General features: G+C 72.6%; 52 protein-coding genes and 1 tRNA gene (2 of these 53 only partly in view). 37 read left to right on the top strand and 16 right to left on the bottom strand.

What is annotated here, in order from left to right; all coding sequences use genetic code 11:
• Positions 1-498, bottom strand: the 5' end (the start) of a protein-coding gene (locus tag RKE38_RS18885; protein ID WP_410055486.1) for a DEAD/DEAH box helicase. Its footprint begins 1,701 nt before the window's first position; the window shows 498 of its 2,199 coding nt (coding positions 1-498); its start codon is at positions 496-498; its stop codon lies off the left edge, out of view.
• A 342-nt stretch (positions 499-840) separates the two neighbouring features.
• On the opposite strand from RKE38_RS18885, the gene RKE38_RS18890 reads away from it, so the two are divergent.
• Entirely contained in the window at positions 841-1,488 is a 648-nt protein-coding gene (locus RKE38_RS18890) for a dihydrofolate reductase family protein (RefSeq protein ID WP_316009020.1), read from the top strand.
• Positions 1,489-1,538: 50 nt separating this feature from the next.
• Positions 1,539-1,871, top strand: coding sequence for a hypothetical protein (locus tag RKE38_RS18895; protein ID WP_316009021.1), 333 nt, complete (start codon positions 1,539-1,541; stop codon positions 1,869-1,871).
• Positions 1,872-1,911: 40 nt separating this feature from the next.
• Here the strand turns inward: RKE38_RS18895 and RKE38_RS18900 are convergent, their stop codons facing one another.
• A complete protein-coding gene (locus RKE38_RS18900) occupies positions 1,912-2,796 on the bottom strand; it encodes an alpha/beta hydrolase (RefSeq protein WP_316009022.1) in 885 nt (294 codons plus the stop codon).
• 111 nt (positions 2,797-2,907) lie between these two features.
• On the opposite strand from RKE38_RS18900, the gene RKE38_RS18905 reads away from it, so the two are divergent.
• Together RKE38_RS18905 and RKE38_RS18910 are read left to right on the top strand one after the other, a co-directional pair.
• The gene (locus tag RKE38_RS18905; RefSeq protein ID WP_316009023.1) at positions 2,908-3,459 is read left to right on the top strand and encodes a putative immunity protein; all 552 of its coding nucleotides are present in this window, start codon (positions 2,908-2,910) and stop codon (positions 3,457-3,459) included.
• A gap of 34 nt (positions 3,460-3,493) precedes the next feature.
• Positions 3,494-3,892 (top strand): VOC family protein, encoded by a 399-nt coding sequence (locus tag RKE38_RS18910; protein ID WP_316009024.1) that lies wholly within the window; start codon positions 3,494-3,496, stop codon positions 3,890-3,892.
• Positions 3,893-3,922: 30 nt separating this feature from the next.
• On the opposite strand, the gene RKE38_RS18915 is transcribed toward RKE38_RS18910, so the two are convergent.
• Positions 3,923-4,741: an NAD(P)-dependent oxidoreductase gene (locus tag RKE38_RS18915; RefSeq protein ID WP_316009025.1), complete on the bottom strand. Its 819-nt coding sequence runs from the start codon at positions 4,739-4,741 to the stop codon at positions 3,923-3,925.
• A 116-nt stretch (positions 4,742-4,857) separates the two neighbouring features.
• Between RKE38_RS18915 and RKE38_RS18920 the strand changes: the two genes are divergently transcribed.
• The 17 genes from RKE38_RS18920 to RKE38_RS19000 all read left to right on the top strand — a co-directional run bounded on the left by RKE38_RS18920 (position 4,858) and on the right by RKE38_RS19000 (position 22,371).
• A complete protein-coding gene (locus RKE38_RS18920) occupies positions 4,858-5,616 on the top strand; it encodes a VOC family protein (protein WP_316009026.1) in 759 nt (252 codons plus the stop codon).
• Positions 5,617-5,678: 62 nt separating this feature from the next.
• The gene (gene hisI / locus RKE38_RS18925) at positions 5,679-6,047 is read left to right on the top strand and encodes a phosphoribosyl-AMP cyclohydrolase (RefSeq protein ID WP_316009027.1); all 369 of its coding nucleotides are present in this window, start codon (positions 5,679-5,681) and stop codon (positions 6,045-6,047) included.
• Positions 6,034-7,593 (top strand): anthranilate synthase component I, encoded by a 1,560-nt coding sequence (locus RKE38_RS18930; RefSeq protein ID WP_316009028.1) that lies wholly within the window; start codon positions 6,034-6,036, stop codon positions 7,591-7,593. Before hisI ends, RKE38_RS18930 begins: the two co-directional genes overlap by 14 nt.
• Entirely contained in the window at positions 7,590-8,189 is a 600-nt protein-coding gene (locus RKE38_RS18935) for a Trp biosynthesis-associated membrane protein (protein ID WP_316009029.1), read from the top strand. Before RKE38_RS18930 ends, RKE38_RS18935 begins: the two co-directional genes overlap by 4 nt.
• 52 nt (positions 8,190-8,241) lie before the next feature.
• Positions 8,242-8,496 (top strand): HGxxPAAW family protein, encoded by a 255-nt coding sequence (locus tag RKE38_RS18940; RefSeq protein ID WP_316009030.1) that lies wholly within the window; start codon positions 8,242-8,244, stop codon positions 8,494-8,496.
• 4 nt (positions 8,497-8,500) lie between these two features.
• Positions 8,501-8,920, top strand: a complete 420-nt coding sequence (locus RKE38_RS18945; RefSeq protein ID WP_316009031.1) for a DUF2752 domain-containing protein — start codon at positions 8,501-8,503, stop codon at positions 8,918-8,920.
• A 37-nt stretch (positions 8,921-8,957) separates the two neighbouring features.
• Positions 8,958-9,749 (top strand): indole-3-glycerol phosphate synthase TrpC, encoded by a 792-nt coding sequence (gene trpC / locus RKE38_RS18950; protein ID WP_316009032.1) that lies wholly within the window; start codon positions 8,958-8,960, stop codon positions 9,747-9,749.
• Between the two features lie 19 nt (positions 9,750-9,768).
• Positions 9,769-11,040: a tryptophan synthase subunit beta gene (gene trpB / locus RKE38_RS18955; protein ID WP_316009033.1), complete on the top strand. Its 1,272-nt coding sequence runs from the start codon at positions 9,769-9,771 to the stop codon at positions 11,038-11,040.
• Positions 11,037-11,852, top strand: coding sequence for a tryptophan synthase subunit alpha (gene trpA / locus RKE38_RS18960; RefSeq protein ID WP_316009034.1), 816 nt, complete (start codon positions 11,037-11,039; stop codon positions 11,850-11,852). Before trpB ends, trpA begins: the two co-directional genes overlap by 4 nt.
• A 1-nt stretch (position 11,853) precedes the next feature.
• Positions 11,854-12,375 (top strand): MauE/DoxX family redox-associated membrane protein, encoded by a 522-nt coding sequence (locus tag RKE38_RS18965; protein WP_316009035.1) that lies wholly within the window; start codon positions 11,854-11,856, stop codon positions 12,373-12,375.
• The gene (locus RKE38_RS18970) at positions 12,372-13,136 is read left to right on the top strand and encodes a DsbA family protein (protein WP_316009036.1); all 765 of its coding nucleotides are present in this window, start codon (positions 12,372-12,374) and stop codon (positions 13,134-13,136) included. Before RKE38_RS18965 ends, RKE38_RS18970 begins: the two co-directional genes overlap by 4 nt.
• Positions 13,133-14,074 carry a prolipoprotein diacylglyceryl transferase gene (lgt, locus tag RKE38_RS18975; RefSeq protein ID WP_316009037.1) on the top strand — a complete coding sequence of 314 codons (942 nt, stop codon included), beginning with the start codon at positions 13,133-13,135 and terminating at the stop codon, positions 14,072-14,074. The genes RKE38_RS18970 and lgt overlap by 4 nt, the downstream gene beginning before the upstream one ends.
• Before the next feature lie 138 nt (positions 14,075-14,212).
• On the top strand, positions 14,213-18,757 hold the full coding sequence (gltB, locus tag RKE38_RS18980) for a glutamate synthase large subunit (RefSeq protein WP_316009038.1): 4,545 nt from the start codon (positions 14,213-14,215) through the stop codon (positions 18,755-18,757).
• Positions 18,750-20,204, top strand: a complete 1,455-nt coding sequence (locus RKE38_RS18985) for a glutamate synthase subunit beta (RefSeq protein WP_316009039.1) — start codon at positions 18,750-18,752, stop codon at positions 20,202-20,204. The genes gltB and RKE38_RS18985 overlap by 8 nt, the downstream gene beginning before the upstream one ends.
• Before the next feature lie 82 nt (positions 20,205-20,286).
• Positions 20,287-21,741, top strand: coding sequence for a pyruvate kinase (pyk, locus tag RKE38_RS18990; RefSeq protein WP_316009040.1), 1,455 nt, complete (start codon positions 20,287-20,289; stop codon positions 21,739-21,741).
• 92 nt (positions 21,742-21,833) lie between these two features.
• Positions 21,834-21,916 (top strand) — tRNA-Leu (locus tag RKE38_RS18995).
• Positions 21,917-21,975: 59 nt separating this feature from the next.
• A complete protein-coding gene (locus tag RKE38_RS19000) occupies positions 21,976-22,371 on the top strand; it encodes a DNA polymerase ligase N-terminal domain-containing protein (RefSeq protein WP_316009041.1) in 396 nt (131 codons plus the stop codon).
• On the opposite strand, the gene RKE38_RS19005 is transcribed toward RKE38_RS19000, so the two are convergent.
• Positions 22,368-23,249 (bottom strand): hypothetical protein, encoded by an 882-nt coding sequence (locus RKE38_RS19005; protein WP_316009042.1) that lies wholly within the window; start codon positions 23,247-23,249, stop codon positions 22,368-22,370. The two genes, RKE38_RS19000 and RKE38_RS19005, sit on opposite strands and share 4 nt — an antisense overlap.
• A 178-nt stretch (positions 23,250-23,427) precedes the next feature.
• Between RKE38_RS19005 and RKE38_RS19010 the strand changes: the two genes are divergently transcribed.
• The 3 genes from RKE38_RS19010 (at position 23,428) to RKE38_RS19020 (ending at position 25,371) form a co-directional block, all read left to right on the top strand.
• The gene (locus tag RKE38_RS19010; RefSeq protein ID WP_316009043.1) at positions 23,428-24,051 is read left to right on the top strand and encodes an ANTAR domain-containing response regulator; all 624 of its coding nucleotides are present in this window, start codon (positions 23,428-23,430) and stop codon (positions 24,049-24,051) included.
• Positions 24,052-24,053: 2 nt separating this feature from the next.
• On the top strand, positions 24,054-24,584 hold the full coding sequence (locus RKE38_RS19015; RefSeq protein WP_316009044.1) for a GNAT family N-acetyltransferase: 531 nt from the start codon (positions 24,054-24,056) through the stop codon (positions 24,582-24,584).
• A 232-nt stretch (positions 24,585-24,816) separates the two neighbouring features.
• Complete coding sequence (locus RKE38_RS19020) at positions 24,817-25,371, top strand: GNAT family N-acetyltransferase (protein ID WP_316009045.1); 555 nt, start codon at positions 24,817-24,819, stop codon at positions 25,369-25,371.
• Between the two features lie 113 nt (positions 25,372-25,484).
• Here RKE38_RS19020 and RKE38_RS19025 read toward each other — a convergent pair whose 3' ends face one another.
• The 3 genes from RKE38_RS19025 to RKE38_RS19035 form a co-directional block, all read right to left on the bottom strand.
• A complete protein-coding gene (locus tag RKE38_RS19025; protein WP_316009046.1) occupies positions 25,485-26,969 on the bottom strand; it encodes a sodium:solute symporter family protein in 1,485 nt (494 codons plus the stop codon).
• Positions 26,966-27,211 (bottom strand): DUF3311 domain-containing protein, encoded by a 246-nt coding sequence (locus RKE38_RS19030; protein WP_316009047.1) that lies wholly within the window; start codon positions 27,209-27,211, stop codon positions 26,966-26,968. Before RKE38_RS19030 ends, RKE38_RS19025 begins: the two co-directional genes overlap by 4 nt.
• Before the next feature lie 200 nt (positions 27,212-27,411).
• Positions 27,412-27,810 carry a hotdog fold thioesterase gene (locus RKE38_RS19035; protein WP_316009140.1) on the bottom strand — a complete coding sequence of 133 codons (399 nt, stop codon included), beginning with the start codon at positions 27,808-27,810 and terminating at the stop codon, positions 27,412-27,414.
• Positions 27,811-27,877: 67 nt separating this feature from the next.
• Here RKE38_RS19035 and polA point away from each other — a divergent pair, with 67 nt between their 5' ends.
• From polA to RKE38_RS19050, 3 genes are all read left to right on the top strand, one after another.
• The gene (gene polA / locus RKE38_RS19040) at positions 27,878-30,550 is read left to right on the top strand and encodes a DNA polymerase I (RefSeq protein WP_316009048.1); all 2,673 of its coding nucleotides are present in this window, start codon (positions 27,878-27,880) and stop codon (positions 30,548-30,550) included.
• Positions 30,551-30,557: 7 nt separating this feature from the next.
• The gene (locus RKE38_RS19045) at positions 30,558-32,198 is read left to right on the top strand and encodes a hypothetical protein (RefSeq protein ID WP_316009049.1); all 1,641 of its coding nucleotides are present in this window, start codon (positions 30,558-30,560) and stop codon (positions 32,196-32,198) included.
• Between the two features lie 84 nt (positions 32,199-32,282).
• Positions 32,283-32,486: a hypothetical protein gene (locus RKE38_RS19050; protein ID WP_316009050.1), complete on the top strand. Its 204-nt coding sequence runs from the start codon at positions 32,283-32,285 to the stop codon at positions 32,484-32,486.
• On the opposite strand, the gene RKE38_RS19055 is transcribed toward RKE38_RS19050, so the two are convergent.
• Positions 32,487-33,638 (bottom strand): glycosyltransferase family 4 protein, encoded by a 1,152-nt coding sequence (locus RKE38_RS19055; protein ID WP_316009051.1) that lies wholly within the window; start codon positions 33,636-33,638, stop codon positions 32,487-32,489.
• Between the two features lie 76 nt (positions 33,639-33,714).
• Between RKE38_RS19055 and RKE38_RS19060 the strand changes: the two genes are divergently transcribed.
• On the top strand, positions 33,715-34,482 hold the full coding sequence (locus RKE38_RS19060; protein ID WP_316009052.1) for a class I SAM-dependent methyltransferase: 768 nt from the start codon (positions 33,715-33,717) through the stop codon (positions 34,480-34,482).
• Positions 34,479-38,663, top strand: a complete 4,185-nt coding sequence (locus tag RKE38_RS19065) for an alpha-(1->3)-arabinofuranosyltransferase (protein ID WP_316009053.1) — start codon at positions 34,479-34,481, stop codon at positions 38,661-38,663. The genes RKE38_RS19060 and RKE38_RS19065 overlap by 4 nt, the downstream gene beginning before the upstream one ends.
• Here RKE38_RS19065 and RKE38_RS19070 read toward each other — a convergent pair.
• Together RKE38_RS19070 and RKE38_RS19075 are read right to left on the bottom strand one after the other, a co-directional pair.
• Positions 38,546-39,802: an acyltransferase gene (locus tag RKE38_RS19070; protein ID WP_316009054.1), complete on the bottom strand. Its 1,257-nt coding sequence runs from the start codon at positions 39,800-39,802 to the stop codon at positions 38,546-38,548. The two genes, RKE38_RS19065 and RKE38_RS19070, sit on opposite strands and share 118 nt — an antisense overlap.
• A complete protein-coding gene (locus RKE38_RS19075) occupies positions 39,799-41,613 on the bottom strand; it encodes a hypothetical protein (RefSeq protein WP_316009055.1) in 1,815 nt (604 codons plus the stop codon). Before RKE38_RS19075 ends, RKE38_RS19070 begins: the two co-directional genes overlap by 4 nt.
• A gap of 85 nt (positions 41,614-41,698) precedes the next feature.
• Between RKE38_RS19075 and RKE38_RS19080 the strand changes: the two genes are divergently transcribed.
• Positions 41,699-42,691: a DUF3068 domain-containing protein gene (locus tag RKE38_RS19080; RefSeq protein WP_316009056.1), complete on the top strand. Its 993-nt coding sequence runs from the start codon at positions 41,699-41,701 to the stop codon at positions 42,689-42,691.
• 104 nt (positions 42,692-42,795) lie between these two features.
• Here the strand turns inward: RKE38_RS19080 and RKE38_RS19085 are convergent, their stop codons facing one another.
• On the bottom strand, positions 42,796-44,307 hold the full coding sequence (locus tag RKE38_RS19085) for an MFS transporter (RefSeq protein WP_316009057.1): 1,512 nt from the start codon (positions 44,305-44,307) through the stop codon (positions 42,796-42,798).
• 147 nt (positions 44,308-44,454) lie between these two features.
• Positions 44,455-45,270: a class I SAM-dependent methyltransferase gene (locus RKE38_RS19090; RefSeq protein WP_316009058.1), complete on the bottom strand. Its 816-nt coding sequence runs from the start codon at positions 45,268-45,270 to the stop codon at positions 44,455-44,457.
• A gap of 158 nt (positions 45,271-45,428) precedes the next feature.
• On the opposite strand from RKE38_RS19090, the gene rpsA reads away from it, so the two are divergent.
• The 4 genes from rpsA to coaE all read left to right on the top strand — a co-directional run bounded on the left by rpsA (position 45,429) and on the right by coaE (position 49,559).
• Positions 45,429-46,913 carry a 30S ribosomal protein S1 gene (rpsA, locus tag RKE38_RS19095; RefSeq protein WP_316009059.1) on the top strand — a complete coding sequence of 495 codons (1,485 nt, stop codon included), beginning with the start codon at positions 45,429-45,431 and terminating at the stop codon, positions 46,911-46,913.
• Between the two features lie 141 nt (positions 46,914-47,054).
• The gene (locus tag RKE38_RS19100) at positions 47,055-47,837 is read left to right on the top strand and encodes a DUF4184 family protein (RefSeq protein WP_316009060.1); all 783 of its coding nucleotides are present in this window, start codon (positions 47,055-47,057) and stop codon (positions 47,835-47,837) included.
• Positions 47,838-47,854: 17 nt separating this feature from the next.
• Positions 47,855-48,319, top strand: a complete 465-nt coding sequence (locus RKE38_RS19105) for a PPOX class F420-dependent oxidoreductase (RefSeq protein WP_316009061.1) — start codon at positions 47,855-47,857, stop codon at positions 48,317-48,319.
• Positions 48,320-48,368: 49 nt separating this feature from the next.
• Positions 48,369-49,559 carry a dephospho-CoA kinase gene (gene coaE / locus RKE38_RS19110; RefSeq protein ID WP_316009062.1) on the top strand — a complete coding sequence of 397 codons (1,191 nt, stop codon included), beginning with the start codon at positions 48,369-48,371 and terminating at the stop codon, positions 49,557-49,559.
• On the opposite strand, the gene RKE38_RS19115 is transcribed toward coaE, so the two are convergent.
• Together RKE38_RS19115 and RKE38_RS19120 are read right to left on the bottom strand one after the other, a co-directional pair.
• Positions 49,531-50,748, bottom strand: a complete 1,218-nt coding sequence (locus tag RKE38_RS19115; RefSeq protein ID WP_316009063.1) for an MFS transporter — start codon at positions 50,746-50,748, stop codon at positions 49,531-49,533. The genes coaE and RKE38_RS19115 overlap by 29 nt on opposite strands.
• A gap of 42 nt (positions 50,749-50,790) precedes the next feature.
• Positions 50,791-52,047, bottom strand: coding sequence for an MFS transporter (locus RKE38_RS19120; protein ID WP_316009064.1), 1,257 nt, complete (start codon positions 52,045-52,047; stop codon positions 50,791-50,793).
• Between the two features lie 115 nt (positions 52,048-52,162).
• On the opposite strand from RKE38_RS19120, the gene uvrB reads away from it, so the two are divergent.
• Both uvrB and RKE38_RS19130 read left to right on the top strand, forming a co-directional pair.
• Positions 52,163-54,271 (top strand): excinuclease ABC subunit UvrB, encoded by a 2,109-nt coding sequence (uvrB, locus tag RKE38_RS19125; RefSeq protein ID WP_316009065.1) that lies wholly within the window; start codon positions 52,163-52,165, stop codon positions 54,269-54,271.
• Positions 54,272-54,526: 255 nt separating this feature from the next.
• Positions 54,527-55,540 (top strand): TerC family protein, encoded by a 1,014-nt coding sequence (locus RKE38_RS19130; protein ID WP_316009141.1) that lies wholly within the window; start codon positions 54,527-54,529, stop codon positions 55,538-55,540.
• Here the strand turns inward: RKE38_RS19130 and RKE38_RS19135 are convergent.
• Complete coding sequence (locus tag RKE38_RS19135; protein ID WP_316009066.1) at positions 55,529-56,401, bottom strand: EamA family transporter; 873 nt, start codon at positions 56,399-56,401, stop codon at positions 55,529-55,531. The two genes, RKE38_RS19130 and RKE38_RS19135, sit on opposite strands and share 12 nt — an antisense overlap.
• Positions 56,402-56,513: 112 nt before the next feature.
• Positions 56,514-57,176: an MBL fold metallo-hydrolase gene (locus tag RKE38_RS19140; protein ID WP_316009067.1), complete on the bottom strand. Its 663-nt coding sequence runs from the start codon at positions 57,174-57,176 to the stop codon at positions 56,514-56,516.
• A gap of 239 nt (positions 57,177-57,415) precedes the next feature.
• Between RKE38_RS19140 and RKE38_RS19145 the strand changes: the two genes are divergently transcribed.
• Positions 57,416-57,671, top strand: partial view of a HAMP domain-containing sensor histidine kinase gene (locus tag RKE38_RS19145; RefSeq protein ID WP_316009068.1) — the 5' end (the start) only. The gene runs 311 nt beyond the window's last position; 256 of the gene's 567 nt are visible here — the first part of the coding sequence; it begins with the start codon at positions 57,416-57,418; its stop codon lies off the right edge, out of view.

The raw sequence follows: 57,671 nt of genomic DNA on the forward strand, positions 1-57,671 counted from the left end.
CTGGCGGGCGATGACGGTCGGCGGCACGATCCGCTGGGGGGCGGCAGGCGCCGCCGCGGTCTCGTCGGGCTCGGGCTCCTCCTCGGGCTCGACCTCCCGGCCGGCCGCGCGGAGCATGTCCTCCTTGAGGCTGAGGGCGGCGGAGGAGACGGTGGCGTCCTCGGCCAGCAGCGCCAGCAGGGACGTGTCGCGGGCCGCGGTCTTCGCCAGGATCGTGGCGATCCCGTCGAGCCGGGTCAGGACGGCGGAGCGCTCCGCCTCGGAGACCTCCGGATCGGTCTTGACCCGCGCGCGCTCCTCGCGCACGAGCAGGGCGACCACCTGGTACGCCGTGCGCGCGCCGGGGCGCACCGGGCCGCGCTGCGCCGCGGCCTCGACCTGGCGGACGGCCTTGGCCAGGACGGGGAGGATGCCCTCCTCGTCCCGGGCGCGCGGACGCCGCCCCTCGCGGGACGTGGGACGCGACGCGCCGGAACGGCGCGGAGCTCGCTGTGCCAAGCGGGTTCCTTCTCCTGGGTCGGACGCGGCACGGGCCGAGGACGGTGCCGGGGCACCGAGCGTGGGGCGGCTCGCCTGCCCGCCGACGGCACGACGCACCGGACCGGTGCGGCCGCGCGGCAGGGGAGGGGCTGGACCCGTGTCGCTGGAAGCGCGCCCACGCCGAGCGGCGGGACGCAGGTCCCAGCGTACGCGGTCGGGCCGGTCGAGGGGTACCCGACCGGCCGATCGGCGCGCCACCTGCCCGACCGATGAGGTCCGGCGCCCTCGCAGGTCAACCCTGCAGACGATGTCGTCACCCCGCGGCAGACTGGCGCCACCACCCAGGCAGGAGCGTGCCCCATGTCCCTCACCCGGATCCAGAACCTCTCGATCTCGCTCGACGGCTTCGCCACGGGGGAGCCGCAGTCCCTCGAGGCGCCGTTCGGCCACGCCGGCATGCGCCTGCACCAGTGGATGATGGCCACCCGCTTCTGGGATCCGGCCGGCAGCGACGGGGTCGACAACGCCATGGCCCAGCGGCACGAGCACGGGATCGGCGCCGAGATCATGGGCGCCAACAAGTTCGGGCCGCCCGGCTGGCAGGACGACGCGGACTGGCGCGGCTGGTGGGGCGACAACCCGCCGTTCCACACGCCGACCTTCGTCCTGACCCACCGCCCCCGCCCGCCCATGGAGATGGAGGGCGGGACCACGTTCCACTTCCTCGACGCGACCCCCGCTGAGGCCCTCGCCGTGGCGCGCGAGGCCGCCGGCGACCTCGACGTGCGGATCGGCGGCGGCCCCACCGTGGCCCGTGACTTCCTCGCGGCCGGGCTCGTCGACCACGTGCACCTCGTCCAGGTCCCGATCGTCCTCGGGCGCGGCGTGCGCCTGTGGGACGGCCTCGAGGGCATCGAGGAGGGGTATGCCGTCGAGACCGTCTCCTCACCCAGCGGCGTGACCCACCTGACCTTCACGCGGAGGGAGAGCGGCGCCGAGGGTGCCTGACGGCCCAATCCGGTTGCCGCAGCGCTGCCGAGGTTGCGACGCTGGCGGGTATGCCGTCGCCCCAGTTCGAGCCGCCGTTCGACCAGCTGCTGGCCACCGCCGAGCGGGTCGCGCGTGAACGCCCTGACGTCGACCTCGAGATGGCGCGCGAGGTCTTCGAGGAGGCGGCGACGCTGCTCTACAACGGCCTGGCGGTGGAGGGGCTGGACGAGCACGACGCCCACGTCGTCGTCGCGGGGCTCTGTGAGGACCTCGTCTCCGTGGACCCCGGTGCGGCTGTGCGCCGGCGCACCCGCGCAGCCCTCGACGAGCCCGCCGGACTGCACGACCCGAAGGGTGTCGCCGCGGCATACGAGGTCTCGACCCGGATCCTGCAGCTCTGAACGATTCGAGCGGGCGGGACGGCAGCCCCTGCTGCGGTTCTCAGAGGTGTCGCGCCAGGAAGTCGGCCAGTACCCCCGCGAGCTGGTCGGGGTTCTCCTCGGCCATGTGGTGCCCGCTGTCGATGCGGGCGGTCTCCACCGGGGCGTCGACCCAGTCCCGCCAGATCTCGGCCGGGTCGCCGTAGAGGTGCTCCATGTCGTCGTGCACCGACCAGGCGACGAGCGTCGGGCAGGCAATACGGTGCCCGCGCTCGCGGTCGGCCCGGTCGTGGGCGGCGTCGACGGACAGGCCCGCCCGGTAGTCCTCGAGCATGGCCCGCACCGTCGCCGGGTCGTGCAGCGCCGCGGACACGTAGGCGAAGCTCTCCGCCCCCATCGCCTCCTCCTTCGCCGGGTCGAGGCCGTACCAGGCGTCGGGGTCGGCGGTGATGACCCGTTCGGCGTGCGGGGAGCCGGCGAAGAAGAACCAGTGCCACCACTCCGTCGCGAACCTGGCGTCCGCCCGCTCGACGGCCTCCGCCATCGGGACGCCGTCGAGCACCCCGAGGGCCCGCACGTGCCCCGGATGGTCCAGCGCGCAGCGGTAGGCCACGCCCTGGCCCCGGTCGTGGCCCACCACGGCGAACCCGTCGTGGCCCAGCACCTGCGCGAGGGCGACGACGTCGGCGGCCATGGCCCGGTCGGCATACACCTCGTGGTCCGCGTCCGGCTCGGGCTTGGCCGAGCGGCCGTAGCCCCGAAGGTCCGGGCAGATGACCGTGAAGCCGGCGGCGGCCAGCACCGGTGCCACGCGGTGCCAAGTGGTGTGGGCACGCGGGTGACCGTGCAGCAGGACCACGGCAGGCCCCTCGCCCCCGGAGCGGCCGTGCAGCCGGACCCCCGTCGCGAGCTCGCGCTCCCACTCCTCGAACCCCTCGAAGAACATGCCCCGAGCCAACCAGAGGCCGGGACGTGGCGCCCGCCCGGTGGGCGTCGGGTGGCCGCCCGCGCAGCTCGACGGCCCGACGCCGTCCCGGGTCGGTGGTAGGAAGGCAGCGTGCCGATCCTGCCCAAGGAGCGCGACCCGCGGCTCATCACCATCCGCCGGGGAGGGACGCTCACCGACGAGCACCACCACCTCCTGGCCGAGTGGGCCCTGCAGTGCGCCGAGCACGTGCTGCCGCTGTTCGAGCGGGAGAGCCAGGACGGGCGCCCGCGCGAGGCCATCGAGACGGGCCGGGCGTGGATCCGTGGCGAGGTGCGGATGACGGTGGCGCACGACATGGCGTTCCAGGCGAACGCCGCGGGCCGCGGCCTGCCGGACGCCGCACGTTTCGCAGCCCTGTCCGCGGGCCAGGCAGTGGCCGTGGCGCACGTCGCCGCGCACGACCTCGGCGCGGCGGCCTACGCGATCAGGGCCGCCCGGGCGGCAGCGCAGGGGGACAAGGCTGCCGGCGACAAGGATGCCGGCGACACGGATGCCGGTGACGTGGCGGCCGCCGCGGAGCGGCAGTGGCAGCGCGACCGGCTGCCGGACGCCGTCCGCGACCTCGTCCTGGACGACCAGCGCGCCCGCAGCCCGATCTGCTGGAACGTCTTCGACGACTGAGCAGAGCCACCATTCGCGACCGGGAGGACACGCCATGAGGATCCGACTGACCAGCATCTACGTCGACGACCAGCGGGCCGCGCTCGACTTCTACACCTCGAAGCTCGGCTTCAGCGTGCACCACGACATCCCGCTCGGCGACGACTCCTGGCTCACGGTGGTGTCGCAGGAGGACCCCGACGGTCCGCAGCTGCTGCTCGAGCCGTCGGGCCACCCCGCCGTCGGGCCCTACCGCGCGGCGCTCGCCGCCGACGGCATACCGGCGATCCAGTTCGCGGTCGACGACGTGGCCGCCGAGCACGAGCGGCTCCTCGCGCTGGGGGTGCAGTTCACCCAGCCGCCGACCGACATCGGGCCGGCCGTGGTCGCGGTCCTCGACGACACGTGCGGCAACCTCGTCCAGCTCATCGCCGAGAAGCCGCCCACCGGCTAGGCCGCGGGTCGGCCCCGGGCCGCCTCCCGCTCAGCCGTCACGCCAGCGCGAGGTGGGGCGCCACCCGAGCACGCGCTCGGCCCTCGAGCAGTCGAACGCACCAGCCGTGCCGGTCAGCGGCGCCCGGAGCTCGGTGTCGGGGAAGTGCTCGCGCAGCAGCTCCTCGACCGGCCGGACCACGCGCGTCTCGTCCGAGGCGACGAGCACCGCCTCGTACCCGGAGTGCTCCGGCCGGGGGTCCAGGGCGAGCAGGCAGGCACGGGCCGCGTCCGCGAGGTCGACGTAACCCCACAGGTTGCGTGCGCCCTCCTGCTCGGGGACGGCGTCGACGAGGTCGCGCACCTCCTGTCGCGACAGGATCCAGTGGAACCGCAGGGCCGTCACGGTCATGCCGCGCCGCGCGTACATCTGCCCGATCCGCTCGAGCAGGTCCTTGGTGAGCGCGTACGGGTCGAGGTACTGCAGCGGGCTGTCCTCGTCGACCGGGACGTACGGCTGGGCGAGCGGCTCGGGCGAGAACGCGGTGCCGTAGATGGCGCCGCTCGAGGCGAGGACGGCCGTGCGGACCCCGGCGGTCCAGGCCTGCTCGAGCGCGGTGAACGTCGTCAGGGTGTTGGTGCGCACGAGGTCCGTGGGGTCGACGTCCTCGGGGCTCGGTATGCCGGCGCAGTGCACGACCGCGTCGCAGCCGGCCACCGAGCGGGCCACGGCCCCGGGGTCGAGGAGGTCCACCCGGGCCGAGGGCGACCCGGCGACGTCCGCCCCGACCACCTCGTGGCCGGCGGCCAGCAGCTGCCGGCACACCTCGGCGCCCAGCCTGCCCTCCGAACCGCTCACCCACACGCGCATGTGTCGCCACGCTACCCACGGACGGCAAAACTCGTTGCCCGGGCGGGCGGCGCCACCTAGCGTCGTCGGACGGGTCGGCGCCGCACCGCCGGCCGTTCCGACGAGAGGGGACCACCGTGGGGACCGAGCTGCGCGCGCTGTGCTTCGACGCCGAGGACCCGGCCGGCCTGGGACGCTTCTGGGGGGCGCTGCTCGGCTGGGACCGCGCCCGAAGTCCGGGCGACGGGCCGGCGCGAGAGCGCACGGCCGGCGACGCCGTGGAGCTGGTCCCGACCGAGCCGACGGGCTTCCGGCTGCGGTTCGAGCCCGCGCGGGGACCCAGGGTGGTCCGCGACCGGTTGCACCTGCACCTCACGAGTGCCTCGGTCGAGGACCAGGACGCGACGGTGGCACGGGCCGTCGAGCTCGGGGCGCGTCACCTCGACGTCGGCCAGCTGCCCGAGGAGGGGCACGTGGTCCTGCAGGACCCCGAGGGGAACGAGCTGTGCGTCCTCGAGCCCGGCAACCGGTTCCTCGCCGAGTGCGGCTTCCTCGCCGAGGTGACGTGCGACGGGACGCGCGCGGTCGGGCAGTTCTGGAGCGAGGCCCTCGGCTGGCCGCTGGTGTGGGACCAGGACGAGGAGACCTCCATCCGGCCCCCCGGCGGCAGCACCAACATCTCCTGGGGCGGGCCGCCCGTCGAGCCCAAGGTCGGCCGCAACCGCCAGCACCTCGAGCTGGTCGCCCCCGACGACGAGCTCACCGCAGCGGTCGACCGCCTCGTCTCCCTGGGTGCGACAGTCCTGCGCGCCGAGCCCGGGCCCGACGGTCGCAGGGTCCTCGCCGACCCCGACGGCAACGAGCTCACCCTCGTCGTCGCGTCGGCGCTGCAGTAGGGGGCCGGTCCGGACCGCGGTGCGGCGTCGGGGGCCACCGCCCGACCCGGCACAATGGCGGGGTGACCTCCCCTGCCGCCCTCGACCCCGCCATCGCCGACCGCCTCAAGCGCGACGCCCACGGCCTGGTCGCCGCGGTCGTCCAGCAGCACGACACCGGCGAGGTGCTCATGCTGGGCTGGATGGACGACGAGGCGCTGCGCCGGACCCTCACCGAGGGCCGCGTGACGTTCTGGTCGCGCAGCCGCGAGGAGTACTGGCGCAAGGGCGACACGAGCGGCCACCACCAGCGGGTCCAGTCGGTGGCGCTCGACTGCGACGGCGACGCGCTGCTCGTGCGGGTCGACCAGGTCGGCGCCGCCTGCCACACCGGCGCGCGCACCTGCTTCGACGAGGGTGACCTCGGGGCGAGGCCGTATGCCGGTGAGTGACGTCAGCCCGGACCTCGCCTTCGGTGCGACCTGGCCGAGCCTGGACACCTTCTCGGTGCTCGCCCAGGACCGCCGGGTCATCCCGGTGGTGCGCCGTCTCATGGCCGATGCCGAGACGCCGGTCGGGGTGTACCGCAAGCTCGCCCAGGACCGCCCGGGCACGTTCCTGCTGGAGTCGGCGGAGCACGGGGGAGTCTGGTCGCGCTACTCGATAGTGGGGGCAGCCAGCCGTGCCACGCTGACCGAGCGCGGCGGCGAGGCCCTCTGGCTGGGCGAGCCCCCGGTCGGCGTGCCCACCGGCGGCAACCCGCTGGAGGCGCTGCGCGACACCGTCGCGGCGCTCGCCACCGAGCCGGTCGAGGGCCTGCCGCCGCTGACCGGCGGCATGGTCGGCGCCATCACGTACGACGCGGTCCGCCGCTGGGAGCGGGTCCCCGACACCAACCCCGACGTCCTCGACGTGCCGGAGCTGGCGATGATGCTCGCCACCGACCTGGCCGTGCTCGACCACGCCGACGGGTCGCTGCTGCTCGTGGCGAACGCCGTCAACTACGACGCCACCGACGAGCGGGTCGAGCAGGCGTGGGCCGACGCGGTCGCCCGGCTCGACGCGATGACCGCCGACCTGGCCGCAGCGGCCCCGTCCACGGTCGCCACCGTCGACCCGGACGCCTTCGACCGCGCCCGGCAGGGCGTCACGAGCAACACCACCCAGTCGGACTTCGAGCAGATGGTGCAGGACGCCAAGGAGGACATCCGCGCCGGCGAGGTGTTCCAGGTCGTCCTCTCCCAGCGGTTCTCGACCCCCTGCCCGGCCGACGCCCTGGACGTCTACCGGGCGCTGCGGACCGCGAACCCCAGCCCGTACATGTACCTGCTGCGCCTGCCGCACCCCGACGGCGGCTCCTACGACGTCGTCGGGTCCTCGCCGGAGGCGCTGGTCAAGGTCACCGGCCGCCGCGCGATCACGCACCCGATCGCCGGGTCGCGGCCCCGCGGCAAGACGCCCGAGGAGGACCTCGCGCTGGCCGAGGACCTGCTCGCCGACCCCAAGGAGCGGTCCGAGCACGTCATGCTCGTCGACCTCGGGCGCAACGACCTGCAGCGCGTGTGCGAGCCGGGGACGGTCGACGTCGTCGAGTTCATGAACGTCCGCCGCTACTCGCACGTGACCCACCTGGAGTCCACGGTGGTGGGCGACATCCGCCCGGGCTGCACGGCATACGACGTCCTGCGGGCGACGTTCCCGGCGGGCACGCTGTCGGGCGCACCCAAGCCGCGCGCGCTCAGCCTCATCGAGCACTACGAACCCAGCCGGCGCGGCGTCTACGGCGGCGTCGTCGGCTACCTCGACTTCCACGGAGACCTCGACATGGCCATCGCGATCCGGACCGCCCTCGTCAAGGACGGCACCGCGCACGTCCAGGCCGGGGCCGGCATCGTCGCCGACTCGGTGCCGACGACGGAGTACGAGGAGACGGTCAACAAGGCGGCTGCCGCCCTGCGTGCCGTCGCCACCGCCTCGGCCCTGCGGACCGTCCGGTGAGGCGGCTGCGCCCGACGGGCAAGCTCTTCGTCGTCCTGCTGGCCCTCGCCTCCTCGCTGGTGCTGCTCGCCAGCGGCGGCCGCACGTGGGTCTCCGGCACCGTCGACGACGCCGTGCTCGGCGCCAGCCGGATCGACGCCACCGGCACCGAGGTCGCCTCCGGCGTCGTCGCCCTGGCGCTGGTCGCCCTCGCGGCAGCGGTCGCCAGCACGACGAGCGGACCGGTCCTGCGGCGGGTCACCCTCGCGGTGGTCGCGCTGGCGGCCGTCGCCGAGGGGTACGTCGTGGCCCGGGTCGCGTTCGACCCGTCCGGGGCGCTGGGGTCCGTGGCCGCCCGCAGTGCCGGTCGCACGGGCACCCTCGAGACCCACTCGAGCGCGACGGCGTGGCCGTGGGTCGACCTGGTGGCCTGCGTCCTGCTCCTCGTGGCCGCCGTCGGCGGGTGGGTCGGCGCACCGGGCTGGCGCGGGCTCGGCGCCCGGTACGAGACGCCGACCACCACGGCAGGGCCCCGCGGCCAGCGCGTGGGCACCGACTGGGACCGTCTGGACGCCGGCGAGGACCCGACGGTGCGCGACGACACCCGGACCACCTGACACAATGGCACCAGTACCCAGCAGCACCACGACCTCCAGGAGCCCGAGCCCCATGGCAGAAGAAGCCCACGAAGACCACGGCCACAGCATCGCCGCCTGGACCGGGGTGGGCGTCATCCTCGTCGGGAGCGCCCTGGCGTCCGTGGCCGTCGCCATCGCCAACGTCGCGCTGTTCGTCGTGGGCATCGTGATCTGCCTCGTCGGCGCCGTCGCGGGCAAGGTCCTCTCCATGGCCGGCTACGGCGCCAAGACCGTCGTCGGTCCCGACTCGCCCGACACCACCAAGCCCGAGCTCGGCATCCACTGACACCGTGAGCGTCGCCACCGGCAGCGTGGCGCCCGCCGGCGTGCGGGCCCCGTTGCTGGTGGGCGCCGGGGGAGCGGCACTCGCGGCGGCACTGCTCCTGCGCGACCCGCACCAGCCCGGCTCGTGGGGTGTGTGCCCGTTCCTGCTGGTCACCGGGGTGCCGTGCCCGGCGTGCGGCGGCCTGCGCGCGACGCACGACCTGCTCACCGGGAACGTGGGCGCGGCGCTGTCCAGCAACGCGTATGCCGTGGGCACCGCGGTCCTCGTCGCCGTGGCGTACGTCTCGTGGCTGGCAGCAGCCGCCCGCGGTCGCCGGCCGGCCTGGGCCGCGCGGCTGTCCGTGGCCGGTCCGGTCTGGGCCCTCGGCCTGCTCGCCTTCGGGGTGCTGCGCCTGCTGCCCGCCCTGTCCGTTCTGCGACCCTGACGCCGTCCGCCCAGCCCCGCTGGTTAGCCTGTCGTCCATGGCCACCGTCCTCGATGCGATCGTCGCCGGCGTGCGCGAGGACCTCGCGGCACGCGTGGCAGCGACCCCTCGGGACGTCGTCGAGCGTCTCGCCTCCGACGTCCCCGCCGCCCTCGACGCCGAGTCGGCCCTGCGCCGTCCCGGCCTGTCGCTCATCGCGGAGGTCAAGCGGTCCAGCCCGAGCAAGGGCGAGCTGGCCACCATCGCCGACCCGGCCGCCCTGGCCGCCGACTACGAGGCGGGTGGGGCCACGGCGGTGAGCGTGCTGACCGAGCAGCGCCGTTTCGGCGGGTCGCTGGCCGACCTCGACGCCGTCCGAGCCGCCGTGGGGATCCCCGTGCTGCGCAAGGACTTCATGGTCGAGGACTACCAGCTGTTCGAGGCCCGCGCGCACGGCGCCGACATCATCCTGCTCATCGTGGCGGCACTGCCGCAGGCCGACCTGGTGCGCATGCACGCCCTGGCGCGCGAGCTCGGCATGACCGCCCTCGTGGAGGTCCACGACGAGGACGAGACCCGTCGCGCGCTCGACGCCGGCGCCACCGTCGTGGGGGTCAACGCCCGCAACCTCAAGACCCTGGACGTCGACCCCGACACGTTCGGCCGCCTCGCCGGCCTCGTCCCGGACGGCGTCGTCCGGGTCGCGGAGTCCGGCGTCTCCGGCCCGCAGGACGCGGCCCGCTACGCAGCCGAGGGGGCTGACGCCGTCCTCGTCGGCGAGGCGCTGGTCCGCGGCGCCGACCCCCGCCGGGCCGCGCACGACATCATCACCGCCGGCGCGCCGGCGTGACCGCGACGGAGGAGACCTCGTGACGGACCTCAGACCCCACCCCGTGCTGCGGCCGGGCCGCTTCGGCGACTTCGGCGGCCGCTACGTCCCCGAGGCGCTCATCCCCGCGCTGGAGGAGCTCGACGAGGCCCGTCGCAAGGCGATGGTCGACCCCGGGTTCCTCGGCGAGCTCGAGCGGCTGCACCGCACGTACACCGGTCGCCCGAGCATCATCACCGAGGTGCCCCGGTTCGCCGAGCACGCCGGCGGTGCCCGGGTCATCCTCAAGCGCGAGGACCTCAACCACACCGGCTCGCACAAGATCAACAACGTCCTGGCCCAGGCCCTGCTCACCATGCGCATGGGGAAGACCCGCGTCATCGCCGAGACCGGTGCCGGCCAGCACGGCGTCGCCACGGCCACGGCTGCGGCGCTCATGGGGCTCGAGTGCGTCATCTACATGGGCAAGGTCGACACCGAGCGGCAGGCGCTCAACGTCGCCCGCATGCGGATGCTCGGGGCCGAGGTGCACGCGGTCGACACCGGCAGCGCCACCCTCAAGGACGCCATCAACGAGGCGATGCGCGACTGGGTGACCAACGTCGGTCACACCCACTACATCCTGGGCACCGTCACGGGTCCCCACCCGTTCCCGGAGATGGTCCGCGACTTCCACCGCATCATCGGCGTCGAGGCGCGGGCGCAGGTGCTCGACAGCGTGGGCCGGCTGCCCGACGCCGTGCTTGCCTGCGTCGGCGGCGGCTCGAACGCCATGGGCATCTTCCACCGGTTCCTCGACGACGCCGACGTGCGCCTGATCGGCATCGAGGCCGGGGGAGAGGGCATCGAGGGCGGGCGCCACGCTGCCCGGTTCGCCGCGAGCTCGCCCGGGGTGCTGCACGGGACGTTCAGCTACCTCATGCAGGACGACGACGGCCAGACGCTGGAGTCGCACTCGATCTCGGCCGGGCTCGACTACCCCAGCGTGGGTCCCGAGCACGCCTACCTGCGCGACACCGGCCGCGCGGAGTACCGCTACGCCACCGACGAGCAGGCGATGCGCGCGTTCGAGCTGCTCTGCCGCACCGAGGGCATCATCCCGGCGATCGAGTCCGCCCACGCCCTCGCCGGGGCGATCGAGGTCGGCCGCGAGCTCGGCCCCGACGCCGTGCTGCTCGTCAACCTCTCGGGCCGCGGCGACAAGGACATGCACACGGCCGCGGAGTACTTCGGCCTCATCGACGGCGACGCGGTCCCGAGCGGCACGGCCGACGAGCCGCGCGCCGAGGGCGACGGGAGGACCCAGCTGTGAGCACGACCACCGACATCGGGGTGGGCGGGGTCCTGGCCCGCTGCCGCGAGGAGAACCGCGCAGCCCTCGTCGGCTACCTGCCCGTCGGCTTCCCGTCGGTCGAGGGCTCGGTCGCCGCGATGGTGGCGATGGTCGAGGCCGGCGTCGACATCGTCGAGGTGGGCATCCCCTACAGCGACCCGCTCATGGACGGGCCCACCATCGCGTATGCCGCCGACCAGGCCCTCAAGCACGGGGTCCACGTCCGCGACGTCTTCACCGCGACCCGCGCGGTGCGCGACGCCGGGGCGCCCCCGCTGGTCATGTCGTACTGGAACCTCGTGCTCAAGCACGGCCCCCGGCGCTTCGCCCAGGACCTCGCGGCCGCCGGCGGCGCCGGCATGATCACCCCCGACCTCATCCCGGACGAGGCCGGCGAGTGGATCGCCGCCAGCGACGAGACGGGGCTCGACCGCGTCTTCCTGGTCGCCCCCAGCTCCACCCCCGAGCGCATCGCGGCGGTCACCGACCAGTGCCGTGGCTTCGTCTACGCCGTGTCGCACATGGGCGTCACCGGTGCCCGCACGGCCATGGGGGACGCTGCCCGGGTCGTCGTGGAGCGGACCAAGGCCGTCACGGACAAGCCGGTGTGCGTCGGCCTCGGTGTCTCCGGCGGCGCGCAGGCGGCGGAGGTCGCGGCATACGCGGACGGTGTCATCGTGGGCTCCGCCCTCGTGCGGTGCCTCACGGACGCACCCGACGAGCAGTCCGGCATCGAGGCCCTCCGGTCCCTGGTCGGCGAGCTCGCCGAAGGCGTGCGGAGCGGGCGCTGAGATGACGACCCGCACGTGGCGCGACTGGGTGGGGCTCGTGGCCCGTGTGGTCCTCGGCGTGGTGCTGGTCGTCGCCGGGGGGCTCAAGGTCGGCCACCTCGAGACCTCGGCCCGGTCGGTTCGCGCCTACCAGCTGCTGCCGTACGACGTGGCCGGCTACGTCGGGTACGCCCTGCCGGTGCTCGAGATCGCCGTGGGACTGCTGCTCGTCGTGGGCCTGCTGACGCGTGGCTCGGCCGTGGTGGGCGGGATCCTCATGGTCGTCTTCATCGCTGGGATCTCCTCGGCGTGGGCGCGTGGCCTGTCCATCGACTGCGGCTGTTTCGGCAAGGGGGGAACCATCGGAGCCTCCCAGACGCAGTACCCCCAGGAGATCGCGCGCGACATCGGGCTGCTGGCCTGCGCGGCGTGGCTGGCCGTCCGCCCCCGGACGGCCCTCGCGCTCGACGGCTGGCTGTTCCCGCACCCCGCCGCCGTGGCCCGCCCCGACGAGACCCTCGACCGAGAAGGACACCCGGCATGAGCAAGTCCACGGCCGACCGCAAGGCAGCCAGTCGCAAGGAGAAGGCGGCCGCCGCCGCGCCGAGCAGCAACAGCACGGCCAAGGTCGTCGTCGCCGTGGTGGTCGTGCTCCTCGTGGTGGCGGGCGTCGTCACGGCCATCACGCTCGGCAGCTCGGACAAGAAGGCCGCGACCACCGCCGGCGGCTCGGCCCTGCCGAAGAACGTCGCCGCGATGGGCGCCGGCATCGTCGTGAACCCCGGCGCCCCGGCGAGCGTCCCGACCCTGGACCTCTACGAGGACTTCCAGTGCCCGGTGTGCGCCCGCTTCGAGGAGATCTTCGGCCTGCAGATCAAGGACATGGTCCAGGCGAACCAGGTCAAGCTCATCGCGCACCCGCTGTCGTTCCTGGACAACAACCTCAGCAACGACTCCTCCAACCGTGCTGCCAACGCCGCAGCCTGCGCGGCCGACGACGACAAGTTCCTGCAGTACCACGCCGCGACCTTCCAGGGGCAGCCGACGCAGGAGGGTGCGGGCTACAGCGACGCGGCCCTCAAGGACTTCGCGACCAAGGCCGGCATCACTGGCGCGGCCATGACGACGTGGGAGAAGTGCTACGCCGACAAGACGCACAACCAGTGGGTGGAGTCGGTGCAGACGCAGTCCGAGAAGGACGGCGTCAACGGCACCCCCACGGTCAAGCTGAACGGCCAGACGCTCGACCTGACCGGCCTGACCCAGCAGGCGTTCGCCGACAAGGTGAAGGCCGCGACCAAGTGACGACGGCACTGGTGGCCGCCCTGGCGCCGGCCGTGTCGGCGGGACTCCCGGCCAGCATCCCGAGCCCCACGTCGGGGGTCTGGCACCTCGGGCCGATCCCGATCCGCGCCTACGCCCTCTGCATCCTGGCCGGGATCGCGGTTGCGGTGTGGCTCACCGGTCGCCGCCTGCGCGACCGCGGCCACGCGGTCGAGATGGCCGTCGACATCTCGGCCTGGGCGGTCCCGTTCGGCATTGTCGGGGGACGCCTCTACCACGTCATCACCACGCCCGACCCCTACTTCGGCGAGGGCGGCCACCCCCTCCACGCGTTCTTCATCTGGCAGGGCGGCCTCGGCATCTGGGGCGCGATCGCGCTCGGCACGCTGGGCGCCTGGATCGGCGCCCGGCGCCACGGCGTCCCGCTGATGGACTTCGCCGACGCCGCCGTGCCCGGGGTCGCCGTGGCGCAGGCCCTCGGCCGGTGGGGCAACTGGTTCAACAACGAGCTCTACGGCCGGCGCACCGACGTCCCGTGGAAGCTGGAGATCCACTGCTGGGACCAGGCGGCCGGGCACGCCACGACCTGTCCCGGCAGCTCGAGCACCGTCCTCGGGTACTTCCACCCGACCTTCCTCTACGAGTCCCTCTTCTGCCTCGTCCTCGCGCTCGTGCTCGTGCTCGTCGACCGCCGGTTCCGCCTGCGCCGGGGCCAGCTCTTCGGCCTCTACGTCGCGGGGTATCCCCTCGGGCGCATCGTCGTCGAGCTGATGCGCTCCGACGAGGCCCACAGGATCCTGGGCCAGCGCGTCAACGTGTGGACGAGCATCCTCGTCTTCCTGCTCGGCCTGGCGATCGTCTGGGCCAACCGGGACCGCCCGGTCGCCCTGCCGGACCGGGACGCCCACGGCGCTCCGCAGGCTCCGGAACCCAGCGTGACGTCTCACCATACGGAATGAGACGGCTCACATAGCGGAACGGCGAGCACGCGGGCTATCCTGCTTGCGCCGTGGCCAAGGCCGTCCACGCGCGTGCCCCGTGCGCCCTTGCGAGGGTTGTGCACACGCCCTACGACCCCCGAGGACGGTGACCCGCCCGTGTCCGACACGCGCTTCTCCGCCCAGCCCGCCGACACCGGGCTCTACCGCCGTGAGTTCGAGCACGACGCCTGTGGCGTCGCGCTCGTGGCGACGATGCGGGGCAGTGCAGGTCACGACATCGTCGACCACGCCCTGACCGCCCTGCGCAACCTCGAGCACCGGGGCGCCACCGGCGCCGACCCGCTCGTGGGCGACGGGGCCGGCATCCTCACGCAGGTCCCGGACGCCTTCTTCCGGGCCGTCGTCGACTTCGACCTCCCGGTCGGCGGGGCGTATGCCGTGGGCACCGCCTTCCTGCCCCAGGACGAGGCCGAGCGCGCCGCTGCCGTCGAGCGGATCGAGCAGATCGCCCGCGAGGAGGGCCTCAACGTCCTCGGCTGGCGCGACGTGCCGATCTCCGCGGAGCTCGTCGGCCAGGTCGCGCGCGACTGCATGCCGCACTTCCGGCAGCTGTTCGTCAGCGCCGCCGTCGGGCGCATGGTCGGACTCGGCCTGGACCGGCTCGCCTTCTGCCTGCGCAAGCGGGCCGAGCGCGAGACCGAGGTCTACTTCCCGTCGCTGTCGTGCCGGACCATCGTCTACAAGGGCATGCTCACGACCGGGCAGCTCGAGCCGTTCTTCCCCGACCTGTCCGACCGCCGGTTCGAGACCCAGCTGGCGCTGGTGCACTCCCGGTTCTCCACCAACACCTTCCCGTCGTGGCCGCTGGCCCACCCGTACCGCCTGATCGCCCACAACGGCGAGATCAACACGGTCAAGGGCAACCGCAACTGGATGCGCGCCCGCGAGAGCCAGCTCGTCTCCGACGTCATCCCCGGCGACCTCGACCGGCTGTTCCCGATCTGCACCCCCGGTGCGTCGGACTCCGCGTCCTTCGACGAGGTCCTCGAGCTGCTGCACCTCGGCGGCCGTTCGCTGCCGCACGCAGTCCTCATGATGATCCCCGAGGCGTGGGAGAACCACGAGGAGATGGACCCGGCCCGACGGGCCTTCTACGAGTTCCACTCCACCTTCATGGAGCCGTGGGACGGGCCCGCCGCGGTGACGTTCACGGACGGCTCGCTCATCGGAGCCGTGCTCGACCGCAACGGCCTGCGCCCCGGTCGCTACTCGGTCACCGACGACGGCCTGGTCGTGCTCGCCTCCGAGGCCGGCGTGCTCGACCTCGACCCCAGCCGGGTGGTCCGCAAGGGCCGGCTGCAGCCGGGCCGGATGTTCCTCGTCGACACCGAGCACGGCCGGATCGTGTCCGACGAGGAGATCAAGTCCTCCCTCGCGGCGCAGCAGCCCTACGAGGAGTGGCTGCACGCGGGCCTGATCCACCTCGACGACCTGCCCGAGCGCGAGCACATCGTGCACACGGCCGCCTCGGTCGCCCGGCGCCAGCAGACCTTCGGCTACACCCAGGAGGAGCTCAAGGTCCTCCTGTCGCCGATGGCCCGCAGCGGCGCCGAGGCGCTGGGCTCGATGGGCACCGACACGCCCATCGCCGTCCTGTCCGACCGCCCGCGGCTGATCTTCGACTACTTCACGCAGCTGTTCGCGCAGGTGACGAACCCGCCGCTGGATGCCATCCGCGAGGAGCTCGTCACCTCGCTCGGGACGGTCATCGGTCCTGAGGGCAACGCCCTGACCGCCACGCCGGCGCACGCGCGCCAGGTCGTCCTGCCGTTCCCGGTGATCGACAACGACGCCCTGGCCAAGATCGTCCACATCAACGCCGACGGTGACCTGCCCGGCTACGCCACCCACGTGGTGCGCGGCCTGTACGACGTCTCCGGCGGTGCGGCGGCGCTCGAGGCGCGGCTGGAGGAGATCTTCGCCGAGGTGTCGCAGGCCATCGCCGAGGGCACCCGGTTCATCGTGCTGTCCGACCGCGACTCCGGCCGCGACCTGGCGCCCATCCCGTCGCTGCTGCTCACCTCGGCCGTCCACCACCACCTGATCCGCGAGAAGACCCGCACCCTGGTCGGGCTCGTCGTCGAGGCCGGTGACGTGCGCGAGGTGCACCACGTCGCCCTGCTCATCGGGTACGGCGCCGCGGCGGTCAACCCCTACCTGGCGATGGAGTCGGTCGAGGACCTCGTCCGCTCCGGCCACATCACCGGCGTCACCCCGGACAAGGCCGTCGCGAACCTCATCAAGGCGCTCGGCAAGGGCGTCCTGAAGGTGATGTCCAAGATGGGCATCTCGACCGTGGCGTCCTACCGCGGCGCCCAGGTGTTCGAGGCCATCGGCCTGTCCCAGGAGCTCGTCGACCGCTACTTCACCGGCACCGTGTCCCAGCTCGGCGGCATCGGCCTCGACGTCGTCGCCGCGGAGACGGCGGCGCGGCACGCCGCGGCATACCCGCCGGACGGCGTCCGCCTCCCGCACCGCAAGCTCACCGTCGGTGGCGAGTACCAGTGGCGCCGCGAGGGCGAGCCGCACCTGTTCGACCCCGAGACCGTCTTCCGGCTGCAGCACTCGACCCGGCAGCGCCGGTACGACGTGTTCAAGCAGTACACCCAGCGCGTGGACGAGCAGTCCGAGCGGCTGATGACGCTGCGCGGCCTGTTCGAGTTCACCTCATCGCCCGACCGTCCCCCGGTGCCGATCGAGGAGGTCGAGCCGGTCAGCGAGATCGTCAAGCGGTTCTCCACCGGCGCGATGTCGTACGGCTCGATCAGCCAGGAGGCGCACGAGACGCTCGCGGTCGCGATGAACCGTCTGGGCGCCCGCTCGAACACCGGTGAGGGTGGCGAGGACGTCGACCGGCTGCTCGACGACGAGCGGCGCTCGGTGATCAAGCAGGTCGCGTCGGGTCGCTTCGGTGTCACCTCGCTCTACCTCACCAAGTCCGGCGACATCCAGATCAAGATGGCGCAGGGTGCCAAGCCCGGTGAGGGCGGACAGCTGCCCGGCCACAAGGTCTACCCGTGGGTGGCCAGGACGCGGCACTCGACGCCGGGCGTCGGGCTCATCAGCCCGCCCCCGCACCACGACATCTACTCGATCGAGGACCTCGCCCAGCTCATCCACGACCTCAAGAACGCCAACCCCGAGGCGCGGATCCACGTCAAGCTGGTCTCCGAGATCGGTGTCGGCACGGTCGCGGCCGGTGTCTCCAAGGCGCACTCGGACGTCGTGCTCATCTCCGGCCACGACGGCGGCACCGGCGCCTCGCCGCTGACCTCGCTCAAGCACGCCGGTGGCCCGTGGGAGATCGGCCTCGCCGAGACCCAGCAGACGCTGGTGCTCAACAGCCTGCGTGACCGGATCGTGGTGCAGTGCGACGGCCAGCTCAAGACCGGCCGTGACGTCGTCATCGCGGCGCTGCTCGGCGCCGAGGAGTTCGGCTTCGCGACGGCCCCGCTCGTCGTGAGCGGCTGCGTCATGATGCGCGTCTGCCACCTCGACACCTGCCCCGTCGGCATCGCCACGCAGAACCCCGAGCTGCGGGCCCGGTTCTCCGGCAAGCCCGAGTTCGTGCAGACGTTCTTCGAGTACATCGCCGAGGAGGTGCGCGAGCACCTCGCCGCGCTGGGCTTCCGGACCCTCGAGGAGGCCATCGGCCAGGTGGGCGCCATCGACGCCACGAAGGCCGTCAACCACTGGAAGGCCGCCGGGCTCGACCTGTCGCCGATCTTCGCCGACGTCCAGAGCCCCGACGGCGCGGCCCGGCGCAACACGACCGGCCAGGACCACGGGCTGGAGAAGGCGCTCGACCACAGCCTCATCGCGATCGCCCGCGAGGCGATCACCGACGGCACGCCCGTCACCGGCGAGGTCGCGGTCCGCAACGTCAACCGCACCGTCGGCACCCTGCTCGGCCACGAGGTCACCAAGGCCCACCCCGAGGGGCTGCCCGACGGCACGATCGACCTCACCCTCACCGGGTCGGCCGGCCAGTCCCTGGGCGCGTTCCTGCCCCGCGGGGTCACCCTGCGCCTGCTGGGCGACGCCAACGACTACGTCGGCAAGGGCCTGTCGGGCGGACGTGTCGTCGTCCGGCCCGACCGGGGCGCGCCGCTGCAGGCCGAGGCGAACGTCATCGCCGGCAACGTCATCGGCTACGGCGCCACCACCGGCGAGCTGTTCCTGCGCGGGATGGTCGGCGAGCGGTTCTGCGTCCGCAACTCCGGCGCGACCGCCGTCGTCGAGGGCGTGGGCGACCACGGCTGCGAGTACATGACCGGCGGGACCGTCCTCGTGCTCGGCCCGACCGGGCGCAACTTCGCGGCCGGCATGTCCGGGGGAGTGGCGTACGTCCTCGACCTCGACCGCGACCGCGTCAACCCCGAGCTCGTCGACGTCGGCCCACTGCGCCCCGACGACGAGACGACCGTCCGCGACCTGCTGCAGCGCCACCTCGACTGGACCGAGTCGGCCGTGGCGGCACACCTGCTGCAGGAGTGGGAGACCGCGAAGGAGAGGTTCAGCCTGGTGCTGCCCCGCGACTACCAGCGCGTCCTGGACGTGCGCACCGCCGCCGAGGCGGAAGGACTCGACGTCAACGGCCCCGAGGTGTGGGAGCGGATCATGGAGGCCTCCCGTGGCTGACCCCCAGGGCTTCCTGAAGACCCGTGAGCGCGAGCTGCCCGCCCGTCGGCCCGTCCCGGTCCGCATCAAGGACTGGAAGGAGGTCTACGAGGAGCAGGAGCTCGGCCAGCTCCAGCGCCAGGCCGGTCGCTGCATGGACTGCGGCATCCCGTTCTGCCACAGCGGCTGCCCGCTGGGCAACCTCATCCCCGAGTGGAACGACCTCGCATGGCGTGGTGACTGGCGCGAGGCGATCGAGCGGCTGCACGCGACCAACAACTTCCCGGAGTTCACCGGTCGCCTGTGCCCGGCTCCCTGCGAGACCGCCTGCGTGCTCGGCATCAACCAGCCGGCCGTCACGATCAAGCAGGTCGAGGTCACGACGATCGAGCGTGCCTTCGACTCCGGGTACGTCCAGCCGCAGCCGCCCGAGCGGCTCTCCGGCAAGACGGTCGCGGTCGTCGGGTCCGGCCCGGCCGGTCTCGCCGCTGCCCAGCAGCTGACCCGCGCCGGCCACACCGTCGCGGTCTTCGAGCGCGCGGACAAGCCCGGTGGCCTGCTGCGGTACGGCATCCCCGAGTTCAAGATGGAGAAGTCGGTCCTCGACCGGCGCATCGCCCAGATGGAGGCCGAGGGCACCCGCTTCCGCAGCGGTGTCAACGTCGGCGAGGACGTCACCGGCAAGCAGCTGCGCGACCGGTACGACGCCGTCGTCCTGGCCGTCGGCGCCACCGTGCCGCGCGACCTGCCGGTGCCCGGTCGCGAGCTCGACGGCGTCATGCAGGCCATGGACTTCCTGCCGCCGGCGAACCGTGCCGCGCTCGGCGAGGAGGTCGAGGGACAGGTCACGGCCGAGGGCAAGGACGTCATCGTCATCGGCGGTGGCGACACCGGCGCAGACTGCATCGGCACCTCGCACCGCCAGGGTGCGCGGTCGGTCACGAGCCTGGAGATCATGCCGCGGCCGGGTGAGGAGCGGGTGGCCGGCCAGCCCTGGCCGACCTACCCGATGCTCTTCCGCGTCGCCTCCGCGCACGAGGAGGGTGGCGAGCGGCTGTATGCCGCCTCCACCAAGGAGATCCTCGGCGAGGACGGCAAGGTCAGCGGCATCCGCCTGGTCGACGTCACCATGCAGGACGGCCGGTTCGTCGAGGTCGAGGGCACCGAGCGCGTGCTCCCGGCGCAGCTGATCCTGCTGGCGATGGGCTTCCTCGGACCGCAGGGTCCGGGCGTCGTCGAGCAGCTCGAGGTCGAGCTCGACGAGCGCTCGAACGTCAAGCGCGACAAGGACTACATGACGTCGGTGCCGGGCGTGTTCGTCGCCGGTGACGCCGGGCGCGGGCAGTCGCTCATCGTGTGGGCGATCGCCGAGGGCCGGTCCGCCGCTGCCGGGGTCGACCGGTACCTCACCGGTTCAACCGCCCTGCCGCGGCCGATCAACCCGAACGACCGCCCCCTCGTCGTCTGAGCGACCTCCCGGTCACCCTCCGGGTCTGTCCGGAGGGTGACCGGGGTCACGTGCGTCCCGGGGCGCCCGATAAGGTCGACGTATGCGTCGCGCCAAGATCGTGTGCACCCTCGGCCCGGCCGTCTCCACCCCCGAGAAGATCCGCGAGCTGGTCGACGCGGGGATGGACGTGGCCCGGCTCAACCTCTCGCACGGCGAGTACGCCGAGCACGAGCGGATCTACAAGGAGATCCGACGGGCGAGCGACGAGACCGGCCACGCGGTCGGGGTCCTCGTCGACCTCCAGGGCCCCAAGATCCGCACCGGCCGGTTCAGCTCGGGCCCGGTCTCGCTCGCGAACGGCGACACGTTCACCATCACCACCCGCGAGGTCGACGGCACCCAGGACGAGGTCGGCACCACGTACAAGGGGCTGCCCGGTGACGTCCGCCCCGGCGACGTCCTCCTGATCGACGACGGCAAGGTGGCGCTGCAGGCCACCGAGGTGACCGACACCGACGTGCGCTGCACCGTCACCGTCGGCGGCACGGTGTCCAACAACAAGGGCATCAACCTCCCCGGCGTGGCCGTGTCCGTCCCCGCGCTGTCCGAGAAGGACAAGGAGGACCTGCGCTGGGCCTTGCGGCTGCGCGCCGACATGATCGCGCTGTCCTTCGTGCGGTCCGCCGCCGACCTCGACGACGTCTACGAGGTCATGGACGAGGTCGGGGTCCGGCTGCCGGTCATCGCCAAGATCGAGAAGCCGCAGGCGGTCGAGGCGCTCACCGAGATCATCCAGGCCTTCGACGGCGTCATGGTCGCCCGCGGTGACCTCGGCGTCGAGCTGCCGCTCGAGGACGTCCCGATCGTGCAGAAGCGCGCCATCGAGATTGCCCGCCGCCAGGCCAAGCCGGTCATCGTCGCCACCCAGGTGCTCGAGTCGATGATCGAGAACCCGCGCCCCACCCGGGCCGAGGCCTCCGACGCCGCCAACGCCGTCCTCGACGGCGCGGACGCGCTCATGCTGTCGGGCGAGACGAGCGTCGGCGCCTACGCCATCGAGGCCGTCCGCACCATGGCCCGCATCATCGAGAGCACCGAGGAGCACGGGCTCGAGCGGATCCCGCCGCTCGGCACCCAGCCGCACACCATGGGCGGCGCCGTGTCCCGCGCGGCTGTCGAGATCGGCGACCTGCTCGGGGCCAAGTTCCTCATCACCTTCACCCAGTCCGGCGACACGGCCAAGCGCATGTCGCGCATGCGGCCCCGCATCCCCATGCTCGCCTTCACGCCCGAGCAGCACACCCGGTCGCGGCTGGCCCTGGCCTGGGGCATCGAGACCTTCCTCGTGCCGATGGCGCGGCACACCGACCAGATGGCCCTGCAGGTCGACCGGTCCCTGCTCGCCGAGGGGCGCGCCCAGGAGGGCGACCTCGTCATCCTCGTGGCGGGCTCCCCGCCCGGCATCCCCGGGTCCACGAACGCCCTGCGCGTGCACAAGATGGGCGACGCGGTCAACGGTGTGGCCCCGGCATACGAGGACCTCAACGAGCTCTGAGGCACGCGCCGGGGTGGCCCGGTGCGGCCGCGCGCCTTTGTATGCTGTGCGCGCGCCTGCGGGCGCCCGTGCCGGCTGCGGATGCCGGCCCGGCCGGAGTGGTGGAATGGCAGACACGGGGCACTCAAAATGCTCTGCCCGCAAGGGCGTGGGGGTTCGAGTCCCCCCTTCGGCACCGCGACCGCACCCCGCCCCGACCGGGCGGGGTGCGCTGCGTTCTGCTGGACTGGGCTGGTGAACAGAGGGCGGCCCGTGTTCGTGCTGCACGAGCACCAGCGACCGCGGCACCACTTCGACCTGCGGCTCGAGCAGGACGGCGTGCTGCGGTCCTGGGCCGTGCCCAGGGGCCTGCCCACGCGCCCCGGCGCAGACCGGCTCGCGGTCCCCGTCGACGACCACGACCTGGGGCACGCGACCTACGAGGACGCCACGAAGTCCATCGCCGACACGGGCTGGTGGGAGCTGGAGGACCGGGACGAGCGGCGGTTCGTCTTCGTGCTCCACGGTCGCGGCGGCGCGCGCCGGTACGCACTCATCAGCACCGGGCAGGGCGCACTGCTGCACCTGCTCAAGGACCAGCCCACCGACCAGGCGGCCGACCAACCAGCCGACGAGTCGGACCCGGCCTAGGTCCAGCCGGTCGTGTGCACGGCGCACCGGCCCGGGGTGTGGGTGCTGCGCCGCCGGACGGCCGTCCGGACCGCCCAGCGCACGCGCCGGCGCGCCAGCAGCAGGACCACTCCGAGCCACAGGGCGATCGCCCACCCGCGTGGGCCGACTGGCGGGTCCGGCGGGGGAGGGTAGCCACCGTCGTCGAGCCCCGCCGCCTGCTCGAAGTGGTTCTCCGACCCGGGGTAGAGGGTGTCGTCGACGAGGTAGAGCACCGGCAGCAGCGCGATGCCGCCGAGGATGCTGCACACGGCCCACTGGTCGACGTGCCGCGACTCGTGCAGGGCGAGCTCGCGTGCCCGCACCGGGTTGATCCGGGGCTCGGGGGAGGCGAGGAACACCTCGCCGACCATGCTCCCGGCCTTGTGCTCGGCCTGGGGCACGAACGCCAGGGTGATCGGTGGGTCCCCGACGCTGCACAGGCCCCGTCCACGGAGCTCGACGAAGCCCAGGGCGAGGCCGCTCACCGGCGCAGTCATCACCGACCGGAGGGTGGCCCAGGCAGCGGGCCGGCTGGGCGCCCTGGGGTCGATGACCCGCCGGCCCTCGGCGATCGACGTGTCGGCCACGCAGGCCGGCAGCTCCCGGGCCCGCTGTGACACCCGCAGCCCGAACCCGCCCACCGACAGCACGGCGAGGACGACCATCCCGGCGAGCAGTCGCCGGTGCCGGCGCTGGCACAGCTCGCAGGCCAGCACCCGGCGAGGTCGCAGGAAGCGGGTGCGGGGCAGCACGAGGAACAGCCCGACGAGCCCGCCGCCGAGGAAGGCGACCACCGCCCAGACGACGCGCATCGCGGCAGAGGTCGGCCGGTGGCGGGGACGGGGGAAGTCGCCCACTGGCCCTCCAGGGTCCGGGCCCGGGGTCCGGGGCGTGCCCGGGCCGGGCGGTGGGGCCGGCGTCGCCGGTCGGCGCCATTCTCGCGCGGACCCGACCCCACCAGCCAGACCCGACCCGGAACCCCGGGCACATGCACCCGCAACGTGCCGTTAACGCGCGTCATCTAGGGTTGTCCGGGTGAGCGAGACCCAGGCACAGACGCCCGCCGAGGACACCGCGGCCCCGACCGCCCTGCGCATCCTGGTCGCGGAGGACGAGGCCCTGATCCGCCTCGACCTGGCCGAGATGCTGACCGAGGCCGGCTACGAGGTCGTCGGCCAGGCCAGCAACGGCGAGCAGGCGGTGGAGATGGCCACCGAGCTGCAGCCCGACCTGGCCATCATGGACGTCAAGATGCCGGTCATGGACGGCATCACTGCCGCCGAGCAGATCGGCGCCGCCCGGATCTGCCCGGTCGTCATGCTCACCGCCTTCAGCCAGACCGAGCTCGTCGAGCGGGCGCGCGACGCCGGCGTCATGGCGTACATCGTCAAGCCGTTCACCGCGAGCGACCTCGGCCCTGCCATCGACATCGCCCGCCACCGCTGGACCGAGGTCAAGGCCCTCGAGCAGGAGATCGCCGACCTCGGCGAGCGGCTGGAGACGCGCAAGGCCGTCGACCGGGCCAAGGGGATCCTGCAGAAGAAGCTCAAGATCAGCGAGGCCGAGGCGTTCCGCTGGATCCAGAAGACGGCCATGGACCGCCGCCTGGGCATGCGCGAGGTCGCCGACGCCGTCATCACGGGGATGGACAAGGCCTGAGCGTGGCGGTCACGGTCCGCGCCGCCACTGCCGACGACGCCGAGACGCTGCACGTCGTGGCCGCTGCCACGTTCGCGCTCGCCTGCCCGCCGCACGTCACGCCGGAGTCGGTGGCCACGTTCGTCGCAGACGTCCTGTCGGTTGACTGCTTCCGGCGCTACCTCGCCGACCCGGCGCGGAACCTGTTCCTCGCCGAGGACGAGGAGCAGCCCGCGGGCTACGCGATGCTCGTGGCCGGCGAGCCTGCGGACGGGGACGTCCGGGCGGCGCTGCGGCTGCGACCCACCGCCGAGCTGTCGAAGATCTACGTCGTGCCCGGCCACCACGGGGCAGGAGTGAGCCGGCTGCTCATGGACGCGGCGCTCGACTCGGCGGGTCGTCGCGGGGCGGTCGGCGTGTGGCTCGGCGTCAACCAGCTCAACGAGCGTGCGCAGCGGTTCTACCGCAAGAGCGGCTTCGAGCAGGTCGGCACCAAGCGCTTCCTCGTGGGGGACCGGTACGAGGACGACTACGTGTTCGAGCGGCCGCTGTGAGCTGCTGCCGGGCCCGAGCGGGGGCCGTCAACAATGGTTGCCGAACGCAATCTCATCCATCCGGACGATTGTTGAAACCGCACCCTTTCCCGAGAGTCGTCAGTGGGCCTAGAGTCCTCCTTCGGGTGCCCGACCGGGTGCCTGACATCGGTCGGGGGGGCCGAGCCTGCAGGAGCTTGACCAACGACCTTGGAGGAGTCTTGTGAGCCGTCCCTCGATCAGCGTGAAGCGTGTGGGTCAGGACGAGGAGCGATCCTTCGCCGAGCTCTGGATGGCGTCGAGGGTCGAGGCCGGGGTGAGCCCGGAGGTCGCGTCCCGCGCCGCCTCCGAGGGGCGGATCACCGCAGCCCTGCACCGCGAGGACGTCCGGGCGTACGTCGCCCTCAGCGACGGGCAGGCCGTCGGCTTCGCCGTCGCCGCCACGAGCCCGTTCTCCGCGCTGACGGACGCGCCCTGCGTGACCATCGACCAGCTCTACGTGGCGCCTGAGCAGCGCAAGCACGGCGTGGCCCGGCAGCTGATGACCGCCGTGACCCTGTATGCCGACTCGCGCGGCTGCGAGCAGATCGGCTGCAACGTGCCGGCGCAGCACCGCGAGGCCAACCGGTTCTTCGCCCGCCTCGGCTTCAGCTCCCAGGTGGTGCGGCGGATCACGACGGTCTCGGCGCTGCGTCGCCGGCTCGGCACCGACGAGCGGCACCACGCCTCGCTCGAGCAGCTGCTGCACCGCCGCCGGTCGCTGCGGGCCAGGGCCCGCGCCACCGCCGGCAGCCGCCTCGCCGGCTGACCCACCCTTCGCGCAAAACAACGGTTGCGCGGCATACCTCGGGTTGTTGTCCCGCGGTATGCCGCGCAACCGTTGTTTTGCGCTCGGGGCGCGCACGGGCGGCGGTCGTGCCGTCAGCCCACCGTCACGCGCTGCTCGACCGGCTCGGCTGCGGTCGCGCCCACGGTCGACCGGGTGCCGGCGGAGACCGCCGCGCAGACCACGATGTTCGCGAGCAGGGCGACGATGCCCACGTTGAGGTGCTCCCACGAGGTCGGGACGAAGGGGAAGACGTCGCCGACCGTGTGCTCACCCAGGGTCAGCCAGGCGACGACGACGGTGCCGGTCAGCATCCCGGCTCCCGCGCCCCACTTGGTGACGGGGTTGGTGCGCAGCAGGCTCATGATCATCGCGGGGAACAGCTGGGTCACGAAGGCGTAGCCGAGCAGCAGCAGGTTGACGATGGCGCTCCCGCCCTGGAAGGTCAGGAACAGGGCGACCGCCGTCACCAGCGGCACGCACAGCCGGGCCAGCGAGGTCACCCGCGTGTCCGAGGCCCCCGGCACGTAGTCCTGGTAGACGTTCTTGGCCAGCATGGTGGCGCAGGTCGTCAGGAGCATGGCGCCGGGCACCAGCGCGCAGAACAGCCCGGCTGCCCCGACGAGCCCGACCACCACGGGCGGGAAGGCGTCCCGGGTGACGGCGAGCAGCGACAGGTCGCCGTTCTTGAGGCCGGGGACGACGAGCACCGCGGCCAGGCCGGTGAAGAAGACGAAGAGCAGGACCAGCTGGTACAGCGGCAGGAACGAGGCGTTGCGGCGGAAGGTCTTCTCGTCCTTGGAGGAGTAGATGGCCCCGAAGTAGTGGGGCCACATGAAGAAGCCGAGGGTCGACAGCAGGATCGACGTGATGAACCAACCGGTGTCGTGGGCGGGGTCGTGCAGGCTGAGGAAGTCCGCCTGGTGCGCCTGCACCCGCTGGAACATCTGGGGGATGCCGCCGAAGTAGTGGTACGGCAGGTACGTGCCGATCCCCACGACCACGGCCAGCACCATGATGTCCTTGATCACGGCGTTCCACGCCGCCGAGTGGATGCCGGAGATCGCGACGTAGACGGCGAGGACGACGCCGCCGATCCAGATGGCGGCGGTGCGGTTGATCGACCCGTAGGAGGTCTCCTCGACGATGATGCCGAGGCCCGTGAGCTGCAGCTCGAGGTAGGGGATCATCGCGATGATCCCGATGACCGCCACGATGAGCCCGAGGTTGCGGCTGCGGTACTTGCGGACGAACCAGTCGGGCTGGCTGAGCAGGCGCTCCTTCTTGGCGTAGCGCCAGATCGCCGGGGCGAGCCAGTACGAGAGCACGTAGGCCAGGGCGCCGTAGCAGAGGATGTAGAAGCTGGCCCCGCCGTGGCTGTACGCGTAGCCGCTGGCGCCCAGGAAGGTGAAGGTCGTGTAGATCTCACCGGCGAGGAGCAGGAAGACGAAGATCGAGCCGAAGCCGCGGCCGCCGACGGACCACTGCTCGAGGCTCATCTCCTTGCCCCGGCGGGACCACAGCCCCAGGCCGAGCGCGACGAGGAGGAACAGGCCGAGGACCGGCAGGGCGGCGTTCACCGGAGCTCCTCCGCCCGGTTGCGCGGGTCGGTGAGGTAGACGACCGACATGCAGACGGCGGTGAGGGCCACCCAGAGCACGATCCAGAAGAGCAGGAACGGCAGCCCGAGCACGAACGGCTCGACCCGGTTCGCCGCCGGCGCGAGCACGAGCATCCCGACCCAGGGCAGGGCCGCCAGGACGAGGCGTCCCGCGCTCCCGGGTTGGAGCCGCCGGGGGGTGTCACTGCGTGGCTGCGTCATGTCGTGCCCTTCGGTCGTTCCGGTGTGCGGAAGAGACCTTCCGCATGTCAGAACACCATCCTCGGGCCAACCGGACACGTCAAGACATTGCCCTCAATTCGGACAGCGTTTGGCGTTGCAGGACAACGGGATTCAACACTCTGTTGAATCCCGCGGCTCCGGCGTCGGGTGCCGGGCGGGCGTCAGGCGCCGGGCGCGCGTCAGGCGCCGGGGCGGGGCGCGCCGGGAGGGGCGTCGCGCAGCAGGCAGGTGATGCGGCAGGTGCACACGCGGTGGTCGTGGTCGTCGGTCACGACGATCTCGTACGACGCCAGCGTGCTGCCGAGGGAGAGCGCGGTCGCGGTCCCGGTGACGAAGCCGGACCGCGCGGCGCGGTGGTGCGTGGCGTTGATGTCCAGGCCGACCGCGATCCGCTCCGGCCCGGCGTGCAGCGCCGACCCGATCGAGCCGAGGGTCTCCGCCAGCACCACCGACGCCCCGCCGTGCAGCAGGCCGTAGGGCTGGGTGTTGCCCTCGACCGGCATGCGGGCGACGACCCGCTCGGGGGAGGCCTCGAGGATCTCGATCTCCATCCGCTTCATGAGCGAGTTCGGGTTCATCGTCTCGAGGGCCTCGAGGAAGGCCTCGTGGTTCGTCGTGTCGGTCACGGGCCCTAGGCTGCCACGTGTGAGTCGCCTGCTTCTCCTCGACGGTCATTCGCTCGCCTACCGCGCGTTCTTCGCGCTGCCCGCGGAGAACTTCTCCACGAGCACCGGCCAGCACACCAACGCCGTCTACGGCTTCACCTCGATGCTCATCAACGTCCTGCGCGACGAGCAGCCGACACACGTCGCCGTCGCCTTCGACGTCTCGCGCCAGACGTTCCGCAGCGAGGAGTACGCCGACTACAAGGCCACCCGGTCGGCCACCCCGAGCGAGTTCTCCGGCCAGATCCCGCTCGTCCGCGAGATCCTCGACGCGCTCAAGATCCGCTGGGTCGAGGTCGACGGCTACGAGGCCGACGACGTCATCGCCACCCTGACCACCCAGGCCACCGAACAGGGCATGGACGTCGTCATCTGCACCGGCGACCGCGACGCCTTCCAGCTCGTCACCGACAAGGTCACCCTCCTCTACCCCGTGCGCGGCGTCTCCGAGGTGTGGCGGATGGACCCCGCCAAGGTCGAGGAGAAGTACCTCGTCTCGCCCGAGCGCTACAGCGACCTCGCGGCCCTCGTCGGCGAGTCCAGCGACAACCTGCCCGGCGTCCCCGGTGTCGGGCCCAAGACCGCCGCGAAGTGGCTCGGCCTCTACGGCGACCTCCAGGGTGTCGTGGCGCACGCCGACGAGATCAAGGGCAAGGCGGGGGAGTCGCTGCGCGAGCACCTCAACGACGTGCTGCGCAACCGGCGCCTCAACCAGCTCGTCCGCGACCTGCCGCTGCCCGTCAGCATCGACGAGCTCGAGCGCCGCAACTGGGACCGCGAGCTCATCCACACCGTCTTCGACAGCCTCGAGTTCCGCGTCCTGCGCGACCGCCTCTTCGAGTACCTCGAGGCGCCGCAGGAGGAGGCCGACCACGGGTTCGACCTCGAGGGCGCCGTGCTGGCACCCGAGGAGGTTGCCGGGTGGCTCACGACGTATGCCGCGCCCGGAGCCCGCGTGGGCGTGCACCTCGTCGGCCACTGGGGCCGGGGGACGGGCGACGCCACGGCCCTGGCCCTGGCCACCGAGGGCGACGCCGCGGCATACCTCGACCTCACCACCCTGGACCCCGAGGGGGAGGCGGCGGTCGGCGCCTGGCTGGCCGACCCAGAGCGGCCCAAGGTGCTGCACGACGCCAAGGGGCCGATGCTCGCGCTGTACGCGCGGGGCTGGGACCTGCACGGCGTCGCCACCGACACCGCGCTGGCCGCCTACCTGGTGCGGCCCGACCAGCGGTCGTACGACCTGGCCGACCTCGTGCTGCGCCACCTCGGCCGCGAGCTGCGGGCCGAGACCGAGTCCACCGGCCAGGGGCTGCTCGACTTCGGCGACGAGCACCTCGGCGGTGCGCAGGACGCCATGGTCCGCGCCCGGGCCGTGCTCGACCTGGCGGCGGCGCTCTCGGAGCAGCTGGACGCCACGGGAGGTGCCTCCCTCCAGCAGGACGTCGAGCTGCCGCTCGAGCGGGTGCTCGCGGGCATGGAGCGCACCGGCATCGCCGCCGACGTCGACACCATGACCGGCCTCGAGGCCGACTTCGCCGCGAAGGTGCGCGAGGCACAGCAGGACGCCTACGACGCGATCGGCGGCGACCAGATCAACCTCGGGTCGCCCAAGCAGCTCCAGGTCGTCCTGTTCGAGACGCTCGGCCTGCCGAAGACGCGGCGCACCAAGACCGGGTACACGACCGACGCCGACGCGCTGACCGACCTGTACGCCAAGACCGAGCACCCGTTCCTCGAGGCGCTGCTGCGCCACCGCGACGCCTCGCGGCTGCGGGTCACCGTCGAGGGGCTGCTCAAGTCGGTCGCCGAGGACGGGCGCATCCACACGACCTACCAGCAGACCATCGCGGCGACCGGCCGGCTGTCCTCGACCGACCCGAACCTGCAGAACATCCCGATCCGCACGGAGGAGGGCCGCCGGATCCGCGAGGTGTTCGTGGTCGGCGACGGGTACGAGTCGCTGATGTCGGCCGACTACAGCCAGATCGAGATGCGGATCATGGCGCACCTCTCCGGTGACGAGGGCCTGATCGAGGCGTTCCGCACCGGCGAGGACCTGCACCGGTTCGTCGGGTCGCGGGTGTTCTCGGTCGAGCCGCAGGACGTCACCCTCGAGATGCGCTCGAAGGTCAAGGCGATGTCCTACGGCCTCGCGTACGGCCTGTCGGCGTTCGGGCTGAGCAAGCAGCTGACGATCTCGACCGGCGAGGCCCAGGGCCTCATGGACGAGTACTTCGCCCGGTTCGGCGGGGTGCGCGACTACCTGCGCGACGTGGTGGCCGAGGCCCGGGCGACCGGCTACACCCAGACCATGCTGGGTCGTCGCCGCTACCTGCCCGACCTCACGAGCGACAACCGCCAGCGTCGCGAGATGGCCGAGCGGATGGCGCTCAACGCGCCGATCCAGGGCTCGGCCGCCGACATCATCAAGGTCGCCATGCTCCGCGTGGACCGCGCGCTGGCCGAGGCCGGGGCGAAGTCGCGCCAGCTGCTCCAGGTGCACGACGAGCTCGTCCTCGAGATCGCGCCGGGGGAGCGCGACGACGTCGAGGCCCTGGTGCGCCGCGAGATGGGGCATGCGGTCGAGATGGACGTGGCGCTCGACGTCAGCGTCGGGGTCGGCCGCTCCTGGCACGACGCCGCGCACTGAGTCCTCGGTGGGCAGCAGGGGCCTGCCGGCGCGCGCCGACCGCGGGCCGGCGGAGCGGCGGTCGGTCCGACGCGACGTCGCGCTGACCGCGGCGGCCTCCGCCGCCGTCGCCCTGGCGGTGACGGGTGGCTCGCTCGGGCCGGGGGTGCTCCTCTACCGCGACTTCGTGGGGGTGCCGCGCCCCCGGTGGAGCGACGCCACCTGGGGCGGGGGGTCGGCGCCGCGAGCCGTACCACTCGACGCCGTGACCACGGCCCTCGCGACCGTGCTGCCGGTGGGCGTGCAGCAGCAGCTCATGCTGGTGGGGGCCGTGTTCCTGGCGAGCCTGGGCGCGGGCGTGCTGGTGCGGCGGTGGGGACCGGCCAGCATGGTGGTCGCTGCGGTGGCGGCCGGGTGGAACCCGTTCGTGGCCGAGCGCCTGCTGGTCGGGCAGCCGCCGACGCTGCTGGCCTACTCGATGCTGCCGTGGGTGGTCGTCGCGGTCCGTTCCCGGCTCTCCGGCTGGCGCGCGGCCGCTGCCCTGCTGGTCGCGGCGCTCCCCGCGGCACTCACCCCCTGGGGTGGCCTGACCGCGGCCGTCGTCGCGGTGGTGGTGTCGCTGCTGACCGGGCACCGGCGCAACGTCCGGTGGCTGGTGACGGTGGGGTCGCTGGCCGTCGCCTGGTGCCTGCCGTGGCTGCTCGCCGCGGTCGTCCACCGGCAGGGCGCGGCGGATCCCGACGGCGCCCGGGCCTTCGCGGCCGGCGCGGACACGCCCCTGGGGACGTTCGGCTCGCTCCTGACGCTGGGCGGGATCTGGGCGCCGGCGGCCCGGCCGGCGTCGAGGGGGACGGCCGTGGCCGTGGTGGCCGGCCTGGTCCTCGTGCTGCTCGCGGCTGCGGGGCTGGCGCGCGTGACCTTGCGAGACCGACGCCTGGGGCGGCTGGTGGCGGCCGCCTGGCTGGTGCCGGTCCTCGTGGCGTGGGCCGTCTCCGCGGGGCCGGGGCTGGACCTCCTCGCCGCGCTGCAGGCGGTGCCGGGTGTGGCCATCGGTCGGGACACCCACCGGTGGCTGGCGCCGACCACCCTCGCGGCCGCCGTGCTGCTGGCCTCCCTCGTCGCCCGAAAGGGGAGCTCGCCGTCGGGCGACACGGGCGAGCAGCGGGTGCCCGGCATCCGCCGTGCTGCGGCCGCGATCGCGCTGGCGAGCGTCGCGCTCCTGTCCGTGCCTGACCTGCCCCGGGACGTCCGCGCCGCCTACCGGCCCGTGACAGTGCCGGCGGACTGGCAGCCGGCGGTCGACGCCGCGTCGCGTGCTGCCGGCGACGGTGCGCTGCTCGTCCTGCCGTGGCAGCCGTTCCGGAGGGTGACGTGGGCCGGAGCCGACCCCTTCCTGGACTCGACCTCGCGCGCCGTCCCGGCAGACGTCGTCGGCTCGCGCCAGCTCACCGTCGTGCGGGACGGTGCGACGGTGGTCGTCGACGACGACCCACCCGCCCTCGCCGCTCTGGGCGGGTCCGACACGCTCGACGCTGCGGCGCTCCGCAGTGCCGGCGTCTCGGCGGTGCTGGTCTGGAAGGCCACGCCAGGACGGGTTCCAGCGCGGGGAGAGGGCGTCGTCGTCGAACGGGAGACGCCGCACTTCGCCGTGTGGGCCGTGACACGCTGAGGGCCAGTTGCGGCGAAGTTGCACCCCGAGGGCAACCAGTCGGTAACATCTGGCGCAACAACGACCCTGGAGGGCCCTGCACCCATGAAGCTTCTGCGTCGCACCGAGCGTGGCGAGATCTCGTCCGCCCTTGCCGTCACGCTGCTCAGCATCGTCATCGGCGGAGGCGCCGCGACGGCAGCCGTCGTCACCGTGGTGAGCACCCAGGGTCCGCAGGACAGCGTCGCCGTGCAGAACGGCCGCCAGAACCCGGTCGACCCGAGCACCCTCATCCCCTACGGCGGCTGATCAGCCAGTCCTGGTCCGCGAACGGGCGTCGGTCATCGCGACCGGCGCCCTTCGCTGTGCCACCTCGGTGAGCAGGCGCTCCCAGTGCTCAGCGGTGCTCGTCCAGGTGAACTGCTGGGCGTACTCGCGGGCGTGACGGCCCATCTCCTCCCGGCGTTCGTGGTCGGCCAGCAGCATCGCCACCTCGTGGGTCAGCTCGTCGGCGTCGCCGACCAGGACGCCCGTCTGGCGGTCCACGATCGACTCCGACAGGCCACCGGCGTCCCGGTACGCGACGGTCGGCACGCCGTGGCTCGCGGCCTCGACGACGCACAGGCCCCAGCCCTCCTTGACGCTCGGTGCGAGCGCGACCCAGGACGCCGCCAGCTCGGCGTGCTTGGTCCCCTCGTCGACGAAGCCGAGGAGGTGCACGTCGTCGGCCACGCCCGACGCCTCCGCGTGGGCGGCGATGTTGTCGTGCCACCAGCCGTGCCCGATCACTCGCAGCTGCAGGCCCGGGTGCGTGGGGCGGAGGCGGGCGAGGACGTCGATGGCCTGCTCCACCCGCTTGTGGGGGACGAGTCGGCCCAGGACGACCAGCGTCGGGGTGTCCGCCCGCGGCACGTCGAGCGCTCGGGGCGAGTCCGTCCCGTTGTGGATGACGGCCACGTGGCCGGCCTCGACCCCCAACCCGACGAGCTCGTCCCGGGTGCGGCCCGACACGGCGACGTACTGGTTCCGGCGGTAGAGGAGCGGGGCCAGCCGGGACTCGATGGCCCACCCCACCCGGGCCACCCACGGCGAGAACACGACCGGCCACTGCTCGCGGTGCACGTGGTGCACCAGGACGACGACCGGGGTCCGGGTGCCGAGCGGGGAGAAGAAGGGGATGCCGTTCTGGGTGTCGACCACGACGTCGTACGGACCGTGCTCGCGCTCGTCGCGGCGCAGGGCCCGCACGCACGCGGCATACACGCTCAGGCGGCCGCCCTGGCGGCGCAGGGTGAGGCGCCCGCGCACCTCGGTGGCGGGGGCGTCGCCGTGGGCGGCGCAGTACATGACGACGTCGTGCCCGCGCGCCGCCAGCTCGGCGCCGACCGTCTCGAGGTAGTGCTCCGCGCCGCCGCCCTCGGGGTGCGTGAAGTCACGCCAGCTCAGCAAGGCGATTCGCACCTGTGCAGATCCTCACAACGTCGGGTGTGGCCCAAAGTGACCGATGGGTAACCGTAGCGGCACTAGGGTTCTGCGCGTGGTCGAGTCGGGCGAGAAGGCAGCGGTGTCGGAGCTGCCGCGGGGGTCGCTGCGACGGTCGGTGGCCCTGTTCCGCGCCTTCCTCGTCGAGCAGACCGACCCGGACCGGTTCTACTCCACCCTCGCCCGTGACTCGGTCGCCGAGGTGCTGCGCTGGGCGCCGCTGGACGGGGCGAAGGTCCTCGACATCGGGGGAGGCCCGGGCTACTTCGCCGACGCGTTCGCCCGGGCCGGAGCCTCGTACGCCGGGGTGGAGCCCGACGTCGGGGAGCTGACCGCCCGGGGGCACGTGGGCGCGAACGCCGTCCGCGGGTCGGGGCTGCAGCTGCCGATCGCGTCCGACGCCGTGACGGTCGCCTACTCGAGCAACGTGCTCGAGCACGTCCCGGACCCCGAGGCCATGGCGGAGGAGATGCTGCGCGTCACCCGGCCTGGTGGCCTCGTCGTGCTGTCGTGGACTCCGTGGCTCTCGCCGTGGGGCGGCCACGAGACGGCGCCGTGGCACTACCTCGGTGGCCGCCGAGCCGCCGACCGGTATGCCGCGAAGCATGGTCACCGTCCCAAGAACGACTTCGGGCGCTCCCTGTTCGCCTGCTCCGCGGGGCGCATGCTCCGGTGGACGCGCGACGCCGCGGCCCGCGGGGAGCTGCGCGTCGTCGAGGTGATGCCGCGCTACCACCCGTGGTGGGCGCGATGGGTGGTCCGGGTGCCCGGGCTGCGCGAGGTGGTCAGCTGGAACGTCGTGATCGTGGTCGAGAAGCGGTGACGCACGAGCCCGCCCGGAGCCCCGAAGAGGGTTCCGACTTCATCTGGCGCGTCCGGCTGCTGGCCGTGGTCGTCCTGCTGGGCGGCCTCTGTTTCCGCCAGGCGCCGGGGCTCGTCGTCCCCGACACCAAGCTCGACCTCACGGCGAACCCGGCCGGGTTCCTCGCGCGGGCGCTGCACGTCTGGGACCCGCAGGGCGCCCTCGGGCAGCTGCAGAACCAGGCCTACGGGTACCTCTTCCCCGCGGGGCCGTTCCACCTCGTCCTGCTCGAGGCCGGGTTGCCGGCCTGGGTGGTGCAGCGCCTCTGGTGGACCACCATCCTCGCCGTGGGCCTGCTCGGCTTCTGGCGCCTCACGGGGGCCCTGCGGCTGGGCACCCCCTGGCTGCGCCTCGTCGGCGCGGTCCTCTTCGCGCTGAGTCCCCGCATGATGAGCGAGGTGGCGGTCACCTCCGTCGAGGTGTGGCCGCTCGCGGTCGCACCCTGGGTGCTGGCGCCGCTGGTCGAGCGCTCGCCGAGGTCGTGGACGTGGCGGATCTCGCGATCGGTGGCCGCGGTGTTCTGCCTCGGCGGGGTCAACGCCGTCGCCTCGGGTGCGGCGCTGGTGCTGCCCGGGCTGTGGTTCCTGACGCGGGCTCGGACGAGGCAGGTCCTGCTTCCCGCGGGGGTGTGGCTCGCCTCGGTGGTGGCGGCCTGCTTCTGGTGGATGGCGCCCCTCGTCCTGCTCGGCCGCTACAGCCCGCCGTTCCTCGACTGGATCGAGGACTCGCGAGTGACCACCGGTCTGGCAAGCGTCGTCAACGCCAGCCAGGGCACCTCGGCCTGGCTCAACTTCCTCAGCGGTCCGGGAGGCCCGAGCTGGCCCGCCGGGTGGCTCCTGGTGACCACGCCGCCGCTCATCCTGGCATCGGCGGCCGTGTGCGCCGCCGGCCTGGGCGGCCTCGCCCGCCGGGACATGCCGGAGCGCACCTTCCTGCTCGCCGCGGCCCTGGTCGGCGTCATCCTGCTCACCGCGGGGTATGCCGGCGCGGCGCACTCGCCGTTCGCGGAGCAGGTCCGCGGGCTGCTCGACGGCCCACTCGCCCCCCTGCGCAACACCCACAAGTTCGAGCTCGTGCTGCGGCTGCCGCTCGTCCTCGGGCTGGTGCACGCGCTCGGGGTGCTGGCGCGCACTGCCGGACGGCTGCCCCTGCGCACCCTCCCTCGGTGGCTGGCGCCGGTGCTCGGCGTGGCCCTGGTCGTCACCGCCACCGCTCCCGCGGTGGCCGCAGAGCTGCCCCGCGGAGGCGCCTACGTCGAGGTGCCGGGCTACTGGCACGAAGCGGCCCAATGGCTGGACCGGCAGGCTGACGACGGCTCGGTGCTGGTCGAGCCGGCCGCCTCCTTCGCCGACCTGCTCTGGGGGTCGCCCAAGGACGAGCCGCTCCAGGCCCTCGCGCGCCGGGCGTTCGTGGTGCGCGACGCCGTGCCGCTGGGGTCCGCCGGGGCGACCCGAGTCCTCGACGAGGTCGAGCGGCGGCTGGGCGAGGGCCGGGGCGACGCCCGACTCGTCTCCCTCCTGTCCTCGCTGGGGGTCCGGTACGTGCTGGTCCGCAACGACCTCACGGTTGCCGCGCAGGGCAGCCCACCGCTGGCCGTGCACCAGGCGCTGGAGCGCGCATCGCTGACACGCGTGGCCGAGTTCGGGCCAACAGTGCAGAGCGCGGTCGACACCCCGGACCTGACGCTCAACGAGCGGACCCTGTTGCCCTTCCCCAGCCTCGAGGTCTACGAGGTCCCGGCCCAGGGCTCCCGTTTCGTCCCCGCCGACGCCCTGTACACGGCCACTGCCGGTCCGGAGAACCTGGGCGAGCTCACCTCTGTCGCAGGGAGGGGCAGCGCCGGCCTGCTCGGCACGGATGCCGCGGCGGCGCGGGGGCTGGTGCCACCGCACCGGCAGATCACAACCGACGGGACGCGACGCCGCGAGACCTACTTCGGGTCACCGACGGACAACACCTCCAGCACCCTCACGGCCCAGGACCCGGGACGTCTGGACCGCAAGGCCCTGGGTTACGACTCCGACCCCGAGGCGGCCCGCAGCGTCCTCACGTGGTCGGGCATCGGTGGGGTGACCGCGTCCTCGTCCGCCTCCGACGCGGGGGCCACCATCCGCCTCGGGCCGGGGAGCTCTCCCGCGGCAGCGGTCGACGGAGACCCCACGACGCGCTGGGTCTCGGGCCGCTACCTCTCGGCGGTCGGGGAGTGGCTCGAGATCGACTTCGGACGGCCGCGCTCGCTGGAGGGGCTTCGGGTGCGCTTCAGCACAGCCTCACCCGTGACCAGCCGACCCAGCCAGGTCGAGGTGGAGACGGACCGGGGTCGCAGCACCGCCGTGGTCACGGGAGACGGTCGTCCGGAGGTCGTCATCGCCCCACCCGGCCTCACCGAACGCCTCAGGCTGCGCCTCGTCGCTGTCGAGGGGACCGGAAGACCCAACGGGTTCTCGATCTCGGAGGTCGAGCTGCCCGGGCTCACGGCCACCCCGGTCGTACGCGTGCCGTCGGAACCGGGGGAGCCGGACCCCGCGGCCGTCGTCGTGCGGGACGAGCAGCCCGGTCGTTCGGGCTGCCTGCACCAGGGGGAGCGTCCCCTGTGCTCCGAGCGCTTCGAGGTCGCCGACGAGGAGCCGACTGTCCTGTCCCGCACGGTCGACCTGGGAGCCACGCGCACCTACTCCGTGTCGGCCCAGGCGAGGGCTCGGGACGGGGCGGCGCTGGAGAAGCTGCTCGAGGTGCCGGACTCGATCCGAGCCACGGCGAGCTCGCGGGACGTCTCCGCCCCGGAGGGACGCCCCGACGCCGTCGTCGACCGCGACCTCGGGACGGGGTGGGTCGCAGCCCCCACTGACCGGTCTCCCACCCTCGTCCTCACCCTGCCGCGCGCCCGGAGGGTCTCCGGGCTCCAGCTGCTGTCCGACCCCTACCTCGCCGCCTCCAGGCCCCAGGTCGTCGAGGTGAGGCTGGACTCTGGGCCGACGCGGCGCGCGGTCGTCGACACCCAGGGCCGGGTCGACGTCTCGCCGGCCAGGGCCAGGGTCGTCACCCTCACCTTCGTGGAGGAGAGGCCACTGGTGGACGTGGACGCGGTCTCGGGCTTCCGGACCCAGCGCCCGGTCGGCGTCAGCGAGGTCCGCGTCCTGGGGGCCGACGACCTGCGCCGCCCCGTGACCCGCGACCGCCTGGTGTCCCTACCCTGTGGGTTCGCGCCCACCATCAGGGTGGACGACCACGAGGTCCTGACCGCGCTCACCACGACCGTCGGTGCCGTCGTCGACCGCACCGCGCTCGAGCTCACCCCCTGTGGGCTCGACGAGGGTCGCCTGGAGCTCGGACAGGGCAGGCACGGGGTGGAGGTCCGCGCCACCGCCCAGCTCACCGCGCTGGAGGTGCAGCTCGTGGACCGGTCCGTGTTCCTGGGGCGTCCCGCCGCATCCGTCCCCGTCGGCCTGGTCCGGCCCGATGCCGCGCACCTGACGATGACGGTGCCCGCACGGTCCACCAAGGGACTGGTGACACTCCCACAGAACTACAACGCGGGCTGGACCGCCTCGGACGAGGCCGGCCGACCGTTGACCGCGGTGAGGGTCGACGGGTGGCAGCAGGGATGGGTGCTGCCAGCCGGTGGGCCGATCACGGTGCACGCCGTCTTCGCGGCGGACACCCCCTACCGCGTGGCCCTGACGACCGGGCTCCTCGCCCTGGCCGCGCTGGCGCTGCTGCTGCTGGTGACCGCGAGGACGGCTCGCCGCGGCGCCCGTGGCGCCCGCGGCACCCCGCCGATGCTCCCAGCGCGGCTCGGCTTCGCGGCCTCCGTCGCGCTGACGCTGGGCGCGCTCGTGCTGGTCGCGGGGTGGTTCGGCGTGGCAGCGACGGCGGTGGGTGTCGTCGTGGCGGCCGCCGCCTCGCGCATGCGAGCGCCGCGGTTGCGTCCCGCCCTCGCTGCGCTCGCCGTGCTCGGCTCGGGGGCGCTGGTCGCTGCCCGCCCGTGGTCCTCGGGAGCTGCCGCCACCGACTCGGTGACCGCTCAGCTGCTGGTGCTGTGCGCCGTCGCCGTGGCCGTGGTGGGGTCCTGGCCGGCGTCGCCCGAGGCGATCCGGTCGACGGGGAGCTCCTCGAGCGAGGAGCCCCGGCGCACGTCGTAGGTCCGGTTGTGCCGTCCCCGCCTCATCACCGGGCGCTCGACGAGGCGGTAGCTGGCCCAGGCCAGCAGCGTCGTCACGGTGACGGTGCCCACCCACAGGAGGGCGAAGTCCCCGCCGAACGGCCGGTGGCCGATGGCGCGCTCGACCCAGCCGAGGACCGTGACGTGGTACAGGAAGACGCCGTAGGAGATGCCCCCGGCCCAGGCCCACGGGCCGGTGCCGAGGGTCCGGACGGCGGACGGCTCGTCACGACGGCGGTTGCCCGACACGGTCGGCAGGACGACCAGGGCGGCCACCAGCCCGTAGGCGAGGCTCTTGGTGAACGCCGCGCCCGGTGTGGTGGCGGTGAGGCCGAGCGGCCCCGCCACGGGAGTGGTGAGCACGGTGTATCCCGCCAGGGCGAGCGACCAGCAGGTCCAGGGGTGCTGGGCCAGCGCCACGAGCCGCGGTGTCCGCACGAGCCCGGCCGACCGCGCGGAGCTCCAGAGGGCGAGCAGCATGCCGAGCCCGAACCAACCGATGTACCCGGGAAGCCACAGCCCCCACAGGCTGCGCCCCTCCGCGGTGACCCACGCCATCCACGCCGGTCCCACGACCACGGTCGGGGCCAGGCTGAGCACGGCCAGGCCGACCCACCTGCGCGAGCGGCCCGGGAGCCTGGTGAGAGCCGCCGCCAGCAGGGGCAGCGCGAGGTAGAAGGCGCCCTCGGTGGCCAGGCTCCACAGCTGGGTGAGCCCGGCCACCTGCTGGTCCGGCACGTAGACCTGCACGAGCAGCGCGTGCCGCACGTAGCGCCCCACGCCCACGTCCGCGGTGTGGGGCAGGGTGAGGGCGGCCAGCAGCACGGCGATCCACAGGGCCGGCACGATTCGCAGGAAGCGGTGCCAGAGGTACGGCCGGGTCGGCGGTGGCGCGACACCCACGAGCCGTGCCACGACGTGGGGGCGGTACAGCAGGAAGCCGGAGACGACGAAGAAGAGGGCCACACCGATGTCCATCCGGGCGAGGAACCCTCCCCAGGACTCGTGGAGGGAGGCTCCGCTCGAGAAGCCGACGTGCGTCGTCAGGACCGCCAGCGCGCCCACGGCCCGCAGGCCGTCGAGCGCGGGGAACCGGTCCCTCAAGGTCGCCGTGGTCATCCGGCCGGCACCACCAGTCCGACCTCGGTCGTACCCACGCACAGCGAGGTGCTGGGGTCGACGGAGGTCAGCCGGAGCTCGGTGGCGGGCTTGCCCACGACGGCGAGGGGGTCGTTGAGGTATGCCGTGAGCAGCCCCGACGGCCACGCCCGTGTGTGGGAGGTGAGGACCGAGGTGGTGTCCGTCCGACGGTCGACGAGCTCGACCCGCACCCGCGCGTCCGGGTTGGCGAGGTAGGCCATGCGGACGTACCAGTTCGCGTCGGGCAGGGGGTGGTCGAGTGGCACCGAGACAGACCCGGCGCCCTCGAGTCGGAGTCGGCAGTCCGGGGGGACCTCGCCCCGCGCCCACACCCTGAAGTCGGCGGTCCGCAGGCGTCCTTGGTCGTCGAAGATCCTGGGCTCGCTGTCGGGCTGCTGGAACCGCACGTCGATGTGGGCCACCGCCAGGATCTCCCCGAGCCGGCGGTGCTCGTTGATGAACGGCGCGATGGTGGTGGGCACGGGTGTGTCCCAGACGTTGGGAGGACTCCCTGCCCGTTCGACCTCGGCTCGCATCGTGGCGAAGTAGGCCGGTGCGGGGTTGCGGCCCCACATGGCGTCGAAGGCGACGTGCGACACTGCCGCCCCCACGAACCAGGCCGCGACCAGCACGCCCACCATCGGCCGCCGCCGCAGCATGGCGCGGACGCCTGCGGCGGACATGCGGCGCAGCGGGTCGACCGGCCACGGAAGCACCCGCTCCAGGGTGAGGACTGTGGCCAGCAGCAGCGGGAGACCCAGGTCGGACCAGTAGTGGTAGTGCCGGGTGAGGCTGGACCCGAACTGGAAGTACCGGCCGACGGAGACCAGCACCACGGTCACGACGACGAAGATCACGGCGGACACCCACAGCAGCAGCACGCGCGGGTGGCGGCGGGCGGCGAGGACGACCAGGAACGCACAGACGGCGGCGCCCACCACCTGGGCCACCAGGGGCGGGTCCGCGAAACCGTAGGGTGGCGTGTCCGTCCACCGCCACGGGCCACCGACGAACGGCATGAGTGCCGACTCGCGCACGGAGTCGAACAGCAGCCGCCCCTCCACGTCCCATCCCGGCCACCGGGCGGTGCCCGCGCGCCGACGGGGGAGGATGACCGCGGCATACGCCACGACCGGCCCCAGCATGGTCACGCCCCACAGCACGCTGTCCAGCAGGCGGCGACGCAGGCCGACGCGGCTGACGACCCAACCGAGGGCGAGGGCGGTGGTGAGGACGAGGCCGGCCTTGAGCCAGAACGAGAGCACCAGGGCCAGCGCCACCGGTCCCACGAGCAGCGCCCGTCGCCGGTGGGCCCCGAACCAGTCCACTGCGGCGTGGAGCAGGACCAGGCAGAAGAGCTGGGCGTGGACGTCGTTCACACCGGCCGACAGCTGTGCGAACGCCTGGAGCATGAGGGGCGACAGGCCGTACCAGGCAGCCCCGAGGAGCGCCCACACACTGTTCCCGACCAGCCGGTAGAGCAGGCTGCCGGCCAGGAAGATGTTGAGCGCCAGGACGACACACCGCCAGACGACCGTGAACCCGTAGCTGAAGTTCCCGAACTCGGCGAAGACCGCGTACACGAACCGCAGGCCCGGGACGACGTGGTCGTTCGCGGGTGCGAAGAGCACGGCGGGGGAGAAGCCGCGGTTTCCGTAGACCAGGAGGTCGAGGTCGTCGGCGAACCACGACCCGCGGGCGACGGCGATCCCGAGGACCACGGCGATGCCGATCGAGATCGCCGACAGTCGCGCGGTGAACGCGCGCGAGCCGGGGGTCCAGCGACGCATGTGCTCCTCTTCGAACGATGTCCCTCGCGCGCAGGCTACCCGCTGGTAGGGTCCGCTCACCTCATTTCAAAGGAGAGAGAGCCGGATGCGTAAGGTGCTTGGCGGTGTCGCCACGCTGGTGGGTGTGCTGTTGCTGGTGCTGGGGGTGCTGGCAAAGCCGGTGCTCTACGACCGGTTGGCCACGGTCAAGCTGGACCAGCGTTCCACGTCGGTCTCGGAGGGGACGGGCATGTCGGCCCTCTACGCCCACGAGGTCGACGGCAAGGCCGTCTTCGACAAGCTCGAGAACGCGCATCTGCGCAGCACCCGGCAGGTCCTCGGCATCCCCGGTCGGGCCAAGGCGGCCGGCAAGCAGGACACGGACGCGTTCTGGCAGACGACCGTGCAGTCCCAGGCCGAGATCGACGGCAAGTGGACCGACCTGACGTACAGCAACGAGGGCGTGAGCTTCAACCGCAAGACGGGCGAGTCCACCAACTGCTGCGGCGACTTCAAGTCGGCAGGGGACCTCACCGACCCGGCCAAGACGGTCGACACCCAGCACCAGGGCCTGTTCTTCAAGTTCCCGTTCGACGTGCAGAAGAAGACCTACCAGTTCTGGGACGGCGACCTCGGCAAGGCCTCGCCGATCGAGTACGTCCGCGAGGAGAAGCTCGAGGGCGTCACCACCTACGTCTTCCGCCAGACCATCCCCAAGGCGGAGGTGGCCACGCGCGACGTCCCCAAGGCGGTCTTCGGCGACTCGGCCGACGGTGACGTGTCCGCCAAGGTGATGTACGGCAACGTGCGCACGCTGTGGATCGAGCCCAACACCGGTGTCCTGATCAAGGGCCAGGAGCAGCAGGACAAGTCCCTCGTCGCGGAGGGCTACCCCGAGCTCGCGACCACCAAGGGCACCATCGGCTACAGCGACGCCACCGTGAAGAAGAACGCCGACGACTGGGGCTCCAAGGGCGCCCTGCTCGGCTTCGTCAACGGCTCGCTCACCCTGGTCGGCATCCTCGTCGGCGTGCTGCTGGTCGCCCTCGGCCTGTTCCTCACCTTCGGGGGCCAGTCCCGCGGGCGCCGCGAGGTCTGAGCGCCACGGGCTCTCCCGCAGGGGGCGCCGGCACGAGAAAGGGGCCGACCGGGATCTCCCGGTCGGCCCCTTTCGTGTTCCGGTGGTGCGGCGTGCTGCGTCCGTCAGGCGGGCGAGGCACCGGGCACCGTGCGCCCGCTGCCCTCACGCTCGCGCTCCGAACCGCCCGCGTCCTCGGCCGTCAGCGGCTGGGCGATGCTCTCCAGCGACTGCCCCTCGGCCTTGACGCCGAGGAACGCCTCGACGAGACCCGCGACGATCATCAGCGCCGCGCCGAGGAAGTAGCCGAACGCGAGCCCGGTGATGTCCTTGGACTTCGACGCGTCGTCGATCAGCTTGCCGAACAGCAGCGGCCCGCTGATGCCGCCGACCGCCGTGCCGATCGCGTAGAAGAACGCGATGCACAGGGCCCGCGTCTCCAGGGGGAAGACCTCGCTGGCGGTGAGGTAAGCCGCGCTGGCGCCGGCCGAGGCGAAGAAGAACGTCACCACGCCGAAGATCGTGAGGGTGGTCGCGTTGAGGCCGCCGAGCATCATGCCAGCGATCCCGAGCAGCACGCCCGACACGATGTACGTGCCGGTGATCATGCGCACCCGGCCGATCCGGTCGAACAGGGGGCTCAGGAGCAGGGCGCCCATGAAGTTGCTGACGGCGAAGACCGCGAGGTACCACCCCGTCTGCTTCACCCCGAAGAACGTCGTGAGGGTGTCGCCGTAGGTGAAGAAGAAGGCGTTGTAGAGGAACGCCTGCCCGACGAACAGCGAGAAGCACAGGATCGTGCGCTTGGGGTAGAGGGTGAACACCGTCTTGGCGATCTCCGGGATCGAGATCGTCCGGCGCTGCCGGATGGTGATGGGCTCCTCGGTGGGTTCGGGCAGGGAGCCGCCGGTCTCCTCCGAGACGGTGCGCTCGATGTCCTTGACGATCTGCTCGCCCTCCTCGTCGCGGCCGTGGATGAACAGCCAGCGCGGGCTCTCGGGGACGTTGCGCCGCACGAGCAGGATGGCCAGGGCCAGGACGGCGCCGATGCCGAACGCCAGGCGCCACCCGATCGCCGGGTCGACGACCTTCGGGTCGAGCAGCGGGATGGTCAGCAGGGACCCCAGGGCCGCGCCGACCCAGAAGGAGCCGTTGATCGCGACGTCGACACGGCCGCGGTAGTCCTTGGGGATGAGCTCGTCGATCGCCGAGTTGATCGCGGCGTACTCGCCGCCGATGCCCATGCCGGTGACGAACCGCGCGGCGAAGTACCACAGCGGGTTGGGGGCGAACGCCGTCGCCACCGTGGCGATCGTGTAGATGCCCAGCGTCAGCAGGAACAGCTTCTTGCGGCCGAAGCGGTCCGTGAGCTGGCCGAACAGCAGTGCGCCCAGGCAGGCGCCCGCGACGTACACGGCGCCGGCGAGGCCGATGTCCGAGCTGCTGAGGCCGAGACCGGTGTTCTCCGGCTTCAGCGCGTCGGACATCGAGCCGACGATGGTCACCTCGATGCCGTCCAGGATCCAGACGGTGCCGAGCCCGATCACGACCAGCCAGTGCCAGCGGGCCCAGGGCAGACGGTCCATCCGGGCCGGGATGTCGGTGGTGATGCGTCCTGTTTCGACGTCTGACGCCACGGTTCTCCTCCTCCTCGAGTGAGCGGTGGCACGCGCTCCCTCGGGGTCGGGGGGCTCCGCGGCAACCGCGACCACGCTAGGGCCGGAGGGGCAAACCTGCAGGTTGAGCGCGTTTCGGGCGTTGCCGGCCCAGATGCGACGAAGCCCTCAGCCCCGGACGCAGACGAAGATCGCCGTGCCCGGGAAGAGCCGTCCACGGGTGGGCGACCACCCGCCCCAGGTCTGGGTGTTTCGCTCCGGCCACTCGGGCTCGACCAGGTCCACCAGGGCGAGCCCGGCGGCCACGAGCTCCCTGACCCGGTCCCCGACGGTGCGGTGGTGCTCGACGTAGGTCGCCTCGCCGTCGGAGTCGGCCTCGACGTACGGCGTGCGGTCGAAGTAGGACTGGGTGAGGGTCAGCCCGTGCTCGCCGGGGTCGTCCGGGAACGCCCACCGGAACGGGTGCGTGGTCGAGAAGACGAAGCGGCCCCCCGGCCGCAGGACGCGCGCCGCCTCGCGCATGAGCGCGGCCGTGTCCGCGACGAAGGGCACCGCGCCGTATGCCGTGAACACCACGTCGAAGCTGCCCTCGCCGAACGGCAGGGCCACGGCGTCGCACTGCAGCAGCGGGACAGGGCGGGCCGGGGGAGCGACGCGGCGGTTGAGGGCGACCCCCTGGCGGAGCATCCCTGCCGACAGGTCGGTCGCGACGACGGAGGCGCCGCGACCTGCGACCCACCGGGAGCACTGCCCGGCGCCGGCACCGATCTCCAGCACCCGCCGTCCCTCCAGCGGACCGAGCAGCCCCAGCTCGGACTCGCGCCAGCCCTCCGGTCCCCAGACGAACTCGGAGTCGCCGAGGAAGGCGCCGTGCTCGGCGTAGTACTCGCCGGCCTCGGCGTCCCACCAGGACCGGTTGGCCGCCGCGGTCTCGTCCGGGCCCGCCACCCGGCGGCTGACCTGCGCAAACTCGCTCACCGGCATACCCCTCGCGTTTTTGACCCCCGCCGGACGCCGCCGGTAAGGTGGAGCAGCACATCCGTGTGCTCGCTTCGTCGTGTCCGTGCCCCAGGGCGCCGGGCGACCCGCGGGTCGCACATCCACACCTTCTATTTCCTGCCCATCATCGGAGTTCCTACTACATGACTGCCAGCACGGTCGAGAAGACCGCCCCTCAGATCGCCATCAACGACATTGGCTCTGAGGAAGACCTCCTTGCCGCGATCGACGCGACCATCAAGGACTTCAACGACGGCGACATCGTCGAGGGTCGCATCGTCAAGGTCGACCGGGACGAGGTCCTGCTCGACATCGGCTACAAGACCGAGGGCGTCATCCCCTCGCGTGAGCTGTCCATCAAGCACGACGTCGACCCGTCCGAGGTCGTCTCCGTCGGCGACGAGGTCGAGGCCCTGGTCCTCCAGAAGGAGGACAAGGAGGGTCGCCTGATCCTGTCCAAGAAGCGCGCCCAGTACGAGCGCGCCTGGGGCACGATCGAGAAGATCAAGGAGGAGGACGGCGTCGTCACCGGCACCGTCATCGAGGTCGTCAAGGGTGGCCTCATCCTCGACATCGGCCTGCGCGGCTTCCTCCCCGCCTCCCTCGTGGAGATGCGTCGCGTCCGCGACCTCCAGCCGTACGTCGGCAAGGAGATCGAGGCGAAGATCATCGAGCTCGACAAGAACCGCAACAACGTGGTCCTGTCGCGCCGTGCCTGGCTCGAGCAGACCCAGTCCGAGGTCCGCACGACCTTCCTCAAGGAGCTCCAGAAGGGGCAGGTCCGCTCCGGCGTCGTGTCCTCGATCGTCAACTTCGGTGCGTTCGTGGACCTCGGCGGGGTCGACGGCCTCGTCCACGTCTCCGAGCTGTCCTGGAAGCACATCGACCACCCGTCCGAGGTCGTCGAGGTGGGCCAGGAGGTCACCGTCGAGGTCCTCGACGTCGACATGGACCGCGAGCGTGTCTCCCTGTCGCTCAAGGCGACACAGGAGGACCCGTGGCAGCACTTCGCCCGGACCCACGCGATCGGCCAGGTCGTCCCGGGCAAGGTCACCAAGCTCGTCCCGTTCGGTGCGTTCGTGCGCGTCGACGACGGCATCGAGGGCCTGGTCCACATCTCCGAGCTGGCCGAGCGCCACGTGGAGCTGCCGGAGCAGGTCGTCCAGGTCGGGGCCGACATCTTCGTCAAGGTCATCGACATCGACCTCGAGCGTCGCCGCATCTCGCTGTCGCTGAAGCAGGCGAACGACGAGAGCGCCCCGGTGTCCGAGTTCGACCCGACGCTGTACGGCATGGCCGCCGAGTACGACGAGCAGGGGAACTACAAGTACCCCGAGGGCTTCGACCCGGAGACCAACGAGTGGCTCGAGGGCTACGAGGCCCAGCGCGAGAAGTGGGAGAAGCAGTACGCCGAGGCCCACGCCCGCTGGGAGGCCCACAAGGCCCAGGTCGAGCAGGCCGCCAAGGACGACGCCGAGGCCGCCTCGAGCGCCGGGACCTCGACGTCCTACTCCTCCGGTGGCAGCAGCAGCTCGGACTCGGGGTCGTCGTCGTCCTCGTCCTCCGAGGGCACCCTCGCCTCCGACGAGGCGCTGGCCGCCCTGCGCGAGAAGCTCACCGGCAACTGACCCGGCCGGCACGCGACCTGCGTGCCACCACGGTCGACACCACGAGGCCCGGTCCCCGCGAGGGGGCCGGGCCTCGTGCCGTCCCCGGGGTGCGCGTGGGAGGTGCCGGCGTGCGGGGGTGATCGGGATAGGTTCGCCGGTATGCCGTTCACCCCGGCCCACGTGGCCGCCGTCCTCCCGGTGGTGGGACGGGAGCGGCCGCGGCGGGTGGTCCCGGCCGCCATGGTCGTCGGCTCGATGGTGCCGGACGTCCTCTACTTCGTGCCCCTCGGGGACTACCGCACCGTGTCGCACTCGCTGCGCGGGCTGGTCACCCTCGACCTGATCCTGGGGCTGGTCCTCACCGCGCTGTGGAGGGTCGCCGCCGCGCCGGTGCTCCGCGACCTGGCCCCGCGGGCGGTCCGGGAGCGCGTGCCGGTGCCGCACCGGCTCGACCAGCAGGAGTGGGCGTGGTCGGTGCCCTGCGTGCTGCTCGGTGGCCTGACGCACCTGCTCTGGGACTCCTTCACGCACGCGGACGGCTGGGCCGTGCACCGCTGGCCGCAGGTCCTCGAGCGCGGGCTCCCGGGCGGGTGGCCCGTCTACGGCGTCGCGCAGTACGCGACCAGCGTCCTGGGGCTGCTCCTCGTGGCGTGGTGGTGCCGGCGGCTGCTGGGCGAGGTGCCTCCGGTCCACCCGGCGCACCGCCGGGTGAGTGCCCGCGAGGCCCGGGTCGTCAGCGTCCTCGCCGTCGCGCTGCCGCTGCTGGTGGCGGTCGGGTTCGTGGCCTGGGTCGCCACGGCCACGCGGGGCTCGCTGATGCTGCTGTACGTCGCCGTGGTGCGGGGTGTCAGCGCCTTCGGCCTCGTGGCCGTGCTGGTCGTGCTGTGGTGGCACCTCGTGGTGTCACGCCGCCCGGCGCCGACGGGTGCGACCGTGGGCTGACGTGTTTGGATGGCGGTATGCCACGCACCATCGCCACGAACACGAAGGTCGACCTCGACGGGCTGCTGGAGTTCGTCCGTCCCCGCCACCAGATGGTGCTCATGACCGAGCGCTCCGACGGGCGCCCCCAGGCGTCCCCGGTCACCGGGGGTGTGGACGACAGGGGGCGGATCGTGATCTCGACCTACCCCGAGCGCGCCAAGACCACCAACGCCCGCCACCGACCGCACGTGAGCGTGATGGTCCTCTCCGACGACTTCGGCGGCGCCTGGGTGCAGGTCGACGGCGACTGCGAGGTGCTCGACGTGCCCGACTCGGTGGAGCCGCTCGTGGAGTACTTCCGCAACATCTCGGGCGAGCACCCCGACTGGGACGAGTACCGGCAGGCGATGCTCGACCAGGGCAAGTCCATCCTGCGCATCACCCCGACGCGCTGGGGGCCCATTGCCACCGGCGGCTTCCCCGCCCGCCTCGCCGACTGAGGTGCCGGTCGTCCCGCCGCGACCCCGAGCTGGCGGCTAGGGTGGGCGCATGCTGAGGGTCGGGCTCACGGGCGGGATCGGCTCCGGCAAATCCACTGTCGCGCAACGGTTCTCAGCATTGGGTGCGGTCGTCGTCGACGCCGACGTCCTGGCGCGCGAGGTCGTGGCCGCCGGGAGTGAGGGGCTCGCGCGCATCGTCGACCGGTTCGGCGACCGCGTCCTGGCCCCCGACGGCGGCCTCGACCGGCCTGCCCTCGGTGCCATCGTCTTCGCGGACCCCGGGGCTCGCCGCGACCTCGAGGGCATCACCCACCCGCTCATCGCGCGACGCACGGGGGAGCTGTTCGCGGCGGCACCGGTCGATGCCGTGGTCGTGCACGACGTCCCCCTGCTCGTCGAGAAGCACATGGGCCCCGGCTACCACCTGGTCGTGGTCGTCGACGCCGACGAGGAGGTCCGGCTCGACCGGCTCGTGAACACCCGGGGCATGGACGTCGAGGATGCCCGGCGCCGGATCGCGGCCCAGGCGTCGGGGGCCGAACGCCGCGCCGCGGCCGACGTGTGGCTGGACAACGGCGGTAGCCGGGCGGAGCTCGAGTCCGACGTCGACCGGCTCTGGCACGACCGGCTGGTCCCGTTCGAGCACAACGTGCGGACGGGCGTCCGGGCGGCCCGGCCCGACGAGCTGCGCCTCGTACCGTCCGACCCGACCTGGCCCGCCCAGGCCGAGCGGCTCCTGGAAAGGCTCCGACTCGCGTTCGGCGACGCGCTCGTCACGGCCGACCACGTCGGCAGCACCGCAGTCCCGGGGCTGCCCGCCAAGGACGTCATCGACCTGCAGGTCGGTGTCACCTCGCTGGAGGCCGCCGACGACCCCACCCTCGTCCGGCGGCTGCAGGCCGCCGGTTTCCCCCGCACCGGGCCCGTGGCCTTCGACAACGCCAAGGACGGCGCGCTCTGGGAGAAGCGCTTCCACGCCGGCGCCGACCCCGGGCGTCCGGCCCACGTCCACGTCCGCGAGGTCGGCAGCCCCGGGTGGCGCTGGGCCCTCGCGTTCCGCGACTGGATGCGGTCCGATCCCGCGGCGCGCGAGGAGTACGCCGCGGAGAAGCGACGCCTCGCAGCCGCCGGGCTCGGCGTCGACGCCTACGCGGACGCCAAGGAGCCGTGGTTCGACGCCGTGCACGCGCGGGTCGAGGAGTGGGTGCGAGTCAGCGGCTGGGAGCCGGCGCGCGGCTGACCCGGGTCCCCGGCAGGGGCGCCTCGGACCGCACCGGGACGAGGGGGAGTGCGACGGCGGCGAACGCCGCGGCACCTGCGAAGGCGGCGGCATACCCGAGCTGCTCCACCAGGGCTCCGGCGAGGGGTGGGACGAGCGAGGCGGCCAGGAACTGGCCGGTGTTCTGGATGCCGAGCGCGCGCCCCGACCAGAAGGGCCCGGCGCGCTCGGCCACGGCGGTGAAGGCGAGCCCGTTGTCGGCGACGGTCACGGTCGACGCCACGAGGAGGAGGAACGCGGCGACCGCCCAGCCGGCGGCAGCCGTGGCACCGAGGGCGAGCATGGCCACGACGACGGAGACGGCGACCCAGCGCAACGGCCGCATCCGGCTGCCGACCCGGTCGGACCACGCGCCCGCCGCAATGCGTCCGAGCGCGCCGGCCACCTGGGTCACCGCGACCAGGACTCCCGCCGACCCCGCCGACCAGCCGCGGTCGTCGACGAGCCAGGCCAGGCCGAAGGTCCAGACGAGGAACTGCGGCACCACGAGCAGCATCGAGACGCCGTGCACCCGGGCCAGGGTGCGGTCACCGCGGTAGGGGCTCGCGGTGTGCTCCACCGTCCGCGCGGGACGGGGCGGGTCCAGGACCACGACCGCCACTGCGACCAGTGCCAGGAGGGCCGCGGCCGCGGGCACGAGGAGGGCTGCCCGGACGCCGTGCGCATCCGCGAGCGGCGCCATCGTGACGGCCGCGATCCCGACACCGAGGGGCTGGGCCATCTGCCGGATCCCCATGGCGAGGCCGCGTCGCTGCACCGGGAACCAGCCGACCACCACACGGCCGCTGGCCGCGTTGGCAGCCCCCGCTGCCGCGCCGGCGAGCACCAGCCATGCCGCCCACCAGCCGACGCCCGAGCCCCAGGCCGCCGCGACCGAGCAGGCGCCGGCGGCCGCGAGGCCGGACAGCAGCGCGAGCCGTTCGCCGCGACGGTCCACGAGCAGGCCCCAGGCGACGAGGGAGAGCATCACGCCGATGGTGGGCGCGGCTGCCACGAGACCGGCGGCCGGCAGCGACAGGCCACCGCGCCGGTGGAGCACCGGGATGAGGAAGGCGGGCCCGTGCAGGGCCACGGCCCCCGAGGCCTGCGCTGCCGTGCTGGCCGCCAGCATGGCCCAGCGGCGGGCGGTGCCGACGGTCGCGAGGTCCACCCGGCCAGTCAACGCCGGGGGGATGCAGGCCGCAGCGACGTCTCAGCCCGTGGCGGTCAGGGCGCCGTAGCGCTCGCGCGTCCGCTGCGCCCACGCGGTCGCGGGCCGCAGGGCCAGCGCCGCGCCGAGGACCAGACCCGCCAGCACCAGCCACCCGGGCCAGCCCCACTCGATGCACAGGAGCGTGATGAGCGTCGGGGCGACGACGTTCGAGAGCGAGAACCCGAGGCCGGCGAAGCCCTGGTACTGGCCCTGGCGCTCCTGCGGCGCCAGCCCCATCTGCACGCCCCACTGGCCACCGCTGGAGCGCATCTCGCCCACGACGTGCACCGCCGCGCCGACGACGAGGACCGCCGCGGCGCCGACTGGTCCCAGCCAGCCCGACGTGGCGATGACGGCGAAACCGAGGGCGATCCAGACGGCGCCGTGGACCATCGCCCGGGCCGACTCGGTCACTCCGTCGACCCCTCGCGTCATGCGTACCTGGAACAGGGTCACGGCCACGGTGTTGAGGACCAGCAGCGCGGCAACCATGGCGGTCGGGGCCTTGGTGTGCTGGCTGATCCACAGCGGGATGCCGACCTCCATCACCACGAAGTGCATCGCCACCACGCCCGTCAACAGGGTCACGACGACGTACGGCGTGTCCCGCAGCACCGCGAGCCGCGGCTCCCCGGCTCCGCGTGCCGGGGCCGGTGGCAAGTGGGGGAGGCGCAGGCTGACCAGGCCGGCGAGGATGCCGGTGACGCCGTCGATCGCGAAGACGGCCAGGTAGGCCCACGGCCGGTCGATCCACAGCGCGATGCCGCCCAGCGCGGCGCCGAGCGAGATGGCCAGGTTGGTGACCGCCCGCAGGTACGCCTTGAAGGCGACCCCGGAGCCGCCGACGGCGATGCGGCCGATGTAGCCGTTGCGCACGGCACCGCCACCGTTCTGCAGCGCGGTGACGACGGCGAGGACCGCCGTCAGCGCCCAGAAGTCGCGCACCACGAGGAAGAGCAGCCCCACCGCACCGAACGCCGCGGTGAGCAGCGACATCACCTCGCGCGGGCCGCGGACGTCGCCGAGGTGGCCCAGGGGCACCTGCGCCACCATGCCGACGACCGCGGCGATCGAGAGCGCGAGGCCGACCTGGGCGGGCGCGAGCCCCACCTCGCGGGTGAAGTACAGGGCGAAGGTGGTCAGGGTCGCCCCGGCACCGGCCCGGTTGACGAAGGTGCCGAGGGCGAGCACGCGCAGGCGCGGGTCGACCGGTATGCCGCGGCGGGTGAGCGGTGGCGTCGTCGCCGGGGCTGGCACGGAGGACCTCCGGGGTTCGGGAGCGGGGCGGGCACACGCTAGCGCGGGGGTCGGACAGGGGCGTCCGGGCAGGTGCGCGGGGTGCGGTGTCGGTGCCACGGCATACGGTGGATCCATGCGTCCCACGACCGACCTGCAGCGCACGGTGGCCCCGTTCGAGGTGGTCTCCGAGTTCCAGCCCGCCGGTGACCAGCCCGCCGCCATCGCCGACCTCTCCCGGCGCATCAAGGCGGGGGAGAAGGACACCGTCCTGCTCGGCGCGACCGGCACGGGCAAGTCCGCGACCACCGCCTGGCTCATCGAGCAGGTGCAGCGCCCCACCCTCGTGATGGCGCCGAACAAGACGCTGGCCGCGCAGCTGGCCAACGAGTTCCGCGAGCTGCTGCCGCACAACGCGGTCGAGTACTTCGTCTCGTACTACGACTACTACCAGCCCGAGGCGTACATCCCGCAGACGGACACGTACATCGAGAAGGACTCCTCGATCAACGACGAGGTGGAGCGGCTGCGCCACAGCGCGACGAACTCGCTGCTCACCCGCCGCGACGTCGTCGTGGTCGCGTCCGTGTCCTGCATCTACGGCCTCGGCACGCCGCAGGAGTACGTCGACCGGATGGCACGGCTCAAGGTCGGGCAGCAGGTCGACCGCGACGACCTGCTGCGGCGGTTCGTGCAGATGCAGTACACCCGCAACGACCTCGCCTTCACCCGCGGGACGTTCCGCGTACGTGGGGACACCGTGGAGATCATCCCCGTCTACGAGGAGCTCGCGGTGCGCATCGAGTTCTTCGGCGACGAGATCGAGCGGATCTACACGCTGCACCCGATCAGCGGCGAGGTGATGCGCGAGGAGCAGGAGATGTACGTCTTCCCCGCGACCCACTACGTCGCGGGCCCGGAGCGGATGGAGCGGGCGATCCGCGGCATCGAGCTCGAGCTGGCCGACCGCCTGGCCGAGCTGGAGAAGCAGAACAAGCTGCTCGAGGCCCAGCGGCTGCGCATGCGCACCACGTACGACATCGAGATGATGCGCCAGGTCGGCTCGTGCTCCGGCATCGAGAACTACTCGATGCACATCGACGGCCGCGCCCGGGGCACCGCGCCCAACACCCTCCTCGACTACTTCCCCGAGGACTTCCTGCTCGTCATCGACGAGTCGCACGTCACCGTGCCCCAGATCGGCGCCATGTACGAGGGCGACATGTCGCGCAAGCGCATGCTCGTCGACCACGGCTTCCGGCTCCCCTCGGCCATGGACAACCGCCCGCTGAAGTGGGAGGAGTTCCTCGAGCGGATCGGGCAGACCGTCTACCTGTCCGCGACGCCCGGCCCCTACGAGCTGGCCCAGGCGACCGGTGTCGTCGAGCAGATCATCCGCCCCACCGGGCTCATCGACCCCGAGGTCATCCTCAAGCCGACCAAGGGCCAGATCGACGACCTGCTGCACGAGATCGGCGAGCGCACGAAGAAGAACGAGCGCGTCCTCGTGACCACCCTGACCAAGAAGATGGCCGAGGACCTCACCGACTACCTGCTCGACAAGGGGGTGCGCGTCCGGTACCTGCACAGTGAGGTCGACACGCTGCGCCGGGTGGAGCTGCTGCGCGAGCTGCGCATGGGCGAGTACGACGTGCTCGTCGGCATCAACCTGCTCCGTGAGGGCCTCGACCTGCCCGAGGTGTCGCTCGTGAGCATCCTCGACGCCGACAAGGAGGGCTTCCTGCGCTCGGCCCGCTCGCTCATCCAGACGATCGGCCGCGCGGCCCGCAACGTCTCCGGACAGGTGCACATGTACGCCGACTCGGTCACCCCCTCGATGCAGGAGGCGATCGAGGAGACGCAGCGCCGCCGCGAGAAGCAGATCGCCTACAACAAGGAGGCCGGGGTCGACCCCCAGCCGCTGCGCAAGAAGATCGCCGACATCACCGACCTCATCCAGCGCGAGGACGCCGACACCGAGGCGCTCATCGGCTCCGGCCGCACCCAGTCGCGGGGCAAGACCGGCCAGCGCGGCGGCCGTGGAACCGTCCAGGCCGACGCCGGGGTGGCTGCGGACCGGCTCCGCGGCATGCCCGCCAATGACCTGGCCAACCTCATCCAGGAGCTGTCCACCCAGATGCACCAGGCGGCCGCCGACCTGCACTTCGAGCTCGCGGCGCGCCTGCGCGACGAGATTGGCGACCTCAAGAAGGAGCTGCGCCAGATGTCCGAGGCGACCAAGTGAGGCCGCCAACAGCCTGAGGCCCACCCCCGGTGGAGGCGGCAGCCGGATGGACTCGATTTGGGGCCACCCCCGCGGTCTGGGAGACTGGTCGCACCATTCGGAGGGGAGTATCCCCATCGCGGTGTCCTCGTCATCACGGCTTTCGGCCCGGGGCGCCGGTCCGCACCTCACGGGGCGGGAGAGACCTCCGGCCACCTCGTCGTGACCGGAGGACCCTTGACCGTGACCACACTCGCAGCGACCACCACCACGCAGATGGAGGTCGCCCCCTGGGTCTGGTACCTCACCATCGGGCTCATGGCCGCGGTGCTGCTCTTCGACATCTTCGTCGTGGCCCGGCGGCCACACGTGCCGACGACCAAGGAGGTCAGCCTCGCGCTGGCGGTCTACGTCGGCGCGGCCCTGGTCTTCGGCCTCGGCGTCTGGTGGTTCACCCACGACCAGGCCGGCGCGAAGTTCATGACCGAGTACTACGCCGGCTGGCTCACCGAGTACTCGCTGTCGGTCGACAACCTCTTCATCTTCCTGCTGATCATGGCGCGGTTCGCGGTGCCGGAGAAGCTGCAGCAGACGGCGCTGCTCGTCGGCATCGTCATCGCCATCGTCCTGCGCGGCATCTTCATCGCCGTCGGTGCGGCGGCCATCAACCAGTTCTCCTGGGTCTTCTACATCTTCGGCGCGTTCCTCATCTACACCGCGGTCAAGCTCGCCCGCGAGAGCGGTGACGACGACGAGGAGTACGAGGAGAACGGCTTCATGCGCTGGGTGGAGCGGCGTTTCCCCGCCACCAAGGAGTACGACGGCCCGAAGCTGTTCACGAAGGTCGACGGCAAGAAGCTCGCCACCCCGATGTTCATCGTCATCGTGGCGCTCGGCACGACCGACCTGCTCTTCGCCCTCGACTCCATCCCGGCGATCTACGGCCTGACCAAGGAGCCGTACCTCGTCCTCACCGCGAACCTCTTCGCGCTGATGGGCCTGCGCCAGCTCTACTTCCTCATCGGCGGCCTGCTCAAGAAGCTCGTCTACCTCAGCGTGGGACTGGCCGTCCTGCTCGCCTTCATCGGCGTCAAGCTCGTGCTGCACGCCCTGCACGAGAACGAGCTGCCCTTCATCAACGGTGGCGAGCACGTGACCGCCGCACCCGACATCCCGATCTCGGTGTCGCTCGGTGCCATCGTCGTCATCCTGGGCGTCACCACCGCCGCGAGCCTGTGGAAGACGCGGCGCGACGACCGCGAGTCCGAGGTGGAGCGCTCAGCCTCCTGAGGCTGCGGGGTCCCGTGGCTGGCCGGCGCCCATGACCAGGGCGCTGGCCAGCACGACCAGCCCCATGCCCGCCAGCTGGGTGGGGTGCAGCCGCTGGTCGAGCACGAGCAGGCCGGCGAGCGCGGCGGCGGCCGGCTCGAGGCTGAGCAGCACCCCGAACGTCCGGGGGCTCAGGTGCCGCAGGGCCGCGAGCTCGAGCGAGTACGGCAGCACGGACGACAGCACCGCGATCCCGAGCCCCTTGAGCACCGCCTCGCCGGTCCAGTGCGGCACCGACGCGGCGCCGAAGGGCAGGCCGACGAGCAGGGCGACGCCCATGGCCAGCGCCAGGCCGTCGAGCCCGACGAACTCGCGGCCGGCGTGCCGGCTCGCGACGATGTATGCCGCCCAGCAGGCGCCGGCGAGCGCCGCCAGCCCCAGCCCGGCCCACTCGAGCTGGGCCCAGGGTGTGTCGAGCGCCTCGGAGATGAGGACCACGCCCACGGCCGCCGCGCCGACGGCCGCGAGGTCGCGGGCGCGCCGGGACAGGACGGTGGCGAGGGTGAGCGGGCCGAGGAACTCGATGGTGACCGCCACGCCGATCGGCAGGCGCGCGAGCGAGGCGTAGAAGGCCAGGTTCATCAGCCCCAGGGCGAGGCCGAAGCCGACGACCACGAGCCACGCGCGCCGCGAGTGCCCCCGCAGACGGGGCCGGGCCAGCAGCCCCAGGATCGCGGCGGCGAACAGCAGCCGCAGCGTCACCGACCCGCCCGCGCCGATCTCGGGGACCAGCGTGGCCGCGAGGGCACCGCCGAACTGGACCGACGCGATCGCCGTCAGCACCAGCAGCAGCGGAGGTGCAGGGGGCCGGCGGGACGTCACAGTCCGCGACTCTAGTGAGCCGTCCCGGGCGTCCGCGTCGCGGTCTGCGCCGGTGTGTGCGCCGGTGGGTTCGGCGGTGTGAGCGCCCTGCCCCGCCCTGCGCCCTACCCGCTCACCAGCCGCGGGCGCGCCACTCCGGCAAGTGCGGCCGCTCGGCGCCCAGGGTGGTGCTCGCGCCATGGCCCGGCCACACCACCGTGTCGTCGTCGTAGACGTCGAAGACACGGGTCGTCACGTCCTCGATGAGCGAGTCGAAGCTCTGGCCGGGGTTCTTGGTGTTGCCCACGCCACCGGGGAAGAGCGAGTCGCCGGTGAAGAGCTGCGTCGGTCCCTCCGGGTCGCGGTACGCAAGGGCCACGGAGCCGGGGGTGTGGCCCCGCAGGTGCACGACCTCGAGCGCCACCTCGCCCACCCGCACCACGTCACCGTGCGCCAGCACGCGGTCCGGGGGCACCGGCATACCCGCGGCGTCGTCGGCCCCGCACGCGGTGGACGCGCCGGTCGCGGCCACGACCGCGGCCAGGGCCCGGTGGTGGTCCCAGTGCTGGTGCGTCGTCACGACAGTGCGCAGGTCCCCGCCGGCGTGCGCCACGAGCGCGAGCAGCCGCCCGGCCTCGTCGGCGGCGTCGACGAGGAGCAGCTCGCCGGTGCTCGAGCAGCGCAGCAGGTAGGCGTTGTTGTCCATCTCCGAGACGGCCGCACGCCACATCGTGAGACCTCCCCAGACGTGTTCCTCCTCAGGTCGGCCGGATCCGTCGTCGCTGGTCATCGCCATGGAAGGCATTCTCCCCCGAAGAAAGGCAACCGCGGGAAATCGGTGGAATCGCCTAGTCCCGAATGACTATTGCTGCTCCTCTTTCCAGCGTCCTACTTTTGAGCGGTCGCAGAGCCACAGGGGGCCTCACAGGGGGTGCAGGACCCCGGCTCGCGGGTTGTGAGGGAATGCACATGGTTGCAGTGGTACAGGAGGTCCAGCGCCCAGTCGCTGGAGGGGAAATCGACACCGTTCGAGCGTTGCTGCACGACTTGCGGCAGCCGCTGGCGGCCATCCTGCTGATGGCCGGCACGGAGGGTGGGGACACGAACCGCAAGTTCGACGTCATCGCCGGGCAGGCGCGCTGGCTCGCCGAGCTGGTCGAGGCCAGCCTCGGTGGCGGCGCCACCGACGCGGTCGTCCCGACGGACGTCGCCGAGGTGGCGGCCCGTGGGGTCGAGCGTGCGCGGGCGACCGCGGAGTGCGAGATCGAGCTCGTGGGAGACACGGTGGCGT

This window comes from Phycicoccus sp. M110.8, from assembly GCF_032464895.1.
In the GTDB taxonomy this organism is placed as follows: domain Bacteria; phylum Actinomycetota; class Actinomycetes; order Actinomycetales; family Dermatophilaceae; genus Pedococcus.

Coding starts and splice junctions, on each gene's coding strand:
- RKE38_RS19080 (WP_316009056.1), top strand. CDS start 41,699: ATGCGTAAGGTGCTTGGCGGTGTCGCCACGCTGGTGGGTGTGCTGTTG.
- trpC (WP_316009032.1), top strand. CDS start 8,958: ATGGCCACCGTCCTCGATGCGATCGTCGCCGGCGTGCGCGAGGACCTC.
- RKE38_RS19140 (WP_316009067.1), bottom strand. CDS start 57,176: ATGGCGATGACCAGCGACGACGGATCCGGCCGACCTGAGGAGGAACAC.
- RKE38_RS18940 (WP_316009030.1), top strand. CDS start 8,242: ATGGCAGAAGAAGCCCACGAAGACCACGGCCACAGCATCGCCGCCTGG.
- RKE38_RS18895 (WP_316009021.1), top strand. CDS start 1,539: ATGCCGTCGCCCCAGTTCGAGCCGCCGTTCGACCAGCTGCTGGCCACC.
- RKE38_RS19030 (WP_316009047.1), bottom strand. CDS start 27,211: ATGACGCAGCCACGCAGTGACACCCCCCGGCGGCTCCAACCCGGGAGC.
- RKE38_RS19035 (WP_316009140.1), bottom strand. CDS start 27,810: ATGAACCCGAACTCGCTCATGAAGCGGATGGAGATCGAGATCCTCGAG.
- RKE38_RS18900 (WP_316009022.1), bottom strand. CDS start 2,796: ATGTTCTTCGAGGGGTTCGAGGAGTGGGAGCGCGAGCTCGCGACGGGG.
- RKE38_RS19090 (WP_316009058.1), bottom strand. CDS start 45,270: ATGCCGGTGAGCGAGTTTGCGCAGGTCAGCCGCCGGGTGGCGGGCCCG.
- RKE38_RS19075 (WP_316009055.1), bottom strand. CDS start 41,613: ATGCGTCGCTGGACCCCCGGCTCGCGCGCGTTCACCGCGCGACTGTCG.
- RKE38_RS18965 (WP_316009035.1), top strand. CDS start 11,854: ATGACGACCCGCACGTGGCGCGACTGGGTGGGGCTCGTGGCCCGTGTG.
- RKE38_RS18930 (WP_316009028.1), top strand. CDS start 6,034: ATGCCGGTGAGTGACGTCAGCCCGGACCTCGCCTTCGGTGCGACCTGG.
- uvrB (WP_316009065.1), top strand. CDS start 52,163: ATGCGTCCCACGACCGACCTGCAGCGCACGGTGGCCCCGTTCGAGGTG.
- RKE38_RS19100 (WP_316009060.1), top strand. CDS start 47,055: ATGCCGTTCACCCCGGCCCACGTGGCCGCCGTCCTCCCGGTGGTGGGA.
- pyk (WP_316009040.1), top strand. CDS start 20,287: ATGCGTCGCGCCAAGATCGTGTGCACCCTCGGCCCGGCCGTCTCCACC.
- RKE38_RS18910 (WP_316009024.1), top strand. CDS start 3,494: ATGAGGATCCGACTGACCAGCATCTACGTCGACGACCAGCGGGCCGCG.
- RKE38_RS19070 (WP_316009054.1), bottom strand. CDS start 39,802: ATGACCACGGCGACCTTGAGGGACCGGTTCCCCGCGCTCGACGGCCTG.
- RKE38_RS18915 (WP_316009025.1), bottom strand. CDS start 4,741: ATGCGCGTGTGGGTGAGCGGTTCGGAGGGCAGGCTGGGCGCCGAGGTG.
- RKE38_RS18970 (WP_316009036.1), top strand. CDS start 12,372: ATGAGCAAGTCCACGGCCGACCGCAAGGCAGCCAGTCGCAAGGAGAAG.
- RKE38_RS19105 (WP_316009061.1), top strand. CDS start 47,855: ATGCCACGCACCATCGCCACGAACACGAAGGTCGACCTCGACGGGCTG.
- RKE38_RS19050 (WP_316009050.1), top strand. CDS start 32,283: ATGAAGCTTCTGCGTCGCACCGAGCGTGGCGAGATCTCGTCCGCCCTT.
- rpsA (WP_316009059.1), top strand. CDS start 45,429: ATGACTGCCAGCACGGTCGAGAAGACCGCCCCTCAGATCGCCATCAAC.
- coaE (WP_316009062.1), top strand. CDS start 48,369: ATGCTGAGGGTCGGGCTCACGGGCGGGATCGGCTCCGGCAAATCCACT.
- RKE38_RS19130 (WP_316009141.1), top strand. CDS start 54,527: ATGGAGGTCGCCCCCTGGGTCTGGTACCTCACCATCGGGCTCATGGCC.
- RKE38_RS18890 (WP_316009020.1), top strand. CDS start 841: ATGTCCCTCACCCGGATCCAGAACCTCTCGATCTCGCTCGACGGCTTC.